Origin of the sequence: Streptomyces sp. NPDC059092 (assembly GCF_042756365.1) — a bacterium.
Taxonomy (GTDB): Bacteria; Actinomycetota; Actinomycetes; order Streptomycetales; family Streptomycetaceae; genus Streptomyces.
Genome location: NZ_JBHZEJ010000019.1, coordinates 17544 through 73385 on the forward strand (window position 1 = coordinate 17544; position 55842 = coordinate 73385).

The following is a 55842-nucleotide window of genomic DNA, read 5'->3' on the forward strand; positions in this document are numbered from 1 at the left end:
CCGGCCGCGCCGGCCCCCGCCCCCCGCCCGGCCCCCCCCCCCCCCCGCCGGGTGTACGCCCTGCTCGCCGGGGCCGTCGTGCTCGTCCTCGCGGTGATCGCGAGTGTGATGTTCGGCAGCAGGACCACCTCGTTCGGGGATGTCATGGACGTCCTCGCGGGGACCGCCGACCCCTATGTCGCCACCGTGGTCGAGAGCCGTTACCCGAGGACGGCGCTCGGTGTCCTCGCCGGTCTCTGCCTCGCCGTCGCCGGAACCCTGATGCAGGGTGTCACCCGTAACCCCCTCGCGGATCCGGGGCTGCTCGGGATCAACGCCGGTGCGGCGGCGAGCGTCGTCGCAGCGACGGCGTTCCTGGGCGCGACGGGCCGTTCGGAGACGATGTGGTGGTCGCTGCCCGGCGCCCTGCTGGCCGGATTCCTGGTCCATGTCATCGGCTCCGCGGGCGCGAGTACGTCCCTGGTGCGGCTGGTACTGGCGGGAGCCGTCCTCTCCGCGGTGCTGATGGCGTTCATCCAGGCGGTGACCCTGAGCAATCCGAAGGTCTTCGACAGCTACCGCTACTGGGTGGTCGGCGCGCTCGGCGGCAGGGACTTCGACGTGTTCTGGTCCGTGCTGCCGTTCGCCGCGACCGGTCTCCTCCTGGCCCTGCTGCTGGGCCCCGGCCTCAACGCGCTCGCGCTCGGCGACGCGTCGGCCGCCTCCCTCGGCGCCAACCCGGCGCTCGTCCGCGCCGGAGGGCTGGTCGCGGCCACCCTGCTGAGCGCGGCGGCGACCGCCGCGGTCGGCCCCATCGCCTTCGTCGGCCTCGCGGTGCCGCACATCGTGCGCGCCGTCGTCGGCGTCGACTTCCGGATACAGATCGTGTTCTCGGCGGTCGCCGGCCCCGCGCTGCTGCTCCTGGCGGACGTCCTGGGCCGGATCGTCCTGCGTCCGCAGGAGCTGATGGTCGGTGTGGTGACGGCGTTCGTCGGGGCGCCCGCGCTGCTGGTGGCCGTGCGCAGGATGAAGGGCAGCACATGACGGGGAATCAGAGCATGGTCCGCACCGCCGCTCCGCGCGGCTATCTCACGCTCGGCCGCACGGTGGCGGTTCCGGTACGGCGCAGGTCCGTCGTCATCGCCCTCGTCACGGTGGTCCTGGCCGTGGCCGCCGCCGTCGCCACCCTGTCGCTGGGACGGCTCGGCATCGCCCTCGCGGACCTCCCGGCCGCCGTCACCGGCGGGGCCCGGGGCACGGATGTGTTCGTCCTGGAGCGGCTGCGCGGCCCGCGGCTGACCGTGGCGGTGGGCACGGGCGCGGCGCTCGGACTCTCGGGCGCCCTCTTCCAGTCCGTCACCCGCAACCCGTTGGGCAGCCCCGACGTGATCGGGCTGGGCGCCGGCGCCGGAGCGGGCGCCGCGATCGTGGCGCTCCTGCTGCCCGGCACCGTACCCGTACCGCTCGGCGCCCTCGTCGGCGCGGTGCTGGCCATGGCGCTGGTGTACGTGTCCACGGGCAGCGGATTCCGTAACCCGGGACGCCTCGTCGTCGCCGGGATCGGGGTGGCCGCGATCGCCACGGCGATCACCCAGTACGTCGTCTACGCCGTGGAACGCGACAAGGCGGCCGTCCTGACCGCCTACATCAACGGCAGCCTGGCGGCCCGGTCCTGGGAGCACGCCGGCACCATCTGGCTGGTCCTGCTCGTCGTGGCCCCCTGCACCGCGCTGATCGCGCGCCGTCTCGACATCGCCGAGATGGGCGACGAGATCGCCGCGGGGCTGGGCTCCGAGCCCAGGACCACGAAGACGATGGCCGTCGTCCTGTCGATCGTCCTCTCCGCCGGCGCGGTCAGCGTCTCGGGCCCGATCGCCTTCATCGCCCTGACGGCCCCGCAGATCGCCAAACGCCTCACCCGCGGCTCCGGCCCCCACCTGATGCTCTCCGCCCTGGTCGGCGCCCTGCTGCTGGTGCTCGCCGACCTCTGCGCGCAGCAACTGCCCCTCTTCGAGGACCTGCCGGTCGGCATCTACACCCTGGCCATCGGAGGCGCGTACCTCGGATATCTGCTGATCCGCGAGTGGCGCAAGGGAGTGCTGTAGGGACCCGCGTCCTCCGGCTTCGACAGGGCAGAGGCCAAAACCCCGGAGAACCACCATACTCATCGGCGTGAACGAACATTTTCGATCGGTAGCAAACATAGCGCGGGCCGAAGAACTCCCCGAGAAGCTGCGGGACGCCCCCCGGCGGGTGCCGGTCCCCCCGGTGACCGACCGCGGAGTCTGGGACGCGGTGGACGGGCCGACCCGCGCCGCGCTCCTCGGGGCGGCCGAGAAGGAACTCGGCCGCCCCGGACCGGTGCTGCGCGCGTCCGACTGGGCCCGCGCCTTCCGCGACGGGGTGCGCACGGCGTACGAGGACCAGGCCCGCGCGCTGCGTCACCGTACGGCGCTGTTCGTCCTCGCGGCCGTACTGACCGGGGAGTCCGCGCCCGCGCAGGCGCCGCCCGGCACCGCCCCGTACCTCGACGCGGCGGCCGACGCGCTCATGGCGCTCGCCGAGGCGACCACCTGGTGCTGGGCGCCGCACGACCGCTTCACCACGCGGCGCGGCGAGTCCGTACCGGACCCCGACGAGCCCTTCCTCGACCTCGGCGCCGCCGAGGTCGCCTCACTGCTGGCCTGGGCCGATCACGTACTGGGACCCCACTTCGACGAGCGGGTCCCCGGGCTGCGGCGCAGGCTGCGGCGCGAGGTCAGATTGCGCGTCTTCGAACCCTTCCTGCGGATCAGGGACTGGCACTGGATCGGCCTCGACGGCGACGCCCACAACTGGAACCCGTGGGTGCACGGTTCCGTGCTGACCGCGGCGCTCCTGCTCTGCGACGACGACGCGGAACGCGCCGAACTCGTCCGCCTGGCCGCCGTCGGCCTCGACCACTTCGTCGACGTGCTGCCCGACGACGGAGGCGTGGACGAAGGCGTCGCCTACTGGTGGCTCGGCGCCTGCCGTCTGATGGAGGCGCTCGACCTGCTCGCCGCCGTCGGCGGGACGCCGTGCGACGCCCGCGGCCTGCCGGTGCTCGCCGAACTCGTGCGCTACCCCTACCGCATGCACTTCGGCGGACCGTGGTACGTCAACGTCGGCGACGCGCCGGCCCGCCTCCCCGACGAGCAGCCCTGGCACGTCCTGTTCGGCTGGGGCAGGCGACTCGGCGACCCCGACGTCAGCGCCCACGCACTGGCCCGCGGCGTGGCGCGTGGCGTCACCGCGAGCCACGAGGACGGCCTCGGCCGCGCGCTGGCCGGGCTGTCCGACCCCGCCTGGCGCACCGCGACCGGCCGGGACACCGTGATCCGCGCCGGCGGCCCCGTCCCCAGCGGGAACGGCGCCTGGCTGCCCCGGGACGTCTGGCTGCCCCGGGTGCAGGTGCTCGTCGCGAGGGAGCGCGCCGGCACCGCCGAAGGGCTCGCCCTCGCCGTCAAGGGCGGTCACAACGACGAACGCCACAACCATCTCGACGTCGGCTCCTACTGGGTCGCCCTCGACGGCGAGCCGGTGATCGTCGACATCGGGCAGCCCACGTACACCGCCGCCAGCTTCGGCCCCGACCGCTACGACGCCTGGCCGCTGCGCAGCGGCTGGCACAACGTGCCCGACCCCGGCGCCGGCCAACTGCCGGGCGCCGCGCACCGCGCCCGCGACGTACGGGCGGAGGTCGGCGACCACGCCACCGCGTGGTCCGCGGACCTCGCGCCCGCCTACCCCGACGGCCTGCTCGGCGGACTGCGCCGTACCGTACGGCTGGTACGCGCCACCCCCGGTGAAGCGGCGCACCTCGTGGTCACGGACGAACCGGCCGCCGGGCCCGCCGCGCTCGCTCTGCGGCACGTCCTCGCCGGTGACGTACGGCTCCACGAGGGCCGGGCCGTGGTCGGCACACCCGGCGGCGGCGCGCTCCAGCTCACCTGGGACCCCGCGCTGCTGACCGGCGGTCTCGAACACCAGCCCATCGCCGACCCCACCCTGCGCCGCTCCTGGGGCCACCGGCTGACCAGGCTGACCCTGCGCACCGGCCCCTCCCGCACTCGGGGCGGAGCCGCCCTCCCGCTGCGGGTACGGATCGAACGGGCCCCCTGAGGCGGCGTACGGTCAGACGCCCGTCGCCGTCCTGACCGACGAGTTGCGGAGGACCAGTTCCGGCAGGACGAGCACGCGCTGGACGGGATGGCGCCGTCCCTCCCGCAGCCGGGACACCATCATCTCGACCGCCACCCGCCCGACGCGGGACTTGGGCGGGCGGATCGCGGTCATCGCCGGTTCCGCGAGGTGGGCCACCTCGTCGTCGTAACTGACCATCGCCATGTCCCCGGGTATGTTCAGCCCCTGTTCCGTGAGGTACTGGGCGACGGACATCGCGTCCGGATCGCTGTGCACGATCAGGGCGGTGATCCGTGACGTCCGGGACCGGTCCAGGACGGACCTGATGATCTCCCGGTGCCCCGGGACGTCGAGGGCGACGCTCTCCCTGACCACGAACCCGTCCGGCAGGCCCAGCTCCGCGCACGCCTTGTGCCATCCCTGGGCGAGATGGGCCGAGGTCGGGCTGCCCTTCGACAGCACGAGTCCGATCCTGCGGTGGCCGTGCTCATGGAGATGGCGCACGGCCATCTCCATGCCGAGCGCGTGATCGCTGCGTACCCATCCCAACTGGCGTGGTGTCGGGGTCCACCGGTGTATCTGCCGTTCGACGAGGATGGCGGGCACCGGCAGGTCGCCGATCCAGTCGATCATCTCGTCGAGCCCCTCGCCCTCCAGGTTCGGCGCGAGCAGCAGCCCCTGGACCTGCTGGGCGGCGATCAGCCGGCTGATCTGACGGCGGTCCTCGGCCTGGTCGTAACTCGACCCGCGCAACTGGATCTGTACACCCAGCGCGACGGCCGCGCTCCGCGCCCCGCTCACGATCTGCGGCCAGTAGTAGTCCAGCGAAGGCACGACCATGCCGATGGTGAACGGGGTCGACGCGGGGCGCGGGCGGCGTGCCTGGACCGTGTCGAGACCGGTCGGCAGGGTGGCGCCGCCGTGTACGCGGGTGAGCAGGCCACGGGCGGCGAGCGCGGCGATGTCGCGCCGTACGGTCAGCTCGCTGACGCCCAGGGCCCGTGCCACGTCCCGGACCCGCAGCGAACCGTGCCGACGCAGCTCGTCCATCAGCCGCTCCCGGCGCTGCAGGGCGAAGAGCCGCTCCTCCGTCATCTGGCCACCTGACCTTGTCTCTGTTCGACTCTGAACGTTTCGCTTCGTTCATGTGCGACCTCTAGTGAATCCGTACGCCTCACCACTATCTCTATTCCAACGTGTTCGGCAAGGAACATCTGTACGGCAAGGACTGGGCGACGCCGGCTACGGCCCGCGCCCATGGGAAGGACTCGACACCCGATGCAGACGAAGCCCCAGGCGCTGGTCGTGATGGACAGGCAGAGCTTCGACGCGCACTTCGACGCAGCCCGACTCGAACGCTTGGCGGGTCTGGTGGAACTGGGCGAGCCGGTGTGGACCGCCGACCTCGACTCCCCGTCGGTACGGACCCGGTTGGCCGACGTCGAGGTGATGCTGACGTCGTGGGGCGCTCCCCGGCTCACCTCGGAGCGTCTCGCCGCCGCCCCGGCCCTCAAGGCGGTGCTGCACTGCGCGGGCAGTGTGCGCGGCCTGGTGGGGGACGAGGTGTGGCGCCGCGGGATCCGCGTGACCAGCGGGGCCGACGCCAACGCGACTCCGGTCGCCGAGTACACACTGGCGGCCATCATCTTCGCCGGCAAGAAGGCTCCCTTCCTCGCCGCCGACGAACGGCGCGCCTACGAGGGCTGGGGCACGGTCACCGGGTACGGGGACCTGTCCAACTTCCGCAGAACAGTGGGGGTGGTGGGCTTCTCACGGATCGGCCGCAAGGTCGTCGACCTGCTCAAGGTCCTCGGCGACACCACCTGCCTGGTCGCGGACCCGTACGCGGATCCGGCCGAGGTCGGCCGGGCGGGCGCGACCCTGGTCGATCTCGCGGACATGCTGCCGCGCGTCGACGTACTGACCCTGCACGCGCCCGAACTCCCCGAGACCAGGAAGCTGATCGGCGCGGCGGAGCTGAGCATGCTGCCCGACAGCGCGACAGTGATCAACACCGCGCGCGGCAGCCTGATCGACTCCGACGCGCTGGCCGCGGAGTGCGCGGCGGGCCGCCTCTTCGCCATCCTCGACGTCACCGAGCCCGAGCCGCTGCCCGCAGGCTCTCCGCTCCGGCGACTGGCCCGCGTCATGATCACCCCCCATGTGGCAGGTTCGCTCGGTTCGGAGATCGGACGTCTCACCGACCACGCGATGGACGAACTGGCACGTTGGTCCGCCCGGCAGCCTCTGCGGACGGAGATCACGGCGGAGAACTGGGCGCTGGGACTGAGCGCCTGAGCGCCTCGGCACCCGCGCGGGCGGGTGCGCAGGGCGCCCCATCCGGCAAGAACAGACAACTCGAAGGAGCCGCAAATCATGAGGAAGACCCCAGCAAGAGCCCTGACGGCCGCCGTCGCCGTGAGCCTGCTCGCCGCCGGATGCGGCGGCGGAGGCGAGTCCGCCACCACCTCCGACGGCCGTACGGTGGTCAAGATCGCGCTGTGGAACTACGACACGACCCCCGAGTTCAAGGCGCTGATCGACGGCTTCGAGGCGGAGAACCCGAAGATCGACGTACAGCCGGTCGACATCCTGGCCGACGACTACGCCGACAAGGTCACCACCATGCTCGCGGGCGGTGACTCCACCGACGTACTGACGATGAAGAACGTCACCGACTACGCGCGGTACGCCACCCGCGGCCAGTTGAAGTCCCTCGACGACGACGTGAAGGCCCTCGACAAGGCTTCCTACTCCGGACTGGAGCCGTTCGATCTGGACGGCCACTACTACGCGATGCCCTACCGGCAGGACTTCTGGGTGCTCTTCTACAACAAGGCGCTCGTCGAGCCGGCCGGAGCCGACCTGTCGAAGCTCACCTGGGCCGACTACACGACCCTGGCGAAGAAGATCACCCAGGGCGAGGGCACCTCCAAGGTCTACGGCACCTACCTGCAGACCTGGCGCTCGGTGGTCCAGGCGACCGCCGCCGCCCAGACCGGTGGCGACCTGCTCAGCGGTGACTACGGCTTCTTCAAGGACCAGTACGCGACGGCCCTGGACCTCCAGAAGGCCGGTGCCACGATGCCGTTCGCGACGGCCAAGAGCCAGCAGGTCACCTACAAGACGATCTTCGAGAGCGGCAAGGTCGGGATGGTGCCGATGGGGAGCTGGCTGGCCGCCGGCCTGCTGGAGGACAAGGCCCAGGGCAAGACCGACGTCGACTGGGGCATGGCGCCGATGCCGCAGATCACGGCCGACGGAAGGACGACGACGTTCGGCTCGCCGACCGCGTTCGCCGTGAACAAGAAGGCGCGGCGATCGGCGGAGGCCGAGAAGTTCGTGCGGTGGGCCTCGGGGCCGAAGGGCGCGGAGGCCATCGCCAAGGTCGGGGTCGTGCCCTCATACACGGGTGACGCGGTCATGAAGTCGTACTTCGCCGTCAAGGGCATGCCGTCCGACGACCTGTCCAGGAAGGCCATGGCCCCGGACGCCGTGAAGCTGGAGATGCCGGTCAGCGACAAGTCCTCCGACATCGACCAGATCCTCACCGAGGAGCACGAACTCGTGATGTCCGGCGAGAAGTCCGCCGAGAAGGGCATCGAGGAGATGAACAAGCGAGTGAAGTCCGAAGTCCAGTGACCACACCCTCCGACACCACCACCGCCGGCAAGCGCCGGCGCCGGCGTAACACCCTGGTCGGCTGGAGCTTCATCCTCCCGAACTTCCTGGGCTTCGCGGCCCTGACGCTCATCCCCGTACTCGGATCGCTGCTGCTGGCCTTCACCAACTGGAACTCGTACTCGACCCCCGAATGGATCGGGCTCGACAACTTCCGGCGGATGCTCGACGACGCCAACTTCTGGACGGCGTTCAAGAACACCTCCTGGTACGCGGCCGGCCACATCCCCCTCACCCTGGTGGCCGCCCTCGGCCTCGCGGTACTGCTGAACCAGAAGCTCAAGGGCGTGGGAATCCTCCGCACGGCGTTCTTCTTCCCGTACATCACCTCGCTGGTGGCGGTGGCCGTCGTGTGGAACATGCTGCTGAGCCCCGAGATGGGGCCCGTCAACCAGTTCCTGACCTACGTCGGCGTCGCCCATCCGCCGGGGTGGACGACCTCCACCGACTGGGCGATGCCCGCGCTCATCATCACCAGCGTGTGGCGCGACATGGGGTACTACATGGTGCTCTACCTCGCCGGGCTCCAGGCCATCCCCGGCGAACTCTACGAAGCCGCGCGGGTGGACGGCGCCGGCCCGTGGAAGCGGTTCCGGCACGTGACGCTGCCGGGCCTGCGTCCCACCACCTTCTTCGTCCTGGTCATGCTCACGGTGTCCAGCTTCAAGGTCTTCGACCTCGTCCAGGTCATGACCGACGGCGGGCCGGGACGTTCGACGCTGGTGCTCTCGCAGCTCATCTTCCGCCAGGGCATCACCCAGGGCAGGTTCGGATACTCCTCGGCGATCTCCCTGGTGCTCTTCCTCCTCGTCCTGACGATCACCGTCGTCCAGTTCCAGCTCCAGCGGAGGGTCGACCGATGAACACCACCACGCTGCGAAAGGACAGCACGGCGACCGCGCCGCCACCGGCCGCCCCGGCACCGGCCCGGCCCGGCGCCCGGAGCGGAGCCGGAAGGATCGCCGGCCAGGTGCTGCTCCACATATGCCTGATCGTGCTGGCGGCGGCGATCCTGCTGCCGTTCGCCTGGATGCTGACGTCCTCGGTCAAGACGGACAACGAGGTCTTCACCGCGCCGATCCAGTGGATACCGAAGGAGTTCCACTGGGAGAACTTCTCCCGGATCTGGACCGACATCCCGCTGCTCACCTACTTGAGCAACTCACTCTTCCTGAGCGTCGTCATCACCGCGCTCCAGGTGCTCACCGGAAGCTTCGCGGCCTACGGCTTCGCCAAGATGCAATTCCCGGGCCGCGACGCGCTGTTCCTCGGCTACATCGCGACGATCGCCGTGCCGTGGCAGGCCTACATGGTTCCGCAGTACATCATCATGGAGAAGCTCGGGCTGGTGAACACCCACCTCTCGCTGATCCTGCTCCAGGCGTTCGGCGCGTTCGGGGTCTTCCTGATGCGCCAGTTCTACCTGACGATCCCGGACGAGATCAGCGAGGCGGCGCGCCTGGACGGGCTCAGCGAGTACGGCATCTGGGCACGCATGATCCTTCCGCTCTCCAAACCGGCGCTGGCCAGCCTCGCGCTGCTGACCTTCGTCAACACGTGGAACGACTACATGGGGCCGTTCATCTACCTGACGGACAACAGCCTCTGGACCGTACAGCTCGGTCTGCGCCAGTTCGTGGGGATGTACGACACCCGGTACGCCATGATCATGACCGGGTCCGTGCTGTCGGTGCTGCCCATCCTGGTGGTCTTCCTCCTCGGCCAGCGCTACTTCGTGCGAGGAATCGCCACCAGCGGAATCAAGTGAGGCGAATGCGATGAGCGGCGCACCCGTCACCGCCCGGCGTCCCCGGCTCAACGTGGGATACGGGTCCTGGGACCTGATCTGGTCGTTCGTCCACCGGGTCCTGGTGGTCAACCTCGGCCTCGCGGCGGCGAACCTGCCGCTGCTGGCCGCCCTCCACGTGGCCCACCAGCCGTGGCGGTACCCGGTGTTCTTCGGGCTCCTGTCGCTCGGTATCGGCCCGTCGCTCGCCGCCGTCTTCGGCTATCTGCGCCGGGCCGACGACGACGAGCGGGCCCCGGCCGCCGAACTGCCGCGCGCCTACCGGCGCCTGTTCGGCCGGGCGCTGCTCCTGTGGACACCGTGCGTACTGGTGATCGCCATGGCCGCGACCGATGTGTTCGTCCTGCGCGACTCGACGTGGGGGCTCGCGCTGGTGCCGCTGCTCGTCGTGGCCGTACTCGTCGCGGGAGGCTCCGGCGTCGTGGCGATGGCCTGCCTCGCGTACGACGCGCCGCACGCGAGGAGACACCCCCTCCTGGCGGCGCCGTACGCACTGATACGCCGCTGGCGGCTCGGCCTGATGAACCTCGGGCTGCTCGGGGTCACACTGGTGATCGTGGCCCAGGCGCCGCTGCTCGGCCTGGCCGTCGTGCCCGGCTGTGTGCTCTCCGTCGTCTGGCGCAACTCCTGCGCCATGATCGACTCGGCGGATCCGGCGGCGGATCCGGCGTTGGTACGGGCCGCCGACGGAACCGAGGGGGCTGCCAGGAACGGCGACCGGCCGGGCACGCCCTGAGGCCGCGGCACGGGCACCTCAGGCTCACCGGACAGCCGACCGCCCGCGCCGGTCAGGGGGCGCGGACGGTACGGTGGGGGCCGGATCCGCGAGGGGGTGGCCGTGAGGAGATTCTGGACGGGGCTGGCGGTTCTCCTCGCGGCGCTCGCCGTCGGCAGCATCGCCTCCAAGGAGACCGGGGCGCCGATCGGCGCCGGTGACCTCGCGGTCACCGCGCTCCTCGCCTGCCTCGCCTGGGGCTGCTGGAAAGCCCGCCGGTGAGAGCGGGGCGGGCGTGCCCCCCTCAGGCGGTGGGCCCGCGACCGCCTGGGGTCAGCCCGAACCAGGAAGACCCGCCGCGGCCGTCAGCGCTTCCAGCGCGCCCGCCTGGGTGCGCCAGTCGGCCGCGTTGGGGGATGTGCCGGACCAGCGCTGGCCGAGGCGGTTGAGGGAGTCCCGGTCGGTGGCCCAGATCGAGTCGGCCTGCTTCCTGATGAACGCCTGGTAGGAGGCCGACCCGGTGGCGTCCGCCACGTCGGCGAGGTGCCGCATGAAGATGCCCTTGAACTGCTTCTGGTTGTCGTCGCAGGACCTCGTGCCGACGTCGCAGGACTCGGTCAGCACACCGCCCTCCGTCAGCGCCGGCGAGGAGATCGCCGCGTCGGCCAGCCGCCTGGCCGTGTCCAGGTACCGACCGCTCCCGGTGGACCGCCACAGCTGGGTGAAGGCGCCGATGGCGAGACCCTGGTTGTAACTCCACACCGTCTGACCGTTGTTGCCACAGCCACTGGTCAGCCCGTCATTGACCAGGCCCGCGGAGTTGATCATCCCGCTGGCCAGGTACCAGTCCGCCGCCGTGGCCGCGCGGGCGCCCCACACGGTGTCGCCGCCCAGCCGCTCGTGCAGCGAGACCGTCAGCCACAGGTACAGCCCACTGGTCACGGCGTTCTTGTAGGTGTGTTCGCGGTCCCACCACACCCCGCCGCCGCACGTGCCGGTGTCCCAGTGCTGGTGGACGTACGAGGCGATCGTGACCGCCTCGTCCAGGTAGCGCCGCTCGCCCGTGTAGTCGTAGGCCGCCAGCCAGGCCACCGCCCACCAGGCCGCGTCGTCGACGGCGCGGCTGATGAAGTGGCCCTCGACCGGATCCGAGCCGCGCGCGCCCGCCGGGAACACGCCGCGGTTCTGCTCGAAGGTACGGGCGATCGCCCAGTCGTAGTCGTGGCGCCCGGTCCGCTCGGCGAAGTCGACGACCGAGGTGATCGCGACGGCCGAGTTCCACCAACTGCTCCGCCACCAGCCCTCACCGGGGTGGTACGACGCCATCAGCGCGTCCGCCGCCGCGCGCGCCCGGGTCGGCGCCGGCCTGACCCAGGCCGTACAACCGCCCTGCTGGTGGGAGGCCTCGCGGCCACAGGCACGGACCGCCCCGCCGTACAGGAGCCCGCGCGGATCACGGGTGGCGAACAGGGCCGTCCGGGCCGAGGCCGCCCCGGACCGCACGCTCGTACGGCCGAGGGAGGAGCCCTCGGGCCAGCTCGTACCGCCGTCCCAGGAGCGGTCGAGCCAGATCTCGTCGCCCGCGCCGCCGCTTTCGATCACGCCCCAGGCCATGCCGCTGCGCTGGTCGACATGGAGGCTGATGGCGCGCCCGAAGAGACCGGCCGACGGTACGGGGGTGTCGTCGCCCGACGCGGTGGCGGGGTCGGCGCCGTCGCAGAACGAGCCGTCGCACACCGTCGGATACACCCAGTCGGTGCAGGTGACGCCGGCGGCGTCACCACAGGCGCGGATCCAGCCGCGCCGGTGCGCCACCGGGTCGCTGATGTTGTACATCAGTGTGCGGGTGCCGGTCCACATACCGGGGACGCTCGCCTTGCCGAGCAGCGGTTCCCAGGTGGCGCCCCGGTCCCAGGACCGGTCCAGCCAGACCGAGTCGCCGCTCACACCGCGGTCGATGCTCGCCCAGGCCATGGTGTCCGGGTCGGAGACGTGCAGCCGGAGTATCCGGCCGTTGATGTTCCTGTCCGGCACGGGGAAGGCGTCCTGCCGCGCCTTCGAGGGGTCCAGGGTGTCGCACGCCAGGGCGCAGAGAGGCGTCGCGGCGTGGGAGGGGGCGGGCAGGGCGACGAGGCCGGACACGGCCAGGAACAGGGCGAGGAGGGCGCCGATGACGGGGTGGGTCCGCGCTGACATGACGTACCGCCTTTCGATGAGGGGCCGTACGCGGAAAGGAAGAAGAACGGCCGCCCGTGGCGGACGGCTGCCTTGAGCGGGTCCGAGCAGCCGGAGGAGCGGCCGTGCTCAGGGGGCCAGGGCGCCGTGATCGCCCAGGTGGTGTCCGGGACGGGACAGGCGGGGCTGTCCCGGGCGCGCGTGCCGTCCTGCTGAGCCGGCCACAGCTCCGCGTTGATGTGCCGCGGGTACTGGCGGGGGAGGTCGGCGGCCGACAGCCGGATGCCGCCGCTGCCCTGCACCGGGCACCAGCGCCGGACACCGGAGAGCGCGGACTCCGGCGCGAACGGCACCCGGATCTGCTCCCCGAACGCCGTCGGCTGCGCGGCGTCGCGAGACGTGACGGCGAAGTCCCGGATGCCGTTGAGATCGGCCCGGTCGGGCCGGGTGAGCCGCGGCCGCGGATACTCCGGCACCGGACGGTCGACGGGGACCCGGTCGGTCCACGGCGTCGTCATCGGCGCGGGCCCGGGCGCCCAGGGAGCCGCCGCGGCCACTGCGGGGGCCGTACGCGAGGCGAGGAGGCCGGTGGCGGCGAACACCAGCGCGGCGACCCCGGCCGCGGCGCGCCGCCGGGTACGTCCGGCCCGCCGGAGTCGGGTGGTACGGGGGAGTCTGGTGGTGCGGGGGACAAGAGGCTCAGCACAGTGATCGCTCCAGGTCTGGGTGACACACGGAGGAACGGCACCCGCAGGACGGTGGAACTCGCCCCACACGCGAGGACTTGCTTCGCGAACACCACAGCACTCACCCGCCGGCAAGTCCAGACCACATGCGGACAACGTTGTCGTACCCGCCGCGAGCGCGGCGCGGCCCACCCGTCAGCAGATCGGCGCGACGATCGTCGTCGTCCCGGACGGTCGCACCGCAGCCGCCGGCCCGGTGTCCTAAACGCACGGCGCGGGCCGCGACCGCCGACCGCGCCCCCTCGCCACCGTGGATCACGGCCGTTGCGAGGGCAGCGGCTGAAGCCCGGGCCAACGGGCGAGCATGCTCACGCGCATGGCCGCGGCAAGCCCTCCGAGATCCTTCAGCTCACCACCTCCAGCGGTCATCCGGCTGACGACCCGGAGCCGGTGCACCAGCCGCTGGCGGGCGGTCGCGGTGCCCCACTTCCAGTCGCCGTCCGGGATTTCGCCCAGGTGGTCGACGGTCCCGCGCTGGGCTCGCTGGACCAAGGCGTCGCCCCGCAGCAGCCAGCCGGCACACGCGTCCGTGAGATCGCCCTGGACCTCGGCGCCGGTCGCGTCGCGCCATTGCGTCCGGTACGCGCTCTCTGCCGCGTCCAGGATGCCGGGGGCGGGAGCGGTGGCACACCAGCAGGTCGGGAAGCCGATGCGCAGGTAGGCCAGTTCCACGATCCCGTTGCCCAACGCCGCCTGCTCGAAGTCGATGAACCGCACGCCGGCGCTGGTGTGCATGTCGTTGCCGGGACAGGGATCGCCGTGCAGCAGGGCATGGCCCTCGAAACGGGTCAGGCGGTCCACCAGGGCGTCCGCCTCGGTTCGAGCGCCCGTCGGCACCGTGACACCGAGCGTCCGGGCAAGCCGGAGGAAGGAGTCGACATCATCCTGGGTCGGGCCCGACCAGGCCGGAAGACCGCCGACGGCGTCGGCGCCGGTGGCGGCGTGCAGCCGGGCCAACGCCGCCGCGTACTCCACCATCCAGTCCTCGCGCGGCTCCTGATGCTCCAAGTGCTCCAGGACCAGCATCCGTTCGCCCGGATCGGTGCCCAGGAGCACCGGCACCACCGGACGGTCGACCCGGGACGCGAACCGCAGGGCGGCCACCTCGCGCGCGTACCTCTCGTCTGCTTCCGGGCCGTCGACGAGCTGCTTGACCACCACGGGGGTGCCCGCCAACTCGGCTCGCCACACGCGTGATCGGGGGCTGCTGCCCAACCTGCGGGTTCGCCGGGGCGAACCCAGCTCGGTCCTGAGATCCTCGCCCCATGGCATACGTGACGACACGGCCTCATCTTTCCATGCTCTCCACGCTGGTGGAGTGAGTGGGGCCGGTCGGCAGCCGCCCTATGGGCCGTGGTGGGAGCATCACCGGTGAAGGTTGAGGCCGATGCCCAGGTGGAGGCAGCAGTGAAGGACCTTGACATGTCTCGCGGTGCGCGTCTGACCGCCCGCAGTGCCGTTTCCACGGCTCTGGCTCTGCACGATGACCGCGCGCTGCGCGAACTCGTGGACTCGGCGGAGCCGCTCGGCTCCGGCATCGGCGGAAAGTCGGCGTTGCTGGAGGTTGCCGGGACCCCGGTCTTCGTGAAGCGGGTGCCCCTCACCGATCTGGAGCGGCGCCTGGGTGGCGTTCGATCCACGGCGAACGTGTTCGCGTTGCCGCTCTTCTGCCAGTACGGCATCGGCGGGCCGGGCTTCGGGGCCTGGAGGGAGCTTGCCGTGCACACCATGACGACGAACTGGGTACGCGCGGGGGAGTACGAGGGCTTTCCCCTGATGTATCACTGGCGAGTACTGCCGGATTCCACGCCCTTGCCCGAGGAACTGGCCGACGTGGAAAGGGCTGTTGCCTACTGGGGCGGCGGATCGCAGGTGCGCCGCCGGATCGAGGGCCTTCAGCGGTCCTCGGCGAGCCTCGCACTGTTCCTGGAGTACATTCCACAGAACCTGCACCGGTGGCTGGGCCGTCAGATGGACGCCGGCGGCGCGGCCGCCGACCGGGCCTGCGCGATGGTGGAACGGGAGCTGGAAGCGGGAATCTCGTTCATGAACGGCCGCGGCCTCCTGCACTTCGACGCCCACTTCGAGAACATCCTGACCGACGGTCGGCGCCTGTTCTTCACGGACTACGGCCTTGCGCTCTCGTCCCGATTCGAACTGTCCCAGGAGGAGGTCGACTTCTTCCACCGGCATCAGACCTACGACCGCTGCTACACGGCGAGCCACTTGGTGAACTGGCTGGTCACCGCCTTGTACGGATACGGAAGAGACGACCGCGAGGCGCAGGTGCGCGCTTACGCGCAAGGCCGGCGCCCCACGGGAGCCCCGGAGGTGGCCGCGGCCATTCTCACCCGTCATGCGCCGCTCACCGCGGTGATGGCGGACTTCTTCCGCACGCTGCGACACGAGAGCAGGGAGACCCCGTACCCGTTGGACGAGATCCGCGGAACCGGCCTCACGTACCCCCGCGCATGAGCAGGGAGGCCGGCACGGCGACGGCGCATACCGCGCCGAGCACGACCCAGACCAGGTCGTAGCTTCCGAAGGCGTCGCGAGCGACGCCGCCGAGGAAGGGGGCGTGGCCTCGCCCGGACCATCGAACCCCAGGCGCCCCACCCCAGGGTTTCAGGGGCGAGGTGCCTGGCCGCCCGCCCGGACCGTGTCCGTGCCCCAGCTCGCGAGGAGGCGCAGGGCCTCCGCCGCCGCGGAACCCGGCTCCGCGTGGTACACGCACAGGACCTGTCCGTGGTCGTCCGGGAGAGGCATCGTCTCGTACGCGAGAGTGAGGTCGCCGACCAGCGGATGCCGCATCCGCTTCACGCCGTGGCCCTTCTCCTTCACGTCGTGCGTGGCCCACAGCCGCCTGAACTCGTCGCTCTTGACGGAGAGTTCACCCACGAGCGCCGACAGGTCCGGGTCCTGCGGGTGCTGCCCCGCGTACAGCCGCAGGAGGCTGACGATGTCGGACGCCTTGGAGTCCCAGTCCAGGAACAGGTCGCGGTAGGCGGGGGAGAGGAAGGTCAGCCGCGCCCAGTTGCGCTCCGCGGGCGGCAGCTTGCCCCAGTCGCCGAACAGCGCCGCCGCCGTTCTGTTCCAGGCGAGGATGTCCGAGCGTGCCCCGCTGACGTACGCGGGCATGCCCTCCATCGAGTCGAGCAGGTGCCGCAGTGCCACCCGTACGTGCTGCCGCTCGGGCAGCCGGTACTTCCTGCGTTGCTGCTTCGGCTTGGCGAGGTGGGTGAGGTGGGCGTGCTCGGCGTCGGTCAGGCGCAGGGCGCGCGCGATCGAGTCGAGCACCTCCGCCGACACGTTGCGCCCGTTGCCCTGCTCCAGGCGTGTGTAGTACGCCACCGAGACCCCGGCGATCTGCGCCAGCTCCTCGCGCCGCAGTCCCGGCACCCGCCTGTGCCGTCCGTGCGAGGGGATCCCCACATCCTCCGGCTTGAGCCGAGCACGCCGGGTACGCAGGAATTTACTGAGCTCGGCCCGGCGGTCGAGCCCGTCGGGGAGGGCCGCCTGTCCGTCGTCCGTGGCGGGAGTGTCGTCCATGCTTCCAAGTATTCCTGGTCGTACGACCAGGAGCCTGACCCCGTCAGTAGTAGGACCACTGGACGTACGCAAAGCGGTGACCTGGGTGAACAGGAGGCGAGGCGGCACTGTGGAGGCATGACTACGACTGTTGCTGCATATGCCGCCCCCAGCGCCAAGGCCCCGCTGGAGCGCATCACGATCGAGCGCCGTACGGTGGACGAGTCCGACGTTCTGATCGACATCAAGTTCGCCGGCATCTGCCACTCCGACATCCACCAGGCCCGCGAGGGCTGGGGCGAGGCCATCTTCCCGATGGTGCCCGGCCACGAGATCGCCGGCGTCGTCTCCGAGGTCGGCTCCGGCGTGACGAAGTTCAAGGTCGGCGACCGGGTCGGCGTCGGCTGCATGGTCGACTCGTGCCGCGAGTGCGAGAACTGCGAGGCCGGACAGGAGCAGCACTGCGTGCGCGGGAACACCGGCACGTACAACGCCATCGGCCGCGACGGCGAGCCCACCCACGGCGGCTACTCCCAGAAGGTCGTCGTCGACGAGAACTTCACCGTCCGCATCCCGGACGGACTGTCGCTGGACGTGGCCGCGCCGCTGCTCTGCGCCGGCATCACCACGTACTCCCCGCTCAAGCACTGGGGCGCGGCCCCCGGCAAGAAGGTCGCCGTGGTCGGCCTGGGCGGCCTCGGCCACATGGCCGTCAAGATCGCGCACGCCCTCGGCGCCGAGGTCACGGTTCTCTCCCAGTCGCTGCGCAAGAAGGATGACGGCCTGAAGCTCGGCGCCGACCACTACTACGCCACCAGCGACCCGGCCACTTTCGCGGACCTGGCCGGTACCTTCGACATCGTCCTCTCCACGGTGTCGGCGCCCCTGGACTTCGGCGCGTACCTGGGTCTGCTGAAGACGGGTGGCGCCCTGGTGAACGTCGGCGCCCCCGAGGAGCCCGTCGCCCTCAACCTGTTTTCCTTGATCGGTGGCAACAAGACCCTCGCCGGTTCAATGATCGGCGGCATCGCCGAGACCCAGGAGATGCTCGACTTCTGTGCCGAGCACAACCTCGGTGCCGAGATCGAGCTCATCGAGGCGAGCGCGATCAACGAGGCCTACGAGCGTGTGCTCGCCTCGGACGTGCGCTACCGCTTCGTGATCGACGCGGCGACGATCTAGGGCCTCTCGTCTGGATCTTGCCGGGCTCGCGCGCCCGCAGTGGTATCAGCCGCTGACGCGGCGGGCGCTCCCTGACCCGCCGCGGGGCGACTCCCGCCTCGGCCGTCAGGTGCCGCCGCAGCGAGGTGGAGGTGGCGACCCTGTGGGCGACGCGTTCCACCGGCAGGTCCACGCCCTGGGGATGACCGGCCGCACCACGGGGAAGCTGGTCATCACCGTGCGCTGAGGTGTGATGGCTCGCGGGCTGCCGGAGGGGAGGGCCCCTGACGTCTCAGGACGGCAGGGCGGGCGCGAACCGTTCAGCGCGGTCGCCACCTTCAGCCCGGGGCCGTACAACTGCTCCGGGCCTGGCTCCCAAGAGGGCGGCCTGTCCGCTTGCGGGTTCTCGATATGAGAGTGCCGCCGGTTGTTCCTGTGCCGCCGCTCCGGCAGTCCCTCGCATGCCACCGCGGTCCATGCGCGGTGTCACTCGTCCTGCCGGGGCTCCCGACCCCCAAGAATCTGAGCCGACCCGATCAGGGCAAGACCGGCCAGCATGAGCGCCATGTTGGCCTCGAAAGGCATGATGCGCGCGCCCGCGACTGCTCCTGCCAGCAGCAGGGCGCCAGCACCCCAGAGCCCGGGTCGCCTCACGCGGCTGCTCAACCAGGGAAGGACGACGCGGCCAGTCACCAGGGTCGACGCTCCCACTCCACCGAGCACGAGGGCTATCAGGATGCTCACAACCAGGAAGAACGTGGACACGGGCCTCTCTTTCTTTCTCCTTGATCACTTCTGCCGTGATGATCTCACCGGCTTCGGCGCACCACCATGCCGGACCCCGGCAACGAGGCGACCCGCTGTCTGCCGTCCGCTGAACCGAACCGCCGGTGCTTCGTCCGGTGGAAGGAGGACGGAGCCGGGCCAGGCCGGAATCATCTCTCATGGACATCCGCGGCCTTCGAGATCGCCGGCTGCTGCCCGAACCGACGCCCATACGCTGCTGTTCGAAGTGAACGAAGCCATGGAGAAGGCCGCGGGGTGACGGCGGCCCTCGGCGAGGATCACCAGCTGCCCGCGCGAGGCTCGACGCTTGGCCCCGCAGAGGCGAGGAACGGTTCGAGAAGGCTGAGCAGCCTCTCGGGGCGGTGCAGCGGGATGATGTGGCCGCAGTCTTCGATGATGTGGCCGACGAGATGATCGGTGAACGGCCGTAGTTGCTGTTCAAGGGCTCCGCCCACCGGGTGGGCTCCGATGGCCATGGTGGGTACGGTCAACCGGCCCGTACTGGTGGCTTCCTTGATCTGTGCGGCGCTCGTGGGCAGCGCACGGTAGTACGAGCAGGCGCAGCGCAGGGCCTCGGTCCCGGTGTACGCGCGGACGAAGGCGTCTCGGACAGCGGGATCGACGCCTTCCCCGAGAGAGCCTGCGTTGAGGAACCAGTCGATGTACTGGGCTTCGTGCCCGATGAGTACGGTTTCCGCGAGACCGGGCACGGCGTGGAAGCCGAACCACCACGGTGCGCCGTGGGCGAGGAATTCCTCGGCGCCCGGCAGTGTGCCCAGAAGTGACTCCATGACCACGAGCTGCCGGACGAGGCCGGGGCGGCGCATGGCCAGAAGGAAAGCCGGTGGGGTACCGGCGTCAATGCCGACCACGGCCACCGAGCTCTCCCCGAGCGCGTCGAGGAGGGCTTCGGCGTCGGTCGCGAGCGTGCCGGCGTCGTAGCCGTCCACGGCGCGCGTGCTCGCGCCTGTTCCTCGCAGGTCCGGTGCGATCAACCGGTACTGACCCGCGAGGCCGTCCAGGATGTCGGTCCACAGTTGCCAGGTGTGCGGGAAGCCGTGCAGCAGCAGCACCGCCGGCCCCTCGCCGGCGAGAGCCACGTTGAGGTCGATGCCGTTGGCCCTGACCCGCCGGATTTCGACGCCTGACGGGCGATGGACGAGTGTGCGGCGAGGTGTGACAGGCACAGGATCCCCTAGTGGTTACGAATAGTGACAACAAAACGATAGGTGACTAGGATGAGAGGGCCAAGACCGCACTTTTGCCACAGGTGGTGAGCTCCAGGTGACCTCCTCGACACGGCGTCCCCCTCACGGGAAACGTGGAGATCTGTTCGATCCGCAGTGTCCGACCCGCCGTCTGCTCGACCGGATCGGTACGAAGTGGACGTCCATGGCCATCAAAGTGCTGGCGGAGGCGTCCCCGGAGGAGGTGCGCTTCGCGGAACTGCAGCGCAGGATGACCGGCGTCTCGCAGAAGATGCTGTCGGTCACTCTTCAGGGGCTGACCCGTGATGGCCTGGTCAACCGTCGGGTGGAAGCGTCGGTGCCGCCACGTGTGTACTACCGGCTCACCCCACTCGGCCTGACACTGGATGAACCGCTGGCCAGGCTTCGTGAGTGGGCCGAGGAACACATGGCCGAGATCGACCGCGCGAACGAGCGCGGCCAAGAGTCCACGGCCGACGGCTGATCACATTCGGGAGCCGACTGGCAGAACTGGTGGACAGCGCGGGCCCACCGCCGCGATCACTGCTCTCGTCACTTGCCGCCACCGGCGAAAGCAGGCCGGCGACGTCACTTCCTGGACGGCGTGCGGCTGATGCGTCCTGGCCTCCTGAGAATGGCAAGGCTGACCGCGCACTCGTACATACCCCGGCCGCGCGCGGTCTGCCACCGGCGCGGGGTGTGGCCCGCCACGCGGCACGCGTCCATGCCGCCGACGGTGATGCCGGCAGCGCGCACTCGGCCGGTCTGCTGTCCTGCCTCGACGGCGCTCACGGCACCGATCTGCGCGGTCCGATCTCCCTCCGGGCCGAGTTCTCGCGGCGCGAAGTCTCGGCCTGCCCGCTGCCCGCAAGCCGGTATCCCTCTTGTGCCGAACCCGGAATCCGGCCCGGAACGGGCAGCGTCCGACGGAGTCCTGGCGGCACGGCGCAGGGCCGGATCCGCCGGCTGACACGCACACCGGGCCTGAGCGCCCGTCGCCCCGGCGTGGTGGCGGCGGCGCCGGCCGGAGCGATCGAGGGAGACGGCCGGGGCCCGCCCACGCCCCCGGTGCCCGGCCCGGACCCAACGGTGTCTTTCGCCGAACCGCCGAACCGCCGAACCGCCGAACCGCCGAACCGCCGAACCGCCGAACCGCCGAACCGCCGAACCGCCGAACCGCACCAAGATCCCGGATGACGCGGCGTCACCGAGGCCGCGTTCCGTTGATCGTCCTCACGGAATTGGTGTTTGGTCCCACTGCATGTGAACAGGGCTACGGGGCCTCCGGCGTCGGTGTGGGTCCCGGATAGACTCCTTCGCATGGTCCGATCATCTCGTGATGGTGTGAGTCCCGGGATGTGGCGGCGCGAGACGGGCACCGTGGTGCGCCGGGCCTCGGCGCTTCCGGAGCGGGCGGCAGCCCCCTATGTCATCATCGCCGGTTCGCGGGTTCCCCCTGTTCCCACGGAGTGGGCGCCGCACTCGCATCCCCTGCACGAGCTCGTCTGGGTGCGCGGGGGAACTCTGACGTCCCGTGTGGAGGACCGTATTTTCACCGTGTCCGTGGGGCACGGGCTGTGGATGCCGGCCGGAGTGGTGCACGGGGGCCGGGCGACGGCGGGTGCGGTGTTCCACGACGCCTTCTTCGCCCCCGACCGCACGCCGTTCGCGTTCGAGGAGCCGATGGCGATCGCGATGCCACCGGTGCTGGAGTCGTTGCTGACTCATCTGTCCCGCACGGATCTCGACGCCGCGGCCAGGGCACGGGCGGAGTCGGTCGTGTTCGACGTGCTCCAGCCGTCGGAGCGCCAGTTCGCGTTGCAGTTGCCCGGCGACGCCCGGATCGACGCGATCGCCGAAACCTTGCTGGACGATCCTGCCGACTGCCGCTCGCTGGACGAGTGGGCGCGCGCGCTGGGGATCAGCGACCGGACGATCACCCGCGCGTTCCGCCACGCGACAGGGCTGTCCTTCGCGCAGTGGCGACAGGCACTGCGCGTCCATCGGGCACTGACACTGCTCTCCGAGGGGCTCGATGTGCAGACCGTCTCCGAGACGCTCGGCTACGCGCAGCCCAGCACCTTCATCGCCGCCTTCCGGCGGGCCATGGGAACCACACCGGGCGCGTTCTTCGACGCGGCCGACGGCGCCCCCTCCGGTGTCCGGAATCCCGTATCGGGTGTCCAGAACTCCTGATTGTCGACATGGCAAGCGGACTATAACCTTCTTCGAGTTAGGCAACCCTTAGTTGTTGCTCGCCGCGTGCGGTGTTTCCGGGCGCCGGAGAGTCTGCGGGCTGTTCGGCATCGGCCGGACGGAGGGTGCCGCAGCCGTTGCTCCTCCAACCGTCCGGACCCGTCAATGTTTATGAATTCATCCCGGCGCGCCCGTCGGCGTGCGGCCGATCCGGCCACGCCTTCGGGTGCTCTCCGTGGGCACGATCTGGTACTGCGGTACGGCGGGGCGCCGGTCGTCCACGGCGTCTCGCTGGCTCTGGAACCGGGTCGCGCGACCGCTCTGGTGGGGCCGAACGGCAGTGGGAAGTCCACGCTGCTGCGCGCGCTCTCCCGACTGCACCGGGTGGACGACGGCCGGGTGACGCTCGGTTCCCGCGACGCACACCCCGAGCGCGAGGCACACCTGCTCAGCGCCCGCGAGTTCGCGCGTGAGGTCACACTGTTCTCGCAGTCGAGGCCCGCGCCTCAAGGGCTGACGGTGGGGGAGGTCGTGGCGTTCGGACGCCACCCGTACCGGCGTGGTTTCGCCGGCTTGTCCACCGGGGACCGCGGCGCCATCGAGCACGCCATGGGTATCACCGGCGTCGGGGACATGGCCGGCCGGCCGGTCGGGGAACTCTCGGGCGGGGAGATGCAGCGTGTCTGGCTCGCGGCCTGCCTGGCGCAGGACACCGGCGTCGTGCTGCTGGACGAGCCCACGAACCACCTGGACCTGCGCTATCAGATCGAGACGCTCGACCTGGTGCGCGATCTCGTAGAGGAGCACGGCGCCGCGGTGGGGATCGTGCTGCACGACCTCGACCAGGCCTCCCGTGTCGCGGACACGCTGGTCCTGATGCGCTCCGGCCGGGTGCATGCGGCGGGCGCGCCCGCCGACGTCCTCACCGCGAAGAACATCGGCGCGGTCTACGACATCCGTGTCGAGGTCGGCGTGGACCCTCGCACGGGCCGTGTCCGCATCGACCCACTCGGGCGGCACTCCGCCCGGAGCGGCGCATCCGCCGCTCATACGAACCGTAAGAAAGAGGACCCTTCATGAACCGTGCCAGTCGTCTCGCCGCGTCGGCCTCCGCAGGGCTCGTCGTGTTCGCCGCAACGGCTTGCGGCACGACCGGTGTCGACAAAGCCGAGACCGGCGGCAGCGCGTCGCCCTCGTCGAAGAGCTGCGCCCAGGACACCACGACAACCTCGAAGAAGCCGGTCTCCTTCAAGGACGGTGTCGGCCGGCAGGTCACACTCGACAAGCCCGCCGAGCGGATCGCGGTCCTGGAATGGCAGCAGATCGAGGACGCGCTGACCCTGTGCGTCACCCCGGCCGCGGTCTCCGACGCGAAGGGATACCGCACCTGGGTCAGCGCGGAGAAGCTGCCCGACGGGGTGACGGATATCGGTACCCGTGAGGAGCCCGACCTCGACACCCTCTACGCGGCGAAGCCCGACCTTGTCGTCGTGGAGGCGTTCGACGCCGACGACGAGACCATCAAGAAGCTGGAGAAGCGAGGCGTGCCCGTGATGGCCACGCGGGGGGCGAACCCGGCCGACCCGATCGGGAACATGCGGGACGTGTTCAGCATGATCGGCGAGGCGACGGGGCGTACCGAGCGGGCCGATCAGGTCCTGGGGGAGTTCGACGAGCACCTCGCGACGGCGAAGAAGCGGGTCATCGACGCCGATCTGCCGACGAAGGACTTCCTGTTCTTCGACGGATGGCTCCAGGGAGGCAACCTCACCGTCCGCCCCTACGGCGAGGGCGCCCTGTTCACCGCGATAGGCCAGCAGCTCGGCATGAACCCCGCGTGGACCGACGACGTCAACAAGGCGCACGGGGACGGGGGCGTCGATCCCGCCTACGGCCTCGCGCAGACCGACGTCGAGGGACTCACCGCGGTGGGGAACGCCAACCTCTTCCACGCCAACGACGAAGGGGTGGGGGGATATGTCGAGGCCCTGGAGAAGAACCCGATCTGGAAGTCGATCCCGGCGGTGAAGGAAGGCCGTGCGCACGCGTTCCCGGCGCGGGTGTGGGGCGCCGGCGGTCCGCGCTCCTGCGAGCAGGCGATCGACGCGTACGTCAACGTACTCGCCAAGAAGTGAACACACCGCAAGAAGTGAACACACCGCAAGAGGTGAACACACCGCGAGAGGTGAACACACCGCGAGAGGTGAACACACCGCGGATATCGGCGTCCGGACGGAAGCCGCTGCCGCAGGCCGAGCACGGCGGCGGGCCCACCGGAGTGGCCGTCCTGGCGCTGCTTCTCGTCGTGACCGCCCTGGTGGGCATGTGGCACCTGACGCAGGGGACGTCGGGCGTCGGCGTCGAGGACCTGGTGCGGCATCTCGCCGGCGAACGGGAGAGCGCCGACGGTGCGCCGGTCGGCGAGATCCTCGCCGGCTCGCGTCTGCCGCGCCTCCTCGCGGGTGTCGCCGTGGGCTTCGCCCTCGGCTCCGCCGGAGCGCTGCTGCAGTCCGTGACGCGCAACGCGCTCGCCTCCCCCGACACCCTGGCGGTCACGGCCGGGGCCTACTTCACGCTCTCCCTCGTCGCGGCCCTCGGCCTCGCCGTCCCGCTGTGGGCGTCGGGCGCCGTCGCCTTCGCCGGCGGCCTGCTCGCGGCGGCGCTCGTGCTGGTCCTCGCGGGCCGGGCCGCGGGCACCACGGGCACGCGCCTCATCCTCGCCGGATCGGCGACAGCGATGGCCCTGGACGCGGCGACCGCGATGCTGCTCATCCTGTTCGACCAGAACACGACCAGTCTCTTCGCCTGGGGAAGCGGTTCACTCGCGCAACTGAACATCGACGCGTCGGTACGCGCCTTCCCCCTCGTGGCCATGGTGCTGTGCGTGGCCCTGGCGCTGTCCCGGCGGCTGGACGTGATGAACCTCGGCGACGACGCCGCGTCCACCCTCGGCGTACCGATTCGGACCACCCGCGTGACCGCCGTGCTCTGCGCGGTGCTCCTGACCAGTACGGCGGTGACACTCGCGGGCCCGATCGCCTTCGTCGGACTCGGCGCCCCCGTCCTGGCCCGCCTGATCGCGGGACGGTTCCGGGCGCTGCGCCGGCATCTCCTCCTGGTACCCGCGTCCGGGCTGCTCGGCGCGTTGCTCATCCTGCTCGCGGACGCGTCACTGCGTGCGGTGCAGGGTGCCGAGGGGGCCGCCTCCATTCCCACGGGTGTGCCGACCGCGTTGCTCGGCGCCGTCGTGATCGTGGTCCTCGCCCTCCGCCTCCGCGACACGGGCCAGCTCCGTCAACCACCCAACGCGCGCGTCCGCACACGGTCGCGCCGGGCGTTCCTCCTCGTCGTGTTCGGCGCGGTGGCACTCCTGGCCGCGGCGGTCCTCGTGGCGGTCCTCGCGGGGAGCCTGTGGCTGCGGACGGGGGACGTGGCGCTCTGGGTCCGGGGAACCGCCCCGGACCTCATCGGCCAGGCGCTCGACGACCGGGTCCCGCGCGTGGCCGCCGCGGTCCTCGCCGGCGCGGCGCTCGGACTGGCAGGCTGCGCCGTGCAGAGCGCGGTGCGCAACCCGCTGGCGGAGCCGGGGGTGCTCGGCATCACGGCGGGCGCCGGGCTGGGCGCGGCGAGCGTCGTGACGTCGGGCCTGCCCGGCGGACGGCCGCTGCTCGTCGCCGCGGCGGTCGTGACGGGGCTCGCCACGTTCGCGGTGATCGCCCTGCTGGCCTGGCGCGGCGGCCTCCTGCCCGACCGGTTCGTGCTGATCGGCATCGGCTGCGGGTACGGCCTCAGTTCCGTCACCACGTTCCTCCTGCTGCGTGCCGACCCGTGGAACACGCCCCGGATCTTCACCTGGCTCTCCGGCACGACGTACGGGCGCACGCTGCCCGACGTCGCACCGGTCGCGGTGGCACTGGCACTCGCACTCCCCACCCTGTACGCCATGCGCGGCCGGCTCGACCTGCTCGCCGTCGACGAGGACACCCCGCGCGTCGTCGGCGTCAGGCTGGAACGTACACGCTTCGCCGCACTGGCGATCGCCGCGGTCCTCGCGGCGTTCAGCGTGATCGCCGTCGGCGTCGTCGGTTTCGTGGGGCTCGTCGCCCCGCACCTCGCCCGGTCACTGGTCGGCGCCCGCCACGGCCGCGTGATCCCGGTTGCGATGCTGCTCGGCGGGCTGCTGGTCTGCGTGGCCGACACCCTCGGCCGCACGCTCGTCGCACCTGCCCAAGTCCCGGCGGGCCTCATGATCGCCCTGGTAGGCGCACCGTACTTCGTCTGGGTGCTCCGACAGTCCCGAGCGTGACGCCGAGCAGCACACCCGCACCGACTCCTACACCACCTCACCCCCCGGGAACACCGCACGGCGCGTCAACCCCGCACCGACCCCCGATCCCTCCCCAACCGCCACGCGGCCCGGACCCTGGAGCCCGCACCGCCACGGGAGAACTGCGGGCCGACCCCAACCCCTGCCCCCTCCCGACCCGTCAGGAGTCCCGGAATGCCACCCCACCAGGAAACGCCACTGAAGGGCACCGTCGTCCCCTTCGAGCCCGACGCGTTGCCGACCCCGCTGAGGCGGCTCGGACACGACGTGCTGGAGCGCTGGCGCGCGGTCGACCGTTCCGCCCACGCCCCGCAGGTCGTGGCCGTTCCCGGGGACGACGGCGAGGACTGGGCCGCTGCCGCGCTCGTGACGGCACGCCCGAACACCGCCTACCTGAAGATCGTCGACGCCGTAGGTGACATGCCGGCGGCCGTCGACGCCGTGGTCTCCCACGCACGTCACCAGGGCCTCGCGCAGGTCAAGTGGGAAGGGTGGACGGCGAGCCCCGAGGCAGCCGCCGAAGCAGGTTTCGCCCCGCTGCGTGTCCCGCTCACGCAGGCGCAGGACGCGGGAGGACCCGGTTCCGGCTACGTGCGCTGGCTGTGCGACGGCGCGGTGGCCGAGCCCCCGTACTACGGACAGACCACGCACTTCACGTGCGGCGCCGTCACCGCCCTGGTCGCACAGGCACACGCGGGGGCGCTGCCGCGGGAGTCGCTCGACCGCCCGGCGGAGCTGACGCTGTGGCGCGACGCGACGAACTTCCCCGCGTGCGAACCCGTCGGACTGGGCGTCGCCGTTCGTCGAACGTGGCCGTCGTCCGCGGTCGAGGTCTTTCTCGACGCGGACCGGCCCGTCCTGCTCGACCACCTACCGCCGAGCGAGCAGGAGTGGCGCGCCGTACTCCAACGCGTGTCGCGGACGGACGCCGGGCGGGCCGGTGTCCCGATCGACTCACGCCACCTGCCCATGACCGAGATCCGGAGCGCGATCGGCCGACGGGAACACGTGCTGCTCCTGGTCTCGCTCGCCGGGATGCAGGGGTTCGACGTGCCGCACTGGGTGCTCTGCCACGGCGCCGTCCCCGGGGCCGTCGTGATCGAGGACCCATGGGCCAACACGGCCACGGGGGACACCTGGGTCGACGCCCACCTGCTGCCCGTACCCGACGCGTCACTCGACGTGATGTCGACGATCTCACCGGACCGTTACCGCGGTGCAGTGATCATCGACTGCCCGGAGCGGCGCGACGCATCCGCTTCCGAGCCGGCCGATGCGTAGACCCTCATCCTGCCGCGCCACCCTGGCGGGCGCCGGCCCCGGAACCCCTGCACGTGCAACAAATCCCCACCGCCCCCAGGCGTGAACCGGGCCCCGCCGTAACGATTGGAGGTTCGCGCGGGGAGTGACGGCGGGGGCGGCGAATCCCCCGGGCACCATGCCGCTTCTCGGACGGCAGCAGGCCAGCTCTTGAGGCGACCTGGTGCCGTGTGCCGGGCTACCAGGTGGTCAGGTCGACTACGTGGACACAGTGGGGGTCGGATGTGTCTGGCGTCCAGCGTTCCTCTTCGTCGACGAGTGAGGGCAGGGCGGCCAGCAGGGCGGTCAAGGCGCCGGTGAGCTGGATGTCGGCCGCGATCAGGCCGTCGGCCTTTTCGGCGGCGAGGTAGAGGCGCATGCTGTTCCGGCCGGTGAAGAGGAATCCGCAGAGCGGGGGGCTCGGCGGGTTCTCGAGGAACGGCCAGGCCAGCGTGCGCAGCACACGCAGCGCCTGGTCCGTGCCGGTCGGGCCCGCGGGTTCGAGGACGGCGGTGTCCACCGGGACCAGGGGCATGCCCATTACGGACGCGTCCGTGCGGGGGAGAGCGGCGGATGCGAGCGTGCGCGTCCAGCCCAGCACCAGCGGGGCGGTGACCGGCTCGTCGTCCTCGTCCGACAACGGGATCTCGTAGGCGACCATCTCGCGCGCCGCGACCGTGTCGGCGGCGCCGGTCACGATCCGGACCGTGTCCCGCGCAGGCAGCACACCGCGCAGGAAGATTCCCTGGACAAGGGGCGCCGCCGTGTAGTCGAGAAGGAAGCGCGTGAGGTACGCCTGCTGCTCGACCGTCTCCTCGCCAACGCCGCTCACTCGTTGACCCAGTTCGGGCACTTGGTCATGCCTTTGCAGTAGGCGGTGATGACACCGATCTTCTTTCCCCTGCCCGCGTCGTACTCACCGTCGGCCGTACGGCGGGCGTATTGCACGATGACCACGATGTTGACCAGCTTGGTCTGCTTGCGGGCGACCCCGTAATACTCGAGCCTCCCTCCGCTTTTCTTGTCCACCCTCCCGGCCAGGGCCGCGTCGACCACCCGGCACTTTTTGATGTTGTGCTTGCCGGAGAAGTGGTTCCAGCCGAGATCGCCGTTGCCGTAACGAGTGGGGATCACCCGCCCCTCGGGATCGGCCTGCTCGCACTTCACCTTCTTGTTCCAGTTCCGCTCCGCTGACGCCTCGGTCACCGGTGCGACGACGAGACAGGCACCGACGGCAGCCGCGGCCACCATGCTGATCATCTTCATGACCGGACCGTGCCACCCCACCGCACAGGTTATTCCTTCCCCACCGACAGATTCGTTTCTCTCCCCCCAGACGGATGAGGCCCCGAATGGACAGCCGAGCGAACTGCCCGCGCCTGCCCCCGCGTCGTCAGTGCTCGGCGGGCAGGCATTCCGACTGTCGCGTAACCGCCTGGCGTCGATCCACGGCACGCGCATGTGTGGTGCGAGCCGGCCGGAGAGAGCCGCCCCGGCCGCCGGCCAAGCCGCGGCACCGCGACTGCCGTGCCCTGACCGAGCCATAAAGGGCCTGTGAAACAGGCATTCTGTTCAACAGGTAGAGGTTTCCGCTTACTCCTGGATCGGCCCCTGCCCAGGTGTTTCCGACTGTTCCTGGCCGCTGTTGATCATGCGTTGGCCCCGTTTCCAGCCGTCGGCTCGCCCCTTTGCGGGCTGCCGCGCCGGAAATTGGTATCCCGCTGATGGGACGACGTATGGAGGTCGATGCCTTCACGTTCGCCTGTGGCCGCCTCGTCGAGGCCGCCACAGAAGTCCGCCGCGGTGTCGTTGTCGAAGGGGCCGATATCCCAAGTACCCATAATCTCTCCCCATCATGAGGTTGACCGAGGCATTCTCACAGAGGCCACTGACAACAGCCGCTCAGCCCAGGGGTGTCCACTGGCGCCTCAGATGGGGCCTCTCGAACGGAGAGGGAGATCCTTGCCGTTCTGTGGGAGGTTCCTGGCCGACAGAGTGATGGGGTGGCGTAGGAGATCGACCTCGGCGATCCGGACGGCGATCCAGTCGTCCACGCTGACGATCCGGTACCTCTCCGAATTCGAACGCAACCACATCGCCGACCGGTTACGGGAGAAGGGGACCATCCGGACGAGCCCTGCACGCGCTGGGCTGCGGCTCCTCCACGGTCAGCCGGGAGATACGCCGCAACGGCGCTCTCCGGCGCGGCACCACGTGGACCTGTCGCGCCCCACGCCGCCCAGCCCGTGCGACCGGCTGCCACCCCGCCCAGTCCGCCGGGACAGGACTTCCCCGACGACCTGGAGATGCGCGTGGCGCACGAGACCATCTACCAGACGCTTTACGTCCAGGGCCGCGGAGAGCTCCGCCCTGAATCACCAAGGTCCCGGGGACCGGGCGGGCCCGCCGACGCCCCCAGCGTCAGGCGAACAAGTGCCAGCCACCCCTTCATCAGGCGGTCCTCGGCCACTGGGGGGCACGGGCTCACATGAGAACACGAACGGCCCGCTCCGGCAGTACTTCCCCAAGGGCACCTACCTGTCCCACTACAGCTGTGAGGACCTGGACACCGTCGCTGCCGAGCTCAACACCCGCTCACGCAGGACGCTCGGCTGGGAAACCCCAGCCGAGCGTCCGTCTGAACTGCTCGCCACCACACGTCGGTGATCACGTGTTGCAACGACTCCTGGAATTCGCCTGGTGGCGGGAGAGGGCTTCCCCGTGGGCGCTCAGCTCTCGTCGCGCATGGAGTCCTTCATGCCCTTGGCGCGGTCGCGAGCGCCCTCCATGGTGTCCTTCGTCTTGCCTTTGGCCTGGTCGGTCCTGCCTTCGGCCTCCTTGCGTCGGTTTCCGGTGGCCTTACCGGTCATTTCCTTGGCTTTGCCCTTGGCCTTGTCCATCGCGCTGTCGCCCATTGCGGCTCCTCGGTGGTGCGAATGCAGACCATCCCAAACTAGGGCCGATACGACATATGCGCCTGGTGGGGCGAACAGTCCTCTACGTGGCTCCAGTCTTCGGCGACCGCACCGGGGAGGCGAGCGGGTCTGGGGGGCTTCCTGTCACCGGTGCGAGGCTGCGGGCGCTGTGCCTGGCCATCTCCCCGAGCTGGCCAGGCACAGCGCCGTCGTGTCGTGCGACCCGGATTCCGGTCGGCTCGCCGTCTGCCCGCAGCCGTCGGCCTGTGCGACGAGGGCGCGCCTGGAGCGGTCCCGGGGCATCAAGGCCGCCCCGGGGCGGCGGGCCGCACGGTCGTGCGTGCCCTGCGGATCCTGCCGCCCAGTGCCGCACCCGACCGTGCCGGCACTGCCCCGGAACCTGCCGCACACGCCGCGCCGAATGGCTGCTACCGAGCGCTCGAAGCGCACCGCCGGAGCGCGCCGAGGCGTTCCGGGTGAACTGCTCAGAGGGCGGCCCGGCACCGGTTCGGCAGTGGTCCGTAGCGGCGGGGTGGGTGCGGTCCGTAGCGCTGCCGGGCCCGGGGCGCCCCGAGCCGCCTCGGCGCAGCCCGTGTCGCGCTCAGCTCGCGGACGCGGTCCGGTGGGTCAGGTCGATGACGACCTTGCCGGGAGCGTGGCCGCTCTCCACCAGGGCCAGGGCTTCGGCCGCCCGCGAGAGGGGGTACGTCTTGACGATGTACGGGTCGAGGCGCCCTTGCACCATGAGTGCGGCCGCGTGTTCCAGGTCGGCCCGGTCCGCGCGACGGCGTACCATCTCGCCGCCCAGCTCGGCCACCGTCTCGTCGGCGACGGAGACCACCTTCTTCGGCTCGCGGGTCAGCGGTGCCACAGTGCGCAGGGACTCGCCGCCGACGAGGTCCACCAGGCCGTCGACGCCGTCCGGTGCGAGCTCGCGCACCCGGGCGGCGACACGGCCGTCGGTGTAGTCGACGAACGTCGCGCCGGCGGCTTCGGCGAGCGTCCGCTTGGCGGTGCTGCCCGTACCGATGACGTTCAGACCACGATCGCGAGCGACCTGCGCGGTCGCGAGCCCGACGCCTCCGCCGACACCGTTGATCAGTACCGTCGCGCCGCTGGGCAGGTCGAGCTGGTCCACCGCGTTCAGGGCGGACGTGGCCGCTACAGGGATGGTGGCCGCCCAGTCGTCGCGGAGCGCCTCGGGCTTGCGCGCGGTGTTGGTCCCGAGCAGGACCGTGGTCCCCGCGTAGGTTCCGGCCCCGGTGAGCGCGCAGCCGAACACGGTGTCGCCCACGTCGAGTCCCTCGACCTCCGCTCCCACGGCCAGTACGACACCGGTGGCTTCCGCCCCGAACACCTGAGGGAAGGGCCGTTCACCGAAGAATTGCGGAGCGATGCCGGAACGCAGCTTGTGATCGAGGGGATTGACGCCGGCGGCGGTGACCCGTATCAGGACTTCCGCCGGATTCGGCACCGGATCCGGCCGGTCGAAGAACTCCTGAACCTGCGGCCCGCCGAACTCGCGGAACCCGAACGCCTCACTCATCGTCATCTCCTGAACCACATCCCACGGTGCCGACGCACGCCGGCTTCATGGTGTCGGCGCCCTGCCGATGACTCCGGACGCTATGGCTTGACACCGGTGTCAAGTGCAAGCGCCGGGTTCCTCACCGCGTCAAGGCACGTTCGACACAGTCGTGGTGGGGGTTGACGGTGGCCTCGATCACGTCGTCCAGGCGGTCGCGTGCGGTGAGCAGGCTGGAGATCTGCTGTTCCGTGCGCTGACGTTCGGTTGCCAGGAGCTGAAGCAGCTCCGGGGTCGCTTCACCCGCCTCCACGCAGGGCAGTACCCCGCGGATGGTCCTGCTGGAGAGCCCCGCGCCGTAGAGCAGCTGGATGAGCCGGACCCGCTCCACGGCGGTGCTCTCGTACTCGCGATGCCCGGCGGGCGTCCGGGTCGAGGCGAGCAGTTGCTGCTGCTCGTAGTAGCGGAGCACCCGGGTGCTGACTCCCGCTTCCGCGGCCACCTCGCCGATTCGCATGGGCTCTTCCCTCGTAGGACGCATGATCCCCACTGTCGCACAACCGCTGCCCAAGGGGCGTTGCCCCAGATCAGGGGCCAGATGGCCGCCCCGTCATGCCGAGACGAGGGCTGCGCGGGCCAGGACGGTGACGGTGGTGCGGGGGTGGGCGCGGGACAGGGTGGGAGCGAGGCGGAGGAGGAGTGGGAGCAGGAAGCGGGCGTGGGCGAAGTGGACGCCGGTATGGGGCATGAACCGTGTGATGACCTGAGTTCGCGAGGTGGGCGGCGAACCCGGAAGACGGGCCTCGCCACGTTTTTCACCCCGCGAGGACGGTGGCCCGGCCGCCACGGCGTACGGCACCGATGACCGTGGCGTGCCGATCGGCCTGATGACGCCCGAACGCGGCACGGCCGCCGGGCCGCCGAGGACAGCGTCCTCGCCCAGTTCGACACATCCTCGCTGCGGCCTCTCCGGATTTGCCCGCGCGGTGGTATTCGACTCGGACAACGGGCGGCCTGGAGGGCCCCCGGCGCGCGCGTACGGCACGAAGCGGTGCTGGAGCGTGCGGAAGCTGATCGCGGCGGTCACCGCGAAGGTGCCTGGCGTACTGTCCGCGCGGCTCAGCACCCGGCGCGTCACGTCTCGTTCAAGCGGATGGGTGAGCGGCCTTCGTCGGCCGTCCCCGAGAGGCTGCGGTCAGGGGCGTCCGTTCCTCATGTCTGCGGCAAAGGGGGCAGCGCTCGCCTGTTCGCCTGAGCGCGGGAGCCGCCGCGCGGCCGGGGCTCCCGGGCATGTCCTGTCAGGACGGGGGGTGTGGGGTGTGGCGTGAACACTGTCGTGGGGGCGTAGATGCTCGACAGCAGCGGCCAGAATCTCATCAGCGGACGCCGCACCATAAACGACAGCCTTGCTGATTGTTTCGGAATGAGGTCCGGAGTCGCCTCAAGCAGATTATTCTGTCGGCGAGTTGGAGCAGTCCGAGGTGGAGGTCGGCTCGTATCTCTCGTAGCGGATGCGCAGTTGTTTGAACTGGTGGAGCCAGGCGAAGGTCCGCTCGACGACGTGTCCTGCCCAGTTGCGAGCCGTGCGGGGCGGCGTGGCGGGCGATCTCGGGTGTGGTCCCACGTGCGCGGACGAGGCGCCGGTGCTTGTCGAAGTCGTACCCGCGGTCGGCGAACAGCCGCCGTGGCCGGTGGCGTGGCCGGCCCCGCAGCCCGCAGACGCCGCCAGGCCGTCACCCCACTGCAGCCCACCAGCTCCGCGGCAACGCCCCGCCGGCCCACACTCTTGCGCAGCAAGTAAACGATGCCCCCCCCAGAGCAGCACGGTCACCGGCCGGCGGCCGCGCGGGATACCGGTGCCGTCGAGACGGACGAACCGGCAGCAGCGGGACTGCGACGTTCCCACAGGCCATCAGGCACAAGGCCAGCAGACACCCACCAGATCCTGCCGACCCAACCCCCAACCCCCAACTGCCGAACCACCACACCGATCTCATTCTGAAACGATCAGTAAGTGATTCCCGATTCCGGTCCGTCCGGCAAGGCCCCGGCGGTCCGGCGGTTTACGCCTCGGTGGGTCCCTCCCGAAGCCGTGCCGGCGCGCCGCACGCCGATACCGCCGCGCGTCAGCGCTCCTCCAGCGCGTCAAGCGCCACGGCCTGCGCGATGGCGAGGCGGCGGTCGAGGTCGGGGGCGAGGATGTCGAGCACGTACCGGTCTCGCAGCCCGAACTTCTTGTCGACCGCCATCAACCGCTTGTCACCCTCGGTAAAATCGAAGTGGTACGGCCAGGGGAACGGCACGAAGTCCGTGAACGGCAGCCACTCCCAGATCCGGCGCACCCCGGCCACCACCCGGTTGCGCTCGCGCCCGGTGAGATCCATCGTGCCCGGCTGTCGCATGCTCCAGGTCGAGCGAAGGAGGGAGGCGACGGGTTCGTTGCGGAAGGACCCGATGGTCTGACCCACCGCGTCCCGTACGTCGTACACGGTTTCGAGGTCGAGGGCCTGGCGGGCCTCGAAGGCGCACAGGACGAGTTCCTTGGACTCGTCGGTGTAGAAGGCCATCTGTTCCCTGAGGGTGATCCGTTTCTGCTGGGCGAAGGCGACGACCTCGCCCTCGGAGCCGTCCGGCCGGGCCGCGGTCACCACGTACTCCTTGGTCCTGAGGGTCATCTTCTGCCGGATGGTGAACCGCTCGTGTGCCTGTACGCGTGCGCTGTCCATGTGACGTCTCCCGTTGTCTTCTTCTCGTACTGCCCGGCTGTGTACCGCCTGCCGGACTTCCGGCCCGACCGGTCCATCGTCACCGTGGCGGCCGCCCCGGCGCAGTTCCCGGAAGTCGCGGCCAGGAACGACCGACGGCGACACCACGGCCGCTCCGACAACGCTCGTCCTGGCTGCGGTCGGCGACTTTCGTCGTTCGCCGGTACGACGGAGGGATGATGTGGGTGCTCCCGCTCCTCGCCTATCGTCGGTCCGTGGAAGTGGAAGAAGCAGACATCCCCCGCGTCGCCCGGGCGCTCCTGCCCCGGCTTGCCGCCGCGTCGCCCTGGAGCCGCTACCGGATCGCCGGGGAGGCCGCGCTCACCGTTGCTCTTGCCGGGATCGCTGGGGTGTTCGACGCCGTGGGGGCCGGGTTCGGGGGCCGGACCCTCGCCGTCGTCGCGGGCGTCGCCCTGCTGTCGCTGACCCGGCGCGCCCTGCCGGCGACGGTGCTGGTCCTCTCCGCCGCCGCGGCCGGGGAGCTGATCGCCGCAGTTCCGCTGCTGGTCTACGCGAGTTGGTCGGCGGGCAGCCGCATCGTGAAGCCCTGGCGCGTGGCCGCCGTGTACGCCGCCGCGCTCGCGGCCCATGCGGCGTTGACCGCCCACGGCGAGATCACCGCCGGTTCCGGCCCGTCGCCGGTCACCATGGTCGCGTTGGGCGCAGGGGTATTTCTGGCACTGGCGATCGTGCCGTGGCTGGCTGCCCGCTACCGGGCCCAGCGCCGTGCGCTGCTCGGTGCGCTGCGGAGCAACAACGACCAGCTCGTACGGGAGCAGGCGATGGTGGCACGGGAGGCGCGCCTGCTGGAGCGCCACCGTATAGCCAGGGACATGCACGACAGCCTCGGCCACCAACTCGCCCTGATATCTGTGCACTCGGGCGCCTTGCAGGTCGATCCGGAGCTGACCGGCCGCCAGCGGGAAGGGGTACGGATCCTGCGGGAAGCCTCCGTGACCGCGATGGGGGAGCTGCGCGAGGCCGTCGGGATCCTCCGCGAGGACCGGAACGTGCCCGACGGCCGGGCCGGCGGACGTCCGGTTTCCCGACCGGTCGCCTCCATCGACGGTCTGGTCGAGTCCTCCCGGGCCGCGGGCGCGACCGTGGAGCTTCACCGGTCGGGCGCCCGGCGGCCGCTGGTGCCCGCCGTCGAACACACGGCGTTCCGCATAGCACAGGAAGGCCTGACCAACGCCCACAAGCACGCGCCGGGCGCCCCGATCAGCCTGGCCCTGCGCTACGAGCCGGACAGCCTGGTGGTGGAGGTCGCCAACGGGCCCGTACCGGCCGGGGCGGCGCAGGGGCCGGCCGCGATCAGTGGCGGCCAGGGACTGAGGGGACTGCGGGAACGGGCCGGGCTCGTCGGTGGCATGGTGCACACCGGTCCCACCGCGGACGGTGGGTTCCGTATCGCCGGCATGCTGCCGTACGACACCGGGGACGGCGAGCCGAGGCCCGGCCCGGACGGCGCGACCTCCGTAGGCCTCGGGGACGACTTTGTGGGGCAGATGAGGAGGGGAGCGGCGGGCGAGGGTGGAGCGGTCATCAACCGTATCGATCCGCCAACGGAGTTCACCACCGCCATGACCAACAAGAAGAACGTGGCCATCGGCTGCGCCGTCACCGCTGTCATCCTGGTCGGAGCCTTCGTCGCCCTGGGGACATGGGGGGTGAAAGGGGTGATGAAGGAGATGAAGAAGGCCGAGATATCGCCGAGTGTGTATGAGTCGGTGAAAGTGGGCGATGCCGAGGCGGATGTACAGGACAAACTACCCGACGAGGACTCGTGGCTGACGACGGATCTGAAGGACCAGGGTCCGAAGCTGCCCGAGGGCGCGGCCTGCCGCCACTTCACCTCCGACGAGGACGGCCTCGACACCGTGACCGTCTTCCGGTTCTGCTTCAGTGACAAGAAGCTGGTCGCGAAGGACACCTTCGAAGCGACGTGATCCCGCGCACGGTTAAGCCGGACCTCTGTGTGACGCACCCGATCGGGTCAGGGCATGATGGCGGGGCCACGCCATCCGCTCCACGACCGACACCACGCAGGAGGCTGTGTGATCCGGGTCCTCGTCGCCGACGACGAGCCGCTCATCCGGGCCGGCATCAGGATGATCCTCACCTCGGCCGACGACATCGACGTCGTAGCCGAGGCGGGAAACGGCCGTGAGGCGGTGGAGAGTGCCCGGGGCACCGCCGTGGACGTGGCTCTGCTGGACATCCAGATGCCGGTGATGGACGGACTGGCGGCCCTGACCGAGTTGCGCCGCGCCGCGCCGGACGTGCGGGTGCTGATCCTCACCACATTCGGCGAGCGTGACAACGTGCTGCGCGCGCTCGGCCACGGTGGCGTGGGCTTCCTGCTCAAGGACTCCGCCCCCGAGGAGCTGATCCATGCGGTGCGGGCAGCGGCGGCCGGGAACGCCTATCTCTCGCCTGCGGCCACCCGGCACGCGGTGGACGCCCTTGCTTCCCCGGAGGCCACCACCCGCACGGACGAGGCCAGACAGCGCGTCGACGGGCTGACGGCGCGGGAGCGCGACGTGCTCGCGCTGCTCGGCGAGGGCCTCTCCAACGCGGACGCGGGCAGGCGGCTGCATATGAGCGAAGCCACCGTGAAGACCTATGTCAGTCGCATCCTGACCAAGCTTGGGTGCGACAACCGGGTACAGGCCGCGCTGCTCGCCCGCGACGCTGGAATCCGACCGGGCGGGATCTGACTGCGATCTCTCGGTTTGGTGTCGGTGGTGGTGAGAGTCGTTGGTGGCGATCCTTCGGAGAAGAGCACCACCAGTTCCGCCTCGGCCCGACGTTGACGGAAACACGTATCGCCGCGTTCGAGGCCAAGCACGATACGGCTCTTCCGGACGCGTATCGGCAGTTACTCACTCACATCGCCGGCTCCAGCGTGACACCGTTCTATGGCCTCATGGCGCTGGAGCAGTGTTCCCTGCCTGTCATGAATTCGCGCGGAGAACCAGGAACACCCCGCGGTTTCGGCGACGCGGGTCCCGGCGCACACGAACGCGACCTTTTCCTTCACATCAGTGAAATGGGCTGCACCGACGTATGCATCCTGAGGGTGACGGGCCTGCTCACCGGCCGCATCCTCATCGGCAACAGCGATGGGCACTGGGGCCCCGACGTCTCCTCGGCCACCGACTTCCTCGACTGGTACGAACGCTGGCTCAACCAGAGGAACGCCGGACGCGACAACCGAGCCCTGGAACTCCCATCGCCTTGACTCCGCGCGCACCCGAACCGCCATCGTCCGACTCCGAAAAACCGACGCTCCGCAACGACTCCGCTGAGTGACGACTGTCCTTCTCGGGACTGTAAGACGTTCGGTGCAAACGCTCCAAGACCGTGCTGACCGATGTCGGCCCGGTGGAGATAACCGTGCCCCGCGACCGCGACGGCTCCTTCGAGCCGAAGATCGTCAAGAAGCGGCAGAAGCGCCTGGCCGGTGCCGACGAGATGGTCATCTCGCTGGCCGCGAAGGGCTTGACCATCGGCGAGGTCCAGGCCCCACCTGGCGGAGGTCTATGGCGCCGAGGTCGCCCGCGGGACCGTCTCCACCATCACCGACAAAGTGCTGGAGGGCATGGCCGAATGGCAGAGTCGCCCGCTCGACGCTGTCTGTCCGGTGGTCTTCATCGACGCCATCCACGTGAAAATTCGTGACGGCGCGGTCGCCAACCGGCCCATCTACGTGGCCCTGGCCGGCACCGCCGAGGGGCGGCGGGAAATCCTGGGACTGTGGGCGGGCGACGGCGGCGAGGGCGCCAAACACTGGCTGCACATCACCGAGATCAAGAACCGCGGCGTCAGCGACGTCCTCATGCTGGTCTGCGACGGACTCAAGGGCCTGCCCGAGGCGGTGGAGACCGTCTGGCCGCAGACGATCGTGCAGACCTGCGTGGTGCATCTGCTGCGGAACTCGTTCCGCTATGCCGCCCGCCAGGACCGGGACAAGATCGCCAAGCTTCTCAAGCCCGGCGTATGGGGCGCCATGAACCCGTGCAGGCCCACGCCTTCCTTGAAGATGGAGAACTTCTCGGGAGCCGCGGCCATGTGCGCCATCGACGCCGCGTAGTCCTCGGGCGTGTGGGAGCCGAGCGAGATGCGTACGCCTCCGTTGTAGACCCGGACACGGTCACGCACCTTGCCGCCCAGCAACCGGTGTACGGGGACGCCGAGAGCCTTGCCCGCCACGTCCCACAGGGCGATCTCGATGGCCGAGACGACGGCGCCCCACGGCGTGGACGCGCCCATGCTGCCGGATGCGGAGCTTGCAGCGCTCGACTTCCATCGGATCGGCCCCGAGCAGCAGCGGGCGGTACACCCCGAGCGTCGCGGCCACGTAGGGCTTGGAGAACTCGATCTCGGCGAAGCCGTCGATCCCCTCGTCCGTCAGGATCCGGAGCACGGGGGACCGGCCGATACGAGCACACCGGATGTCGCTGATCCTCATCCTGTGACCGCCCCTCCGGTCAGCCCTGCCGTGAAGTACCGCTGCATGATGACGAAGAGGATGACGATGGGAACGGTGAGGACGACGGACGCGGCCGTGGTCACGCCCCGGTCGACATCGAACTCGCCGGCGAACTGCGTCAGTGCCACGGAGGCGGTGCGCGAGGCCGTGGACGTGGCCATCACCGAGGCGAACAGGAACTCGTGCCACGACTGGAGGACGCGAACATCCCGGCCGCCGCCAGGCCCGGGGCACAGACGGGCAGCGTGACGTAGCTGACCGCGTCGAACCGTGAACCACCGTCGATCTGGACGGCTTCCTCCAGTTCGTACGGGATCGCCGCGATCCGGTCGCGCACCATCCACGTCACGAGCGGCACGGTGATCGCGAGCTGGGCGAACGCCACCCCGCTCGCCGTGTCGAGCAACTTCAGCGACGAGACGATCTGGTGGACCGGCAGCAGCAGCACGGTGAGCGGCACCATCTGCCCGAGCAGGATGAACAGGGCCAGCGGCCGTGCCGACCTGAACCGGAACCGTGCCAGCGCGTATCCGGCACTGAAACAGAACAGAACAGAACAGAAGAGTGGCGAGGGCGACGAGGCAGCCGATGACGACGGAATTCAGCAGCGCGCGGGGCATCGACGACGAGGTGAACACCGCGGCGTAGTTCTCGAACGTCCACGAGGCGGGCAGCAGACGGGCCGGTACGGCGAAGATGTCACCCCGCTTCTTGAACGGCGTGAGAACCATGACCGCGATCGGGGCGAGGCTCCGCACCAGCAGGACCACCAGGGTTCCCCAGACCGCGGCGCGGGCGGACGCGCGGCCGATCAGAAGTCTCATGTCTGCTCCTGGAGATCGGTGCGCATGGTCCGCGCGAAGAAGACGGCGAGGACGGCCCCGATGAGCACCCGCACCAGTGCGACCGCGGACACGAGAGCCTGATCCCCGTTCTCTGGAACGCCTGGTGGAGAAGGATGGGCAGGATCGTCGACGCGCCGGCCGGCCCGCCGCTCGTGGCGACCCAGATGATCGTGAAGGAGTTGAGGGCCCATATCGCGAGTGTCAGCACGCAGATGCCCGTGGTCGGGCGGATGGCGGGCAGGATGATGTGCCGCAGGATCGCAGGATCGCAGGATCGCAGGATCGCAGGATCGCGGGACCGCCGGCTCCGTCGAGACGGGCCGCCTCGTAACGCTCGGCGGGGATGGTGGCCAGCGCCGCCGGGACCATCAGCATCACGAACGGCGCGGTGACCCAGATCTGGATGCGCGACCGCCCACAGCACGATGCCGGGATCGGAGAGCCAGCGGACGGGCACTCCGTACCGTCGGAGACGGCGAAATCGAGGAAGCGCAGCGTCAGGTCGTTGGGATCGCCCTGCATCGGCCACGCGGTTCCCACCACGTTGCCTTTGGTGAGCCGCTTGGCGTCCCGCTCGAAATCCGCCCAGGTGCGCGGCGGGGAGTCGATACCGGCCGCCGCGAACAGCCGGGGGTCGCAGATCAGGGTGTTGGTCGCCCACCGGTACGGCACGGCGTACGTACCGCCAGCGCGGCGATGAGCCGGCCCGTCCTCGTCGACGGGTAGCGCCGCGAGGCGGGGGCGGCCAGGTGTTTGAGGAGGCGGCCGAGCGGGCTGTCGGCCGCGGGCATGCGTTCTCCGGCGGGAGCTCGTTGGCACGCACGGGCGGGTGCGTCCGTGTCTGCGAGCGGTCAGCGATGACGTACCTGGAGAGGTTCTGCACGGCTCCACCCCGGTCAAGGACGCCCGCGACCGCCGCGAGGCCACCATCGCCACCGCGGTTATCCCTTACTCCGTCACCGCCGCCCGCGCCGTCTGCCCCTGAGCCCTCCAGCAGGTCAGTGGATCCACCGGTGGGGTTCGGGGCGGACCTCCGAGGGCAAGCTCTACCCCGCCTCGGTCGACGCCCGTTCTCCCTCCGAACCGTCGGCCATGTATTCACCGCCGGACCAGACCCTCCTCCGGTCCTCCTCGCTGAGCTCGTCGACCTTGTCCTTGTGCTCTTCGACCGAGTCGTCGGAGACGTCACCGATGACCGTTCCGATGATTTGCTCCACGCCTCCGGCGGCGGTGTCGGTGGCCGGCGGAATGAGTACCGCGGCCGTGCCCACGGCCGCGGTGTCGGGCAGGAAGGCGACCCCTGCGGGCGTTTCGCGCGCCTCCCTCGTGCTGGAGCAAGAGGTGTGGTGCGCGTGATGCTGCGCAAGCGTTCAGGATGAGTTCAGGTATCCGGTGGCACTCTCGTGGGCCATGACCTACGAAACGTCTGAGACATCCGCGTCCCCCACGGCAGATGGACGGGCCGTTCCGGCGCGGCACCGGCTGCGCTGGAACAAGGTGCCCGAGGTCACCCTCTACTTCTGGATCATCAAGGTGCTGTGCACGACGGTCGGTGAGACTGCGGCCGATCTGCTGAACGAGAAGGTCGGCCTGGGTCTGACCGGGGTGTCGGTGCTGATGAGCGTACTGCTGGCCGCGGCCCTGGTGGTGCAGTTCCGTACGAGGGCGTACCGGGCCGGCGTGTACTGGCTCGCTGTGGCTCTGATCAGCGTCGTCGGCACCCTGATCAGTGACAACCTCACCGACAACATGGGCGTGCCGTTGGAGACGAGTACGACGGTGTTCGCGATCCTTCTCGCGATCGTGTTCGCCGTCTGGTATCGGCGTGAGCGGACGCTGTCCATCCACAGCATCGACACCGCCAGCCGCGAGTCCTTCTACTGGCTCGCGGTGCTGTTTACCTTCGCCCTGGGCACCGCGGCCGGCGACTTGGTCTCCGAGCGCATGGATCTCGGGTACTGGCTTGCCGCCGTTGTGTTCGCCGCGGCCATCGCCGCGGTGGCCATCGCGCACTTCGCGCTGGGCCTGGACGCGGTGTGGAGCTTCTGGATCGCGTACATCCTCACCCGCCCCCTCGGCGCGTCCGTCGGCGACTACCTCTCCCAGGCCACCGGTGACGGTGGCCTGGGCCTGGGCACCGTGATCACCAGCGCGCTGTTCCTGGCCGTGATCCTCGGCTTGGTGGTCTACCTGAGCGTGACGCGCAAGGACGCCACCGAGCCCGAGCCTGACGCTCGACACACGCCCTGACCTGCCACGCGGTAGGTGTTCAGGATGCGTTCAGGCATCCGATGCGACGGTCGGAGATCTCGGCCACCGTCGGCGGCCGGCACACTCAACAGGTCGCTCGACCCGTCACGCGGAAAGAGCGCCCTGCGGTTCGACCGGACAGGAGACATCGAATGGAGAATGCGGGGCTCCTCAGCGACCTCGACATGGCGGCCACGTCGGGTACGACCAGGTCGGTGATGAAGAAGCTGCCCGAGGTCACCCTGGCGTTCTGGATCATGAAGATCGCCGCGACGACCCTGGGCGAGACAGCGGGCGACCTCTTCGCGCAGACCCTGAAGCTGGGCTACTTCCTGACCACGGTCGTGCTGTTCCTGGTCTTCGTCGTGACGCTGGTGGTCCAGCTGCGCTCCAGCCGTTACAACCCGTTCTTCTACTGGACCGTGATCCTGTCGACCTCCATGGCCGGCACGACCATGTCCGACTTCATGAACAGGGACGCCAGCGCCACATACCTCTCGAAGGGCGCGACGAAGCTGGGTTGGGGACCGCAGGGCCTGGGCCTCGGCTATCCGGAGGGAGCGGCGATCCTGCTCTCGATCCTCCTGGCGATCTTCCTTGCCTGGAAGCTGAGCGGGATGACGTTCCAGATCCGCGACATCGTCAGCTTCAGGGGTGAGGCTTTGTTCTGGGCGGCGATCCTCGTCTCGAACACCCTCGGCACATCGATGGGCGACTTCCTCTCCGACAGCTCCGGCCTCGGCTATCTGGGCGGCGCGTTGCTCGTGACCGGAGTGCTGGCCGTGCTGGTGGCCTTGATGAAGGTGCCCGTGGTGCCGAACGTGCTGCTGTTCTGGATCGCCTTCGTCCTCACTCGCCCGCTGGGTGCCACCGCGGGCGACTTCCTCACCAAGCCGGCTGCCAAGGGCGGCCTGGATCTGGGTACCGTGGGCTCGTCCGCCGTGCTCCTCGCCGTCCTGCTCGGGCTGATGGCATACGCCCACGTGCGGGAACGCCGGTCGGTGAAGGAGGGGCAGGCACCGGTCACCCGGCGGGCAGCCTGACCGTGAACCTGGCACCCGGCGTGTGCCGGGGGGCGTAGGACACCTCACCGCCGACGGCGCGGGCCAGGCGTCGCGCGAGCGGCAGCCCCAGGCCCGCGCCGTCGTGCCCGTCGCCGGGATCGGCGCGGCGGCCGGGCTGGAACAGCTCGTCCACGAACGTCTCCGGCACACCGGGACCGTCGTCGACGACGTCGATCCGCACGACGCCGGGGACGCGCCGCACGGACACCGTCACGCGGGAGCGGGCGTAGCGGGCGGCGTTGGTGAGCAGGGGGCTGAGGATGCGTTCGAGGGGAGCGGGGGCGACACCTGCCTCCAGCACCGGCGCTTCCGTCTCCACCGAGGTCTTCACCTGGTCCGGGGTGTCGAGACGCTGGAGCAGGCTGTCCAGGACGGGTAGGACGTCGGTTGTTCCGGGAACCGTCACCGGATGCAGCCCGTTCTCGCGGGCGTCTTTCAGGAGCGTGTCGCAGATGGCCTGCATGGACTGGGCGGCCTCGGCGATCACCGCTTGGGTGGTGCCGATCTCGGCGTCCGTACGGGGACGGGCCTGCCACCAGTCGAGTTCCATGATGATCCGGGTGAGTGGCGTGCGCAGTTCGTGGGACAGCTCTGCCGTCAGCTGCTGTTCGTGGCGCAGGACGGTGCGTATGCGGTTGAGGAGCGCGTCCAGGGAGGCACCGAGGCGGGCGAGCTCGGCCGGGTGGTCGTACGTGCCGAAGCGCTCGTCCGAGCCCACAGCGCTCCACTGCGTGGCCTGATCGGTCATCGTCCGCACCGGGCGCAGTGCCCGGCCGACGGACAGGCGGGTGAGTACGTACGTGCAGCCGAGCATCGCCGCGTCCAGGACGAGTGACGCCACCAGCAGGGTCTCGGCCGAACTGCGGTACGGAGTCAGATCCAGAGCGGTGATGACGGTGGCGGTGGCGCGGTGGCCCGGGACGTGCTGGGAGCACAGCCGAACGGGCCGGTGATCGTGTGCCTGGACGGTCGTGCAGACATCCTTCGGCAGGGTGGCCAGCCGGTCGGCTGCTTGGGCCGGCGGGCCGTTGGTCGTGGTGGACGGCGGCTTCTCCAGCAGACGCGTCCCGGCGTAGATCCACACGTTGGCGTCGAGGAGCCGGTCGTTGACGGATTCCAGAACGCGCACCCGGGACCCGCTGGTATCGACGGTCGTGGCCACCGCTGCCGCCCGGTTGTGCAGTTCGTCGTCCGCCTGGTGCTGCAGGTGCCGGTCCATCACGGCGTTGAACACAACGGTCAAGATCGTCATGAGCAGGGCCGCTGTGGTAAGCGCCACCAGGGAGAGGCGGCCACGCAGGGTGCACGGGGCGAGGCGCCGCAGGACGCGCGAGGCACGGTTCATGACAGACGGTGTCCGATCCCGCGCGCCGTGTCGATTGTCAGGCCGCTGCCTGCCTCGCGCAGCTTGCGGCGCAGTCGGCTCAAATACTGGTCCAGGGTGTTGTCGCTGACCTGCGCGCCCTCGGGCCAGCCGGCTCGCACCAGGCCGCGGCGGGGCACGAGGGTCCCGCCGGCGGCGACGAGCGTGGCCAGCAGCCGGAACTCGGTGGGGGACAGGGTGACGCGGGCGCCGTGCACGGTCACGCTGTGGTCCACTGCGTCCAGGACCAGGTCACCGGCCGAGGCCACCGTCGTGGTGGCTGTCCGTCTGAGTACGGCTCTCAGCCTGGCGGCGAGTTCGGCGAGGTGGAAGGGCTTGGGCAGGTAGTCGTCGCCTCCGGCGGAGAAGCCGGACAGGGTGTCGGTGAGCTGATGCCGGGCGGTCAGGAAGATCACTGGGGCGAGGAAGCCGTTGGCGCGCATCGCCTGGCACACGTCTCGACCGTCCGCGTCGGGCAGGCCCACGTCCAGTACGGCCGCCGCGACGTCGGCCGTGGCGAGGCGCAGGGCGGTGGCGCCGTCGGCGGCCAGGACCGGGGCGAAGTCCTCCTCGTACAGGCCACGGCGCAGGACGTCACGGAGGGCGTGATCGTCCTCCACCACCAGGATCTTGGGGCGCATGGTCCTCCGTCGGTTCCGCGGCCGGATCGCTCGCGTGGGTGAGGAAGTCGGCGGGCAGGCGGTAGGCAACGGTGGATGGGCACGTCCCCAGCCGGCCGCCCATGACGCCGGTGAACCACTGCATGCCGAAGAGGCGCACCAGCAGACCCCAGCAGGCGGCGGCGATCCGTAGGACTACGCCACCGCGCAGAGCCAGCACGATGAGCCGTGAACCGGCCGTCGGCGTGGCCGCAGTGGTGTGCCTGGACGGGAACGCCCGGCCACTCGTGTGGTGCCGCCCCATCCCTTAGAAAGTCTACAACACTGTAGACGATCGCGCGGTGAGGATCGGGGCCCATGAGTTCGGGCAGGGGGCGAACGCGATCCGGGCCGGCGCTGAAGCGGCGGGCCTTTCCCTCAACGCCTACATCGTCCGCGCGGCATCGCGGCAGGCCACCCTCGACTCGACTCGACTCGACTCGACTCGGCACGGCGCCTCGCCGCGCTGGGCCCCGGTGACGACTTCGACTGCGCGGGCGGCCTTCTGCGGACCGTGGGGACATCTGGACCCTGCGTGACGGACGCGACGTCCTGGTCGTGTCCCTCGACGGTATGGAGGAGGCGTACGGCGCGGTTCTGGTCATCATGCTGCACCGTCCCGGGGCCTATCCGGACACCGCGATGTCCGTCGTGATCACGGCCCCTCTGCCGTGCACGGCTGTGGCTGTGGCTGTGAACCTGCGGCAGATGAGGGCCGCCCGGTTCGACGGCGCGAAGCTCCGGGGCGCCGTCGCCAAGGACGTCATGGACCGTGTCAGCCAGCCGCTCCGCGCCGTCCTCGACCTGTACTGAGGGCCGCGGGGCCCGCTCCGCCGCCGATATGACCGGACGGACCGAGCATCGTGCGGCCGTTGAACGGCCGCTCCACCAGGACGTGACTGCTCAGTCAAGGATCCGCGAGCAGCAGGTCGCCGCGGCCCGGGTCCGCGGCGAAGCGATTGCGCGGCCGGCCGTCAGGTTCCACCTGCCGGATGGTCGGGGAGGGGGCCGGGCGTGCCGGTTCGGCCGGTAGTACGGACCCGTATCACCCCCGCCCACGCCGCGTGCGGCGCAGGCAGGTGACGGGGCGTCAGTGCCCGCCGGCCGGGCCGCCCAGGTCCTGAGGCATTCCGGGACCAATGCCTCCAGGGTCGCGCTGGACACCTCTGCGTGCTGTGTGCGCGCCTCCCACCAGTGGCGGATCGCGTCCTGCGCACCCTGTTCCGTCAGCCCACCCTCGCGGGCCCGGACCGGCGCGTGGACGGCTTCGGAGCGGTCCATACCGAACTGCGCCACGTACCTGCCGCAGGAGTCGATCTGCCTCTCCTGCTCGGGCGTTCACTCCTGCCCGGCACCGTCGTGGAGCGCCTGTACGGCCTCCTGGGTATCACCGCCCCGCCCCGTTGCCGCTCAGTTGCTCCACGGCCTTCCCGAGCGACGCTTCCGCCGCCTGTGCGCCGCCGTCCGGGACGCCCCTTCGCCCCTTCACCTCCAGAACGCGCAGCGCGACCGCCGCGCGGCGCCCCGTGCAATCGGGCGGCCGGCTACAGGGTGCACGTACGCCTTCCGAGTCCAGGTGACACTGGTCGCGTGATTATCGAACGCGCGTATGCCCATCTCGCCTCGTACGACGAGGAAACCTGGCCTTGGTCGGTGCCTTGCGTCCGACAACTGCTCAAGGACGGGCTGCGGTTCACCGCGCCGGTGACCTTTCTGGTCGGTGAGAACGGCTCGGGGAAGTCGACCCTGGTCGAGGCGTTGGCGGAGGGGTTCGGTCTGGACTCCTACGGCGGCTCCCACGACTGGCGCTACGCTTCCCCGCGCGGCAAGTCGGCCCTGGGCGAGCGTATGAAATTCGACGCCGCCTCGGGACGCGGGCGCCGTATGGCCACCAGCTGGTCGGCCCGTAAAGGTTTCTTCCTGCGTGCCGAGACCGCGCTGGACGCCCTGGGCAGGGAAGGGTTCTCGCCGGACCGTGTCAGCCATGGTGAGGGCTTCCTCGCGGCGTTCCGCGGGAAGTTCCTTCACGCCGGGCTCTATGTTCTCGACGAGCCGGAGGCGGCGCTCTCCTTCTCCTCGTGCCTCGAACTGATCGGACACATAGACCGGTTGGCCAAGGAGGGCGGCCAGGTCATCTGTGCCACGCACTCCCCGTTGCTGACCGCACTGCCGGGCGCGGACATCATCGAGGTCGGTGAGCACGGTATGCGGAGGGCCGCCTGGCGGGAGCTCGGCGTCGTGGATCACTGGCGCCGCTATCTCGCCGACCCGCACACCTATCTGCGGCACATCGTCGAACCGTAGGCGGGTCCCCTCGGCCCTCGTCACGCCTGCTCTGTCGCGGTGCAGTTGGCGCATAGGGACTCGCTGACCTGTATGGACGCCTGGTAGTTGGAGACTGTCGCCGGCCGGCGATCTCGAACGGTCTGGCCTTCGCGGGAGTCCCCCTCGCGGTGGAGATGGAAGTCCTGGCGGTCGTCGGCCCTGTGACGACATTATGCGAACTACGCGATGGCCGGGCGCACCGGGTGCGCGCTGGCCGCTGCCGAATGTGCCTCCGTCGCCCGTTCCATCCCCGCAGCCTTCAGCCGGAGGAGTACACCGGCGACGGTCTCACCACTCTGTTCCAGGGTGTGGAGCTGCGCGACGAAGTCGATGATCGAGTGGGCAACGCCTTCCGCCGTGTCCGGCCCGGACTGCGCCCAGCTGCGCAGGCTGGCCGCGAGGACTCGTCCGACGGCCTCCAGGGCGAAGGAGTCGTCGCACGGGGCCGGGTCGATGCCCACACAGGGCGGTGACCGGGGCGACGATCCGCTCAGCGACGTCGGCGAGCAGTACAGGCATCCGCGGCTCGTCGGCGGCTGATGCGGCAGCCGCTTCCGTGTCGTCGGCCTCCACAGCCCGCAGGTAGCGAAAGGCACTGAGCACCGCGTCCGGCGTCATCGGGGCGAGCGGCGCGGTGGGGTTCGGGTACATGGAGGTTTCTCAACGTATGGGCCGTCCCGCTGATCGCGGCGTCCTCGGAACCGATGCTCGAACCGCGGCCCTGTGGACAGAGTCCGGCCGCTGACGGGGGAGAACTCTCCCCTCCGGGTTGATCACGATGCGGTCACGATGGAGGGGTTTTCCAAGACCGGCGTCACACGGGAGCCGAAAACCACACCTGTACGGGGTGAATGGCGGGACAGGCGCGCCCCACCCCCTCCAGGAGCACCCTGTGGCGAGCACCGCAGATGACCAGGCCCGGGAGACTCCCTCCGCGGACCCCTCTATCACCCCCTCCGCGCCCCGCCGTCAGGAGCCGGGCGTTTCCGCAGTTCAGGCCCGGCGGACAGGGGGCCGTCGCCGGTCGCCTAGAACACCGCCTTCACCTGGTCCAATCACCCGGGCGGGGTCAGCATGAGGAAGGTCAGGATCCTCTGACCCCGCCCGACCCCACTCGCCGGGCCGCACCGTCCGTCCGACAGGACACGCTTCCCGGAACCGGGCTGCCCGGGTCCACGGGCGACGGGCTGCGAGTTCGCCGGCCACGCCACGGCCGTACGCGAAAAAAAGTTGATCGTGCGGCAGAACCGGTGGGTGTTGCTGGTCGTCTTACCGCCCGACGTTGCCGCCAATTACCGGGACCCACGTCAACTGTGCCTGCAGGAGCATGAGTTGAGTGCACTATGCACGCATCGTGGGTCCCGGTTTTGTCGGGTTCTTCGTCTCTGTCAGGAGTGTTTCCGGGGGCGTGTTCGAGGGGGACGCGCGCGCCTCGGGAGGCTTGTTCGGGTCAGTGCTTCAACAGTTGGGGAAGTGTTGCGTACTCACAGAAAAAGAGCGGGTGCGGCCATGGTGGCCGCCCTGCTGACGGCCGGGCTCGTATCGGGTGCCACCGCGCACACCGCCACCGCGTCCGGGACCGGCGACGTCGGGGTGTTGGAGGCGAAGGGGCGGCCGGCGGAGGCCGGCGGCTCCATCACTCTGATCACCGGTGACCAGGTCCGTATGAACGGCGAGGGCCGCGTGGTGCGAGTGGAGCCCGGCAAGGGCCGCGAGGGCACGCGGATGAACATCAGGACCGTCGGGGACGAGGTGTACGTCCTGCCGGCGGACGCCGCTCAGCTGGTGGCCCAGGGGAAGCTGGACCAGCGGCTGTTCAATGTGACGGTGCTGCGGAAGGCCGGATATGACGACGGGCGGCGGGCTTCGCTCCCGCTGATCGTCTCGTACGAGAAGGACGCGGGCCGGAAGGCGGAGGCCAAGGCCGCCATCGCGGAGGCGGACGTCTCGGTGCGCCGTACGCTGCCGGTCGTCAGCGGCGAGGCGGTCACCGCGCCCAAGGAGGAGGCGGCCGAGGTCTGGGACGCGCTCACCGAGCCCACCGACGCGCCGGCCGGGGTCCGTGAGACCGCCCCCGGCATCGAGCGGGTGTGGCTGGACGGCAAGTACAAGGCGCTGCTGGACAAGAGTGTGCCGCAGATAGGTGCGCCGACGGCCTGGCAGGCCGGGTATGACGGCAAGGGCGTGAAGGTCGCCGTCCTGGACACCGGCGTCGACCAGACACACCCCGACCTCAAGGACGTCTCGATCACCCGGAAGGACTTCTCGGGCTCGGGCAACACCGTCGACAACTTCGGCCACGGTACGCATGTCGCGTCGATCGTGGCCGGTTCGGGCGCCAAGTCCGGCGGGAAGTACAAGGGGGTCGCGCCCGGCGCGAAGATCCTCGACGCCAAGGTCCTCAACGACAATGGCGAGGGCGCCGAGTCCGGCATCATCGCGGGCATGCAGTGGGCCGTCGACCAGGGCGCGCGGATCGCCAACCTGAGCCTCGGCGGCGAAGACACCCCGGGGACCGACCCGCTGGAGGCGGCGGCCAAGAAGCTGTCCGCCGAGAACGACATCCTCTTCGTCATCGCGGCCGGCAACGAGGGTCCGTACGCGAACACGGTCGGCTCCCCCGGCAGCTCCACCTCCGCGCTCACGGTGGGCGCGGTGGACAGCAAGGACAAGATCGCCGACTTCTCCAGCGTGGGCCCGACGAGCAACGGGGCGCTGAAGCCGGACATCACCGCGCCCGGCGTGGACATCGTCGCCGCGAAGGCCGCCAAGGGCATCATCGGCGACCCGGCCGCCGACGGTTACGTGGCCATGTCCGGTACGTCGATGGCCACCCCGCATGTCGCGGGCGCCGCCGCCATCCTCGCCCAGCAGCACCCCGACTGGACCGGCCAGCGCATCAAGCAGGCGCTGATCTCCTCGGCCAGGCCCGGCGCGGGACTCGGCGTGCACCAGCAGGGCACCGGCCGCGCCGACCTGACGAAGGCGATCACCCAGACCGTCGTCAGCGAGCAGGCCGGAGTGAACTTCGGCACCCGGCCGTGGCCGCACACCTTCGACGTGCCCGTCACCAAGGAGATCACGTACAGCAACAGCGGGACGGTGCCCGTCACCCTCGATCTGTCGATGGAGACGGCCGGTCCAGGCGGCAAGGCGGTCCCGGACGGCTTCTTCGTCCTCGGCGCCACGAAGGTCACCGTCCCCGCCGGCGGCAAGGCGAACGTCGCCCTCAGGTCGGCAACAAACCTCGGCAGCACGGACGGCACCTTCACCGGTACGGTCGTCGCCCAGTCCACCGACGGCGCCCAGAACGTCCGTACGACCTTCGGCGTCGTCCGTGAGGGCGAGTCGTACGACGTCACGCTGAAGTTCATCGACAACAACGGCAAGCCCACCGCGTCGTCGGCCTGGGTGTTCAGCCACGACGGCCGTTTCACAGAGGATGTGGCGGCCGACAGCAGCGACGGTACCGCCACGGTCCGGCTCCCGAAGGGCTCATACACGCTCAGCTCCGCCGTGGAGACCGATGCGTATGTCGCCTGGCTGGTCCAGCCGAAGCTGAACGTCACCGAGAGCTCCACCGTCACTTTCGACGCCCGCACGGCGAAGCCGATCAGCATCACCGCGCCGGACTCCGCCGAGCTTCGCGATGCGTATGTGAGCTTCGGTGTAAAGGCGGGTGACCGGGTTCGTGCCAGCTTCTGGGACCTGGACGACTTCAACGGCGTGCGCGTCGGCCATGTCGGCCCGCAGGTCCCGACGGCACTGATGAACGCGCAGGTCGGTGGCCTCTGGCAGAAGGGCAGCACCAGCTACAACCTGGTCTACAACCGCACCGGTTCGTTCTACACGGGGTTCAGCCACGAGACCGCCATGAGCGAACTGGCCCTGGTGAACGCCAAGTTCGGCTCCTCCGCCAAGAACCGTACGGGCTCTCTCCTGCCGGGCTGGGTCGATATGACAGGGCCGTCGGCGTACAGCATCGGCCTGGGGACCGAGCCGTTCGCCCTGCCCGCCACGGCCAAGACCTATTTCACCACGCCCCAAAACCTGACCTGGCAACTCGCGGCCTACCAGGATAACGGCGATGACTTCGGCGTTGACCTGGAGTCCGCGGACCCCAGGACCTTCGAGGCGGGCAAGACGTACTCGGAGACCTTCAATGTCGGTGTGTTCAGCCCGAAGGAGGGAAGCTGGGGCAGCGAGCGGTTCGGCAACGAAATCGGTTACTGCATGGGCGAGTTCACCGACGGGGTGGGACACCGCGGTACCTCGGGGGTCTCAAAGCAGCGCACCACGGTCACGGTCGACGGCAAGAGCATCGTCGACTCGGATCTCGGAGCATGCGGGATACTCGAAGGTCTTCCCGCCAAGTCCGCCACGTACAAGATAAGCACGGAGGCGACGCGCCCCGCGAGGATCGCGACCGTCACGAGCCGGCTCGTGGCCGCCTGGACGTTCACCTCGAAGCAGGTCACGGGCGCCCCCGAGCAGCTGCCCATCAACATCGTCCGCTTCACCCCGAGTCTGGATCTGACCAGCACCGCGAAGGCCGGCGAGACCGTCACGTTCCCGCTCCATGTCCGGGGCCCGGCGCAGAACAACCTCGGGTCGCTCACCGTCCAGGTCTCCTACGACGGAGGCAAGGTGTGGGCCGACACTCCGGTCACCTACGGCACGGGCACGGACGGCAGGCACCACATCACCCTGACCCACCCGACGACCGCCACCTCGGTCTCCCTCAAGGCGAAGGTCACCGACACGAGCGGTAACGCCTACGAGGTCACGATCGAGAAGGCGTACCTGCTCAACTAGCCATCACCTGCCCGTACCGGTACGCACCGGACCGGCACCGGCGGTCCGCCGCCGACCACGCGCCCGGGGACACGCACCACGTCCCCGGGCGCTCCGCGTCCGGCCCGGTCGTCCCCGTCGGGCCTCACCAGTCGACCGGCAGCTCGTGGAGGCCCTTGATCATCGCCTCTGTCTTCCAGCGGAGTTCGCTGCCGGACACGGACCGTTTCAGCGTGGGCAGGCGTTCGAGCAGGGTGCCCACGGCGGCTTCCGGCTCCAGTCGCGCCGGCCGCGCCCCGGCACGGAAGTGCGCCCCGTGCCCGAAGGCCAGGTGCGGGGCCTCCTGCACCCGGTCCAGTACGAGCGTGTCGGCGTCGCGGAAGACCGCCGGATCCCGGTTGGCCGCCGGCAGGTCGACCAGGACCGGTTCCCCGGCGTGGACGGTGACTCCCCCCACCTCGATGTCCTCGGTCGCGTACCGGGGGGAAGCCGAGGACGGTGGGCTGCGGTACGTACCGCAGCCCTTCCTCGATCGCCGCCGGGATGTCCGACGGGTGTTCGCGCAGGCGCGCCAGCCACTCGGGGCGCCGCAGGAGCAGACAGCAGCAGTTGGGGATCTGGTTGAAGGTGGTGATGCCCCCGGTGAGCAGTTCGACGGCGAGTTCGATCACCTCCTCGTAGGAGATGCGTCCCTCGTCCTGTGCGCGCACGAGGCGGGTGAGCAGGTCGTCCCTCGGCTCCCCGCGGCGCAGCTCGACCAGCTCGGCCGTATAGGCGAAGTACGCCGCTGATTCGGCGGCGAGGTCCTCCGCCGACGCCGTGTGGGACGGCATGACGTCCAGCCACTTCTGGATGCGGTGGCGGTCGCCTTCCGGGACGCCGAGCAGATCGCGGATCATGGGTCCGGCCACGTGCCCACGTACACCTACGAATTCGCCGACAGCCGGGTCCCCTGGTACTCGGATGCGAACCATACGGCCTAAGTTCGCGCTGCCGGTGTAGCTCAACTCCCACATGTTCGCAGTCAGTTGGGTGAAAGGAACTGCCGGATCGGCCGCGCGGCGGGCACGCAGATGGTCGCGGTAGGGGGCGACGAGGGTGGGCCGGTAGGCGGGGGCGATGAGCAGGGCCTGGGATTCGGACATGTGGGCATAGCGTTTGACGGTGTTCAGAGCCAGGCCCAGGCGGCGGGAACAGTCGAGCAGGCCGACGCCCTGGCCGAGGAGGTCGTGGATCTTGTTCCAGCGTTCGCGGGTGGTCTGCTCGCGTACTCCGCCGGGGCAGGGCGGGTTGAGGTGGCCCAGCAGCCGGTGTGCGCGCGGACCTCGGGCCGGACTCTGTCGCAGAGGTTTCTTCAGAGGTCCCATCGGTCGCTGACCTGCACCGCGCCGGGCAGGGCGCGGCGGATGGCTTCGGCGTAGGTGGCCGAGCCGTCGCGGCACACGACCTCGCCAGGATGTTCGTGCGGCCAGGACTCCAGGGTGGCCCTCTCACGGTCGGGCAGGACCGCGACGCGTCGGCCGGTTTCGGCATCCGTGATGATCGTGGCGTAGCGGTGGCGGCGGCGCAGGGCGGAATCGTCCACGCCGATCACCGTGGGACCGCCTGCGGCGGCGGCAGGCGTCGCAGCAGGCGCAGGGCGGTACTGCGGGAAACGGGCACGGCCGGCAGGCCGGCGAGGCGTGCGGCGGCCCGGCCGCATAGCTCCCACGCCCCAGCTGGGACATCTGCCAGGCAAGCCGCACCGTGCGGCGCTGATGGCGCTCCAGCAGCCCGGGAATCTGCTCACGGCCGGACCTGCGGTCACGTACGGCGCGTGCCGCCTTGCCTGGTGGTCCGCAAACCGGTGCAGCACCAGGTCTTTTTTGGTGGGGAAGTACCGGACGAGGGTCGGCTTGGAAATCTCGGCCGCCGCGGCGATGTCGTTGACCGAGACGCGGTCGAAGCCGCGCTCCAGGAACAGCGAGACGGCCGCGTCGCCGATGGCGTCGCGGGTCCGCTCCTTCTTGCGGGCCCGCAGCCCCGTTATTTATTACCAGGTTGTTTTTTTAACCTAGTAACGTTTTCATGGTGGGGTGAATCAGACAGGCATTCCTCCCGTGCTCGTAACCGGGGCGACGGGCCGGGTCGGCCGCATCGTCATCGACCAACTCCTCGCTGCGGGTGTGCCGGTCCGCGCTCTCGCCCATCGCTTCGAGGCGGCGGCAACGCTGCCGGCGAAGGCCGAGGTCTTCACCGGCGACCTCACCGTGCCCGAGTCACTCGACCCGGCATTGAATGGCGCCGGTGCGGTCTTCCTCGTCTGGACCGCCCCGCCTCAGACCGCCGCGGCAGTCGTCGAGCGGCTGGCAGCCCACGTGCGGCGGGTTGTTTTCCTCTCCTCTCCGCACCAGACGCCGCACCCCTTCTTCCAGCAGCCCAATCCCATGGCAGTGCTGCACACCGACATTGAGCGGCTCATCGCGGCCACCGGACTGGAGTCGACGATCATCCGGCCGGGGATGCTCGCGTCGAACTCGCTGGCCTGGTGGGCGCCCGCGATCCGAGCCGGCGAGGTCGTCCGGTGGCCTTACGGCGCTGCCGAGACGGCACCGGTCGACGACCGCGACGTCGCAGCCGTCGCGGCGCGAACGCTCTATCAGGACGGATACGCCGGAGGCGACTACGTCCTCACGGGCCCCGAATCGCTGACCCAAGCCGCACAGGTGGACGTCGTCGGTGACGTCCTGGGGCGCCGGATCGCATGCGAGGAGATGACGCCGGACGAGTTCCGAAGTCTGTCGGAGGGTACGGCGCCCAGCTCGGTCGTCGACATGCTGCTCGGTGCGTGGAGCGCGGCGGTCGGACAGCCCGCGTACATCACCACTGCGGTGGCCGACATCCTCGGGACGGCGCCGCGAACGTTTCGCCAGTGGGCCGCCGACCACGCCACCGCGTTCACAGAGGGTTCGTAACTTCGTCGGCCGCGACCTGTGTCCCGGCCGCAGCCCTCGGTCCGCCGCCGCCCCGGCCCCCGGGACGTGCCGGGCGCATGGGCGTGTGAGGCTCGTACGGACCCGGTTACGGGAGG

Annotated in this window: 49 protein-coding genes and 8 pseudogenes; 29 read left to right on the plus strand and 28 right to left on the minus strand. The window is 70.1% G+C overall.

Translation table 11 applies throughout. The annotated features are described in order from the left end of the window. Positions 1-108 precede the first annotated feature (108 nt). The 3 genes from ACFXPL_RS14020 to ACFXPL_RS14030 all read left to right on the plus strand — a co-directional run bounded on the left by ACFXPL_RS14020 (position 109) and on the right by ACFXPL_RS14030 (position 4122). On the plus strand, positions 109-1023 hold the full coding sequence (locus ACFXPL_RS14020) for a FecCD family ABC transporter permease (protein ID WP_384917873.1): 915 nt from the start codon (positions 109-111) through the stop codon (positions 1021-1023). A 14-nt stretch (positions 1024-1037) separates the two neighbouring features. Further along, positions 1038-2084 (plus strand): FecCD family ABC transporter permease, encoded by a 1047-nt coding sequence (locus tag ACFXPL_RS14025; protein ID WP_384917876.1) that lies wholly within the window; start codon positions 1038-1040, stop codon positions 2082-2084. Between the two features lie 163 nt (positions 2085-2247). Then, complete coding sequence (locus tag ACFXPL_RS14030) at positions 2248-4122, plus strand: heparinase (RefSeq protein WP_384917645.1); 1875 nt, start codon at positions 2248-2250, stop codon at positions 4120-4122. Positions 4123-4134: 12 nt separating this feature from the next. Here the strand turns inward: ACFXPL_RS14030 and ACFXPL_RS14035 are convergent, their stop codons facing one another. Next, positions 4135-5238 (minus strand): substrate-binding domain-containing protein, encoded by a 1104-nt coding sequence (locus tag ACFXPL_RS14035; RefSeq protein ID WP_384917648.1) that lies wholly within the window; start codon positions 5236-5238, stop codon positions 4135-4137. Between the two features lie 183 nt (positions 5239-5421). On the opposite strand from ACFXPL_RS14035, the gene ACFXPL_RS14040 reads away from it, so the two are divergent. The 6 genes from ACFXPL_RS14040 to ACFXPL_RS14065 all read left to right on the plus strand — a co-directional run bounded on the left by ACFXPL_RS14040 (position 5422) and on the right by ACFXPL_RS14065 (position 10628). Continuing rightward, positions 5422-6441, plus strand: a complete 1020-nt coding sequence (locus tag ACFXPL_RS14040; protein WP_384917651.1) for a hydroxyacid dehydrogenase — start codon at positions 5422-5424, stop codon at positions 6439-6441. Between the two features lie 78 nt (positions 6442-6519). Continuing rightward, the gene (locus tag ACFXPL_RS14045) at positions 6520-7785 is read left to right on the plus strand and encodes an ABC transporter substrate-binding protein (RefSeq protein WP_384917653.1); all 1266 of its coding nucleotides are present in this window, start codon (positions 6520-6522) and stop codon (positions 7783-7785) included. Continuing rightward, entirely contained in the window at positions 7782-8687 is a 906-nt protein-coding gene (locus tag ACFXPL_RS14050) for a carbohydrate ABC transporter permease (RefSeq protein WP_384917656.1), read from the plus strand. Before ACFXPL_RS14045 ends, ACFXPL_RS14050 begins: the two co-directional genes overlap by 4 nt. Continuing rightward, the gene (locus tag ACFXPL_RS14055; RefSeq protein WP_384917659.1) at positions 8684-9592 is read left to right on the plus strand and encodes a carbohydrate ABC transporter permease; all 909 of its coding nucleotides are present in this window, start codon (positions 8684-8686) and stop codon (positions 9590-9592) included. Before ACFXPL_RS14050 ends, ACFXPL_RS14055 begins: the two co-directional genes overlap by 4 nt. 10 nt (positions 9593-9602) lie before the next feature. Next, positions 9603-10367, plus strand: coding sequence for a hypothetical protein (locus ACFXPL_RS14060; RefSeq protein ID WP_384917662.1), 765 nt, complete (start codon positions 9603-9605; stop codon positions 10365-10367). A 102-nt stretch (positions 10368-10469) separates the two neighbouring features. Next, positions 10470-10628 carry a hypothetical protein gene (locus ACFXPL_RS14065; RefSeq protein ID WP_384917665.1) on the plus strand — a complete coding sequence of 53 codons (159 nt, stop codon included), beginning with the start codon at positions 10470-10472 and terminating at the stop codon, positions 10626-10628. A 51-nt stretch (positions 10629-10679) separates the two neighbouring features. Here the strand turns inward: ACFXPL_RS14065 and ACFXPL_RS14070 are convergent, their stop codons facing one another. The 3 genes and pseudogenes from ACFXPL_RS14070 to ACFXPL_RS14080 all read right to left on the minus strand — a co-directional run bounded on the left by ACFXPL_RS14070 (position 10680) and on the right by ACFXPL_RS14080 (position 14551). Beyond that, a complete protein-coding gene (locus ACFXPL_RS14070; protein WP_384917668.1) occupies positions 10680-12542 on the minus strand; it encodes a glycoside hydrolase family 76 protein in 1863 nt (620 codons plus the stop codon). Positions 12543-12832: 290 nt separating this feature from the next. Continuing rightward, positions 12833-13126, minus strand: a pseudogene (locus ACFXPL_RS14075) (glycoside hydrolase family 2); the annotation flags it as partial. A 396-nt stretch (positions 13127-13522) separates the two neighbouring features. Continuing rightward, positions 13523-14551, minus strand: a complete 1029-nt coding sequence (locus tag ACFXPL_RS14080) for a phosphotransferase family protein (RefSeq protein ID WP_384917671.1) — start codon at positions 14549-14551, stop codon at positions 13523-13525. 138 nt (positions 14552-14689) lie between these two features. On the opposite strand from ACFXPL_RS14080, the gene ACFXPL_RS14085 reads away from it, so the two are divergent. Next, positions 14690-15742: a protein kinase family protein gene (locus tag ACFXPL_RS14085; protein ID WP_384917878.1), complete on the plus strand. Its 1053-nt coding sequence runs from the start codon at positions 14690-14692 to the stop codon at positions 15740-15742. 150 nt (positions 15743-15892) lie between these two features. Here the strand turns inward: ACFXPL_RS14085 and ACFXPL_RS14090 are convergent, their stop codons facing one another. Then, positions 15893-16816 (minus strand): helix-turn-helix domain-containing protein, encoded by a 924-nt coding sequence (locus ACFXPL_RS14090; RefSeq protein WP_384917674.1) that lies wholly within the window; start codon positions 16814-16816, stop codon positions 15893-15895. Positions 16817-16933: 117 nt separating this feature from the next. On the opposite strand from ACFXPL_RS14090, the gene ACFXPL_RS14095 reads away from it, so the two are divergent. Beyond that, entirely contained in the window at positions 16934-17977 is a 1044-nt protein-coding gene (locus ACFXPL_RS14095) for an NAD(P)-dependent alcohol dehydrogenase (RefSeq protein WP_384917678.1), read from the plus strand. A 465-nt stretch (positions 17978-18442) separates the two neighbouring features. Here ACFXPL_RS14095 and ACFXPL_RS14100 read toward each other — a convergent pair whose 3' ends face one another. Together ACFXPL_RS14100 and ACFXPL_RS14105 are read right to left on the minus strand one after the other, a co-directional pair. Next, the gene (locus ACFXPL_RS14100) at positions 18443-18721 is read right to left on the minus strand and encodes a hypothetical protein (protein ID WP_384917681.1); all 279 of its coding nucleotides are present in this window, start codon (positions 18719-18721) and stop codon (positions 18443-18445) included. Positions 18722-19020: 299 nt separating this feature from the next. Continuing rightward, positions 19021-19929 (minus strand): alpha/beta fold hydrolase, encoded by a 909-nt coding sequence (locus ACFXPL_RS14105; protein ID WP_384917684.1) that lies wholly within the window; start codon positions 19927-19929, stop codon positions 19021-19023. 97 nt (positions 19930-20026) lie between these two features. Here ACFXPL_RS14105 and ACFXPL_RS14110 point away from each other — a divergent pair, with 97 nt between their 5' ends. The 6 genes from ACFXPL_RS14110 to ACFXPL_RS14135 all read left to right on the plus strand — a co-directional run bounded on the left by ACFXPL_RS14110 (position 20027) and on the right by ACFXPL_RS14135 (position 27754). Continuing rightward, on the plus strand, positions 20027-20434 hold the full coding sequence (locus ACFXPL_RS14110) for a winged helix-turn-helix transcriptional regulator (protein ID WP_384917687.1): 408 nt from the start codon (positions 20027-20029) through the stop codon (positions 20432-20434). An 872-nt stretch (positions 20435-21306) separates the two neighbouring features. Next, complete coding sequence (locus tag ACFXPL_RS14115; RefSeq protein WP_384917881.1) at positions 21307-22146, plus strand: helix-turn-helix domain-containing protein; 840 nt, start codon at positions 21307-21309, stop codon at positions 22144-22146. Positions 22147-22311: 165 nt separating this feature from the next. Then, positions 22312-23226, plus strand: coding sequence for an ABC transporter ATP-binding protein (locus ACFXPL_RS14120; RefSeq protein ID WP_384917689.1), 915 nt, complete (start codon positions 22312-22314; stop codon positions 23224-23226). Continuing rightward, the gene (locus ACFXPL_RS14125) at positions 23223-24281 is read left to right on the plus strand and encodes an iron-siderophore ABC transporter substrate-binding protein (protein ID WP_384917692.1); all 1059 of its coding nucleotides are present in this window, start codon (positions 23223-23225) and stop codon (positions 24279-24281) included. The genes ACFXPL_RS14120 and ACFXPL_RS14125 overlap by 4 nt, the downstream gene beginning before the upstream one ends. Before the next feature lie 83 nt (positions 24282-24364). Then, the gene (locus ACFXPL_RS14130; RefSeq protein WP_384917884.1) at positions 24365-26452 is read left to right on the plus strand and encodes an iron ABC transporter permease; all 2088 of its coding nucleotides are present in this window, start codon (positions 24365-24367) and stop codon (positions 26450-26452) included. A gap of 195 nt (positions 26453-26647) precedes the next feature. Then, positions 26648-27754, plus strand: a complete 1107-nt coding sequence (locus ACFXPL_RS14135) for a peptidase C39 family protein (RefSeq protein WP_384917694.1) — start codon at positions 26648-26650, stop codon at positions 27752-27754. 217 nt (positions 27755-27971) lie between these two features. On the opposite strand, the gene ACFXPL_RS14140 is transcribed toward ACFXPL_RS14135, so the two are convergent. The 3 genes and pseudogenes from ACFXPL_RS14140 to ACFXPL_RS14150 form a co-directional block, all read right to left on the minus strand. After that, on the minus strand, positions 27972-28604 hold the full coding sequence (locus tag ACFXPL_RS14140; RefSeq protein ID WP_384917697.1) for a hypothetical protein: 633 nt from the start codon (positions 28602-28604) through the stop codon (positions 27972-27974). Beyond that, positions 28601-29038: a hypothetical protein gene (locus ACFXPL_RS14145; protein ID WP_384917700.1), complete on the minus strand. Its 438-nt coding sequence runs from the start codon at positions 29036-29038 to the stop codon at positions 28601-28603. The genes ACFXPL_RS14140 and ACFXPL_RS14145 overlap by 4 nt, the downstream gene beginning before the upstream one ends. A 485-nt stretch (positions 29039-29523) precedes the next feature. Beyond that, positions 29524-29613: pseudogene (locus tag ACFXPL_RS14150) on the minus strand (DUF4259 domain-containing protein); the annotation flags it as partial. 598 nt (positions 29614-30211) lie between these two features. Between ACFXPL_RS14150 and ACFXPL_RS14155 the strand changes: the two are divergent. Further along, positions 30212-30439: pseudogene (locus ACFXPL_RS14155) on the plus strand (hypothetical protein); the annotation flags it as partial. Between the two features lie 62 nt (positions 30440-30501). Here ACFXPL_RS14155 and ACFXPL_RS14160 read toward each other — a convergent pair. The 6 genes and pseudogenes from ACFXPL_RS14160 to ACFXPL_RS14185 all read right to left on the minus strand — a co-directional run bounded on the left by ACFXPL_RS14160 (position 30502) and on the right by ACFXPL_RS14185 (position 34938). Continuing rightward, positions 30502-30687 (minus strand): CsbD family protein, encoded by a 186-nt coding sequence (locus tag ACFXPL_RS14160; RefSeq protein WP_384917703.1) that lies wholly within the window; start codon positions 30685-30687, stop codon positions 30502-30504. A 601-nt stretch (positions 30688-31288) separates the two neighbouring features. Next, a complete protein-coding gene (locus ACFXPL_RS14165) occupies positions 31289-32233 on the minus strand; it encodes an NADP-dependent oxidoreductase (RefSeq protein ID WP_384917707.1) in 945 nt (314 codons plus the stop codon). Between the two features lie 121 nt (positions 32234-32354). Continuing rightward, positions 32355-32729 carry a MerR family transcriptional regulator gene (locus ACFXPL_RS14170; RefSeq protein ID WP_384917710.1) on the minus strand — a complete coding sequence of 125 codons (375 nt, stop codon included), beginning with the start codon at positions 32727-32729 and terminating at the stop codon, positions 32355-32357. 93 nt (positions 32730-32822) lie between these two features. Continuing rightward, complete coding sequence (locus tag ACFXPL_RS14175) at positions 32823-32960, minus strand: hypothetical protein (protein ID WP_384917713.1); 138 nt, start codon at positions 32958-32960, stop codon at positions 32823-32825. A gap of 628 nt (positions 32961-33588) precedes the next feature. Next, positions 33589-34147: pseudogene (locus ACFXPL_RS14180) on the minus strand (hypothetical protein). 191 nt (positions 34148-34338) lie between these two features. Continuing rightward, positions 34339-34938 carry a hypothetical protein gene (locus ACFXPL_RS14185; RefSeq protein ID WP_384917716.1) on the minus strand — a complete coding sequence of 200 codons (600 nt, stop codon included), beginning with the start codon at positions 34936-34938 and terminating at the stop codon, positions 34339-34341. 260 nt (positions 34939-35198) lie between these two features. Between ACFXPL_RS14185 and ACFXPL_RS14190 the strand changes: the two genes are divergently transcribed. The 4 genes and pseudogenes from ACFXPL_RS14190 to ACFXPL_RS14205 all read left to right on the plus strand — a co-directional run. Next, a complete protein-coding gene (locus ACFXPL_RS14190; protein WP_384917886.1) occupies positions 35199-36926 on the plus strand; it encodes a sensor histidine kinase in 1728 nt (575 codons plus the stop codon). 108 nt (positions 36927-37034) lie between these two features. Then, the gene (locus tag ACFXPL_RS14195; protein WP_384917719.1) at positions 37035-37697 is read left to right on the plus strand and encodes a response regulator; all 663 of its coding nucleotides are present in this window, start codon (positions 37035-37037) and stop codon (positions 37695-37697) included. A 92-nt stretch (positions 37698-37789) separates the two neighbouring features. Further along, positions 37790-38221, plus strand: a complete 432-nt coding sequence (locus tag ACFXPL_RS14200; protein ID WP_384917722.1) for an SMI1/KNR4 family protein — start codon at positions 37790-37792, stop codon at positions 38219-38221. Positions 38222-38331: 110 nt separating this feature from the next. Beyond that, positions 38332-38974, plus strand: a pseudogene (locus tag ACFXPL_RS14205) (IS256 family transposase); the annotation flags it as partial. Here ACFXPL_RS14205 and ACFXPL_RS14210 read toward each other — a convergent pair. The 6 genes and pseudogenes from ACFXPL_RS14210 to ACFXPL_RS14235 all read right to left on the minus strand — a co-directional run. Then, positions 38926-39252: a hypothetical protein gene (locus tag ACFXPL_RS14210; protein WP_384917725.1), complete on the minus strand. Its 327-nt coding sequence runs from the start codon at positions 39250-39252 to the stop codon at positions 38926-38928. The pseudogene ACFXPL_RS14205 and the gene ACFXPL_RS14210 sit on opposite strands and share 49 nt — an antisense overlap. Continuing rightward, positions 39134-39451, minus strand: coding sequence for a hypothetical protein (locus tag ACFXPL_RS14215; RefSeq protein ID WP_384917902.1), 318 nt, complete (start codon positions 39449-39451; stop codon positions 39134-39136). Before ACFXPL_RS14215 ends, ACFXPL_RS14210 begins: the two co-directional genes overlap by 119 nt. Then, positions 39448-39633, minus strand: coding sequence for a hypothetical protein (locus ACFXPL_RS14220; RefSeq protein WP_384917727.1), 186 nt, complete (start codon positions 39631-39633; stop codon positions 39448-39450). The genes ACFXPL_RS14215 and ACFXPL_RS14220 overlap by 4 nt, the downstream gene beginning before the upstream one ends. Further along, complete coding sequence (locus ACFXPL_RS14225; RefSeq protein WP_384917889.1) at positions 39633-40073, minus strand: ABC transporter permease subunit; 441 nt, start codon at positions 40071-40073, stop codon at positions 39633-39635. The genes ACFXPL_RS14220 and ACFXPL_RS14225 overlap by 1 nt, the downstream gene beginning before the upstream one ends. Positions 40074-40518: 445 nt before the next feature. Beyond that, a complete protein-coding gene (locus ACFXPL_RS14230) occupies positions 40519-41247 on the minus strand; it encodes an extracellular solute-binding protein (protein WP_384917892.1) in 729 nt (242 codons plus the stop codon). A gap of 155 nt (positions 41248-41402) precedes the next feature. After that, positions 41403-41621: pseudogene (locus ACFXPL_RS14235) on the minus strand (hypothetical protein); the annotation flags it as partial. A 106-nt stretch (positions 41622-41727) separates the two neighbouring features. Here ACFXPL_RS14235 and ACFXPL_RS14240 point away from each other — a divergent pair. Together ACFXPL_RS14240 and ACFXPL_RS14245 are read left to right on the plus strand one after the other, a co-directional pair. After that, entirely contained in the window at positions 41728-42567 is an 840-nt protein-coding gene (locus tag ACFXPL_RS14240; RefSeq protein WP_384917730.1) for a hypothetical protein, read from the plus strand. A gap of 152 nt (positions 42568-42719) precedes the next feature. Then, positions 42720-43610, plus strand: coding sequence for a hypothetical protein (locus ACFXPL_RS14245; protein ID WP_384917733.1), 891 nt, complete (start codon positions 42720-42722; stop codon positions 43608-43610). Here the strand turns inward: ACFXPL_RS14245 and ACFXPL_RS14250 are convergent. Both ACFXPL_RS14250 and ACFXPL_RS14255 read right to left on the minus strand, forming a co-directional pair. After that, entirely contained in the window at positions 43591-44976 is a 1386-nt protein-coding gene (locus ACFXPL_RS14250; protein ID WP_384917736.1) for a sensor histidine kinase, read from the minus strand. The genes ACFXPL_RS14245 and ACFXPL_RS14250 overlap by 20 nt on opposite strands. Further along, the gene (locus tag ACFXPL_RS14255; RefSeq protein ID WP_384917739.1) at positions 44973-45635 is read right to left on the minus strand and encodes a response regulator transcription factor; all 663 of its coding nucleotides are present in this window, start codon (positions 45633-45635) and stop codon (positions 44973-44975) included. Before ACFXPL_RS14255 ends, ACFXPL_RS14250 begins: the two co-directional genes overlap by 4 nt. Before the next feature lie 576 nt (positions 45636-46211). On the opposite strand from ACFXPL_RS14255, the gene ACFXPL_RS14260 reads away from it, so the two are divergent. Both ACFXPL_RS14260 and ACFXPL_RS14265 read left to right on the plus strand, forming a co-directional pair. Beyond that, positions 46212-46466 (plus strand): hypothetical protein, encoded by a 255-nt coding sequence (locus ACFXPL_RS14260; protein WP_384917742.1) that lies wholly within the window; start codon positions 46212-46214, stop codon positions 46464-46466. A 777-nt stretch (positions 46467-47243) separates the two neighbouring features. Then, positions 47244-47957, plus strand: a complete 714-nt coding sequence (locus tag ACFXPL_RS14265) for an AAA family ATPase (RefSeq protein ID WP_384917745.1) — start codon at positions 47244-47246, stop codon at positions 47955-47957. A 200-nt stretch (positions 47958-48157) separates the two neighbouring features. Here the strand turns inward: ACFXPL_RS14265 and ACFXPL_RS14270 are convergent, their stop codons facing one another. Beyond that, entirely contained in the window at positions 48158-48439 is a 282-nt protein-coding gene (locus tag ACFXPL_RS14270; protein ID WP_384917748.1) for a hypothetical protein, read from the minus strand. A 1048-nt stretch (positions 48440-49487) separates the two neighbouring features. Between ACFXPL_RS14270 and ACFXPL_RS14275 the strand changes: the two genes are divergently transcribed. Then, positions 49488-52793 (plus strand): S8 family peptidase, encoded by a 3306-nt coding sequence (locus ACFXPL_RS14275; RefSeq protein WP_384917750.1) that lies wholly within the window; start codon positions 49488-49490, stop codon positions 52791-52793. Between the two features lie 124 nt (positions 52794-52917). Here ACFXPL_RS14275 and ACFXPL_RS14280 read toward each other — a convergent pair whose 3' ends face one another. Next, positions 52918-53229 carry a hypothetical protein gene (locus tag ACFXPL_RS14280; protein ID WP_384917753.1) on the minus strand — a complete coding sequence of 104 codons (312 nt, stop codon included), beginning with the start codon at positions 53227-53229 and terminating at the stop codon, positions 52918-52920. Between the two features lie 4 nt (positions 53230-53233). Here ACFXPL_RS14280 and ACFXPL_RS14285 point away from each other — a divergent pair, with 4 nt between their 5' ends. Continuing rightward, on the plus strand, positions 53234-53563 hold the full coding sequence (locus ACFXPL_RS14285) for a hypothetical protein (protein ID WP_384917756.1): 330 nt from the start codon (positions 53234-53236) through the stop codon (positions 53561-53563). Between the two features lie 189 nt (positions 53564-53752). Here ACFXPL_RS14285 and ACFXPL_RS14290 read toward each other — a convergent pair. Then, positions 53753-54694 (minus strand): annotated as a pseudogene (locus ACFXPL_RS14290) (transposase); the annotation flags it as partial. Further along, positions 54682-54801 (minus strand): annotated as a pseudogene (locus ACFXPL_RS14295) (TetR family transcriptional regulator); the annotation flags it as partial. The pseudogenes ACFXPL_RS14295 and ACFXPL_RS14290, both read right to left, overlap by 13 nt. 70 nt (positions 54802-54871) lie before the next feature. On the opposite strand from ACFXPL_RS14295, the gene ACFXPL_RS14300 reads away from it, so the two are divergent. Then, positions 54872-55726 carry an NAD(P)H-binding protein gene (locus ACFXPL_RS14300; RefSeq protein WP_384917759.1) on the plus strand — a complete coding sequence of 285 codons (855 nt, stop codon included), beginning with the start codon at positions 54872-54874 and terminating at the stop codon, positions 55724-55726. The last annotated feature ends 116 nt before the right edge of the window (positions 55727-55842 follow it).

Bases quoted from the DNA above. Each gene is read 5' to 3' on its own strand.
- ACFXPL_RS14020 (WP_384917873.1), top strand. From the start codon at position 109: ATGTTCGGCAGCAGGACCACCTCGTTCGGGGATGTCATGGACGTCCTC.
- ACFXPL_RS14025 (WP_384917876.1), top strand. From the start codon at position 1,038: ATGGTCCGCACCGCCGCTCCGCGCGGCTATCTCACGCTCGGCCGCACG.
- ACFXPL_RS14035 (WP_384917648.1), bottom strand. From the start codon at position 5,238: ATGACGGAGGAGCGGCTCTTCGCCCTGCAGCGCCGGGAGCGGCTGATG.
- ACFXPL_RS14040 (WP_384917651.1), top strand. From the start codon at position 5,422: ATGCAGACGAAGCCCCAGGCGCTGGTCGTGATGGACAGGCAGAGCTTC.
- ACFXPL_RS14045 (WP_384917653.1), top strand. From the start codon at position 6,520: ATGAGGAAGACCCCAGCAAGAGCCCTGACGGCCGCCGTCGCCGTGAGC.
- ACFXPL_RS14055 (WP_384917659.1), top strand. From the start codon at position 8,684: ATGAACACCACCACGCTGCGAAAGGACAGCACGGCGACCGCGCCGCCA.
- ACFXPL_RS14060 (WP_384917662.1), top strand. From the start codon at position 9,603: ATGAGCGGCGCACCCGTCACCGCCCGGCGTCCCCGGCTCAACGTGGGA.
- ACFXPL_RS14070 (WP_384917668.1), bottom strand. From the start codon at position 12,542: ATGTCAGCGCGGACCCACCCCGTCATCGGCGCCCTCCTCGCCCTGTTC.
- ACFXPL_RS14085 (WP_384917878.1), top strand. From the start codon at position 14,690: ATGTCTCGCGGTGCGCGTCTGACCGCCCGCAGTGCCGTTTCCACGGCT.
- ACFXPL_RS14090 (WP_384917674.1), bottom strand. From the start codon at position 16,816: ATGGACGACACTCCCGCCACGGACGACGGACAGGCGGCCCTCCCCGAC.
- ACFXPL_RS14095 (WP_384917678.1), top strand. From the start codon at position 16,934: ATGACTACGACTGTTGCTGCATATGCCGCCCCCAGCGCCAAGGCCCCG.
- ACFXPL_RS14115 (WP_384917881.1), top strand. From the start codon at position 21,307: ATGTGGCGGCGCGAGACGGGCACCGTGGTGCGCCGGGCCTCGGCGCTT.
- ACFXPL_RS14120 (WP_384917689.1), top strand. From the start codon at position 22,312: ATGTTTATGAATTCATCCCGGCGCGCCCGTCGGCGTGCGGCCGATCCG.
- ACFXPL_RS14125 (WP_384917692.1), top strand. From the start codon at position 23,223: ATGAACCGTGCCAGTCGTCTCGCCGCGTCGGCCTCCGCAGGGCTCGTC.
- ACFXPL_RS14135 (WP_384917694.1), top strand. From the start codon at position 26,648: ATGCCACCCCACCAGGAAACGCCACTGAAGGGCACCGTCGTCCCCTTC.
- ACFXPL_RS14145 (WP_384917700.1), bottom strand. From the start codon at position 29,038: ATGAAGATGATCAGCATGGTGGCCGCGGCTGCCGTCGGTGCCTGTCTC.
- ACFXPL_RS14160 (WP_384917703.1), bottom strand. From the start codon at position 30,687: ATGGGCGACAGCGCGATGGACAAGGCCAAGGGCAAAGCCAAGGAAATG.
- ACFXPL_RS14165 (WP_384917707.1), bottom strand. From the start codon at position 32,233: ATGAGTGAGGCGTTCGGGTTCCGCGAGTTCGGCGGGCCGCAGGTTCAG.
- ACFXPL_RS14170 (WP_384917710.1), bottom strand. From the start codon at position 32,729: ATGCGAATCGGCGAGGTGGCCGCGGAAGCGGGAGTCAGCACCCGGGTG.
- ACFXPL_RS14175 (WP_384917713.1), bottom strand. From the start codon at position 32,960: ATGCCCCATACCGGCGTCCACTTCGCCCACGCCCGCTTCCTGCTCCCA.
- ACFXPL_RS14185 (WP_384917716.1), bottom strand. From the start codon at position 34,938: ATGGACAGCGCACGCGTACAGGCACACGAGCGGTTCACCATCCGGCAG.
- ACFXPL_RS14210 (WP_384917725.1), bottom strand. From the start codon at position 39,252: ATGGGCGCGTCCACGCCGTGGGGCGCCGTCGTCTCGGCCATCGAGATC.
- ACFXPL_RS14215 (WP_384917902.1), bottom strand. From the start codon at position 39,451: ATGAGGATCAGCGACATCCGGTGTGCTCGTATCGGCCGGTCCCCCGTG.
- ACFXPL_RS14220 (WP_384917727.1), bottom strand. From the start codon at position 39,633: ATGGCCACGTCCACGGCCTCGCGCACCGCCTCCGTGGCACTGACGCAG.
- ACFXPL_RS14230 (WP_384917892.1), bottom strand. From the start codon at position 41,247: ATGGTGGCCTCGCGGCGGTCGCGGGCGTCCTTGACCGGGGTGGAGCCG.
- ACFXPL_RS14240 (WP_384917730.1), top strand. From the start codon at position 41,728: ATGACCTACGAAACGTCTGAGACATCCGCGTCCCCCACGGCAGATGGA.
- ACFXPL_RS14245 (WP_384917733.1), top strand. From the start codon at position 42,720: ATGGAGAATGCGGGGCTCCTCAGCGACCTCGACATGGCGGCCACGTCG.
- ACFXPL_RS14250 (WP_384917736.1), bottom strand. From the start codon at position 44,976: ATGAACCGTGCCTCGCGCGTCCTGCGGCGCCTCGCCCCGTGCACCCTG.
- ACFXPL_RS14255 (WP_384917739.1), bottom strand. From the start codon at position 45,635: ATGCGCCCCAAGATCCTGGTGGTGGAGGACGATCACGCCCTCCGTGAC.
- ACFXPL_RS14275 (WP_384917750.1), top strand. From the start codon at position 49,488: ATGGTGGCCGCCCTGCTGACGGCCGGGCTCGTATCGGGTGCCACCGCG.
- ACFXPL_RS14285 (WP_384917756.1), top strand. From the start codon at position 53,234: ATGTCCTCGGTCGCGTACCGGGGGGAAGCCGAGGACGGTGGGCTGCGG.